This is a genomic window from Devosia sp. (assembly GCF_017744655.1).
Taxonomy (GTDB): domain Bacteria; phylum Pseudomonadota; class Alphaproteobacteria; order Rhizobiales; family Devosiaceae; genus Devosia.
Genome location: NZ_JAGIAW010000007.1, coordinates 55,618 through 113,288, shown reverse-complemented (window position 1 = coordinate 113,288; position 57,671 = coordinate 55,618). Strand labels below are relative to the sequence as shown.

General features: G+C 61.3%; 48 protein-coding genes (2 of these 48 only partly in view). 32 read left to right on the top strand and 16 right to left on the bottom strand.

Annotated elements, in window-relative coordinates:
• The 4 genes in view from J7557_RS14230 to J7557_RS14215 are tightly spaced (at most 58 nt apart) and all read left to right on the top strand, a layout consistent with a single transcriptional unit that may run on beyond the window.
• Positions 1-302, top strand: partial view of an ABC transporter permease gene (locus J7557_RS14230; protein WP_291420716.1) — the final stretch only. 538 nt of this gene lie to the left of the window's left edge; only the last 302 of its 840 coding nucleotides appear in the window; its start codon lies off the left edge, out of view; the stop codon is at positions 300-302.
• Positions 299-1,123, top strand: coding sequence for an ABC transporter ATP-binding protein (locus tag J7557_RS14225; RefSeq protein WP_291420715.1), 825 nt, complete (start codon positions 299-301; stop codon positions 1,121-1,123). Before J7557_RS14230 ends, J7557_RS14225 begins: the two co-directional genes overlap by 4 nt.
• The gene (locus J7557_RS14220; RefSeq protein ID WP_291420714.1) at positions 1,120-2,010 is read left to right on the top strand and encodes an ABC transporter ATP-binding protein; all 891 of its coding nucleotides are present in this window, start codon (positions 1,120-1,122) and stop codon (positions 2,008-2,010) included. The genes J7557_RS14225 and J7557_RS14220 overlap by 4 nt, the downstream gene beginning before the upstream one ends.
• A gap of 58 nt (positions 2,011-2,068) precedes the next feature.
• Positions 2,069-3,952, top strand: a complete 1,884-nt coding sequence (locus J7557_RS14215; protein ID WP_291420713.1) for an ABC transporter substrate-binding protein — start codon at positions 2,069-2,071, stop codon at positions 3,950-3,952.
• Positions 3,953-4,035: 83 nt separating this feature from the next.
• On the opposite strand, the gene J7557_RS14210 is transcribed toward J7557_RS14215, so the two are convergent.
• Positions 4,036-4,512, bottom strand: coding sequence for an Lrp/AsnC family transcriptional regulator (locus J7557_RS14210; protein WP_084587778.1), 477 nt, complete (start codon positions 4,510-4,512; stop codon positions 4,036-4,038).
• 187 nt (positions 4,513-4,699) lie between these two features.
• Here J7557_RS14210 and J7557_RS14205 point away from each other — a divergent pair, with 187 nt between their 5' ends.
• The 22 genes from J7557_RS14205 to J7557_RS14100 all read left to right on the top strand — a co-directional run bounded on the left by J7557_RS14205 (position 4,700) and on the right by J7557_RS14100 (position 35,363).
• Positions 4,700-7,009 carry a transketolase gene (locus J7557_RS14205; RefSeq protein WP_291420967.1) on the top strand — a complete coding sequence of 770 codons (2,310 nt, stop codon included), beginning with the start codon at positions 4,700-4,702 and terminating at the stop codon, positions 7,007-7,009.
• A 215-nt stretch (positions 7,010-7,224) separates the two neighbouring features.
• Positions 7,225-8,829 (top strand): ABC transporter substrate-binding protein, encoded by a 1,605-nt coding sequence (locus tag J7557_RS14200; RefSeq protein WP_291420712.1) that lies wholly within the window; start codon positions 7,225-7,227, stop codon positions 8,827-8,829.
• A 64-nt stretch (positions 8,830-8,893) separates the two neighbouring features.
• Complete coding sequence (locus tag J7557_RS14195; protein ID WP_291420711.1) at positions 8,894-10,651, top strand: ABC transporter ATP-binding protein; 1,758 nt, start codon at positions 8,894-8,896, stop codon at positions 10,649-10,651.
• Positions 10,652-10,661: 10 nt separating this feature from the next.
• Positions 10,662-11,591, top strand: a complete 930-nt coding sequence (locus tag J7557_RS14190) for an ABC transporter permease (RefSeq protein ID WP_291420710.1) — start codon at positions 10,662-10,664, stop codon at positions 11,589-11,591.
• Positions 11,588-12,472: an ABC transporter permease gene (locus tag J7557_RS14185; RefSeq protein WP_291420709.1), complete on the top strand. Its 885-nt coding sequence runs from the start codon at positions 11,588-11,590 to the stop codon at positions 12,470-12,472. Before J7557_RS14190 ends, J7557_RS14185 begins: the two co-directional genes overlap by 4 nt.
• A gap of 1 nt (position 12,473) precedes the next feature.
• The gene (locus J7557_RS14180) at positions 12,474-13,673 is read left to right on the top strand and encodes an aminotransferase class V-fold PLP-dependent enzyme (protein WP_291420708.1); all 1,200 of its coding nucleotides are present in this window, start codon (positions 12,474-12,476) and stop codon (positions 13,671-13,673) included.
• A 61-nt stretch (positions 13,674-13,734) separates the two neighbouring features.
• Entirely contained in the window at positions 13,735-14,460 is a 726-nt protein-coding gene (locus J7557_RS14175; protein ID WP_291420707.1) for a FadR/GntR family transcriptional regulator, read from the top strand.
• Between the two features lie 499 nt (positions 14,461-14,959).
• The gene (locus J7557_RS14170) at positions 14,960-16,243 is read left to right on the top strand and encodes an ABC transporter substrate-binding protein (protein ID WP_291420706.1); all 1,284 of its coding nucleotides are present in this window, start codon (positions 14,960-14,962) and stop codon (positions 16,241-16,243) included.
• On the top strand, positions 16,243-17,205 hold the full coding sequence (locus J7557_RS14165; protein ID WP_291420705.1) for a carbohydrate ABC transporter permease: 963 nt from the start codon (positions 16,243-16,245) through the stop codon (positions 17,203-17,205). The genes J7557_RS14170 and J7557_RS14165 overlap by 1 nt, the downstream gene beginning before the upstream one ends.
• Positions 17,202-18,023 (top strand): carbohydrate ABC transporter permease, encoded by an 822-nt coding sequence (locus tag J7557_RS14160; RefSeq protein ID WP_035085723.1) that lies wholly within the window; start codon positions 17,202-17,204, stop codon positions 18,021-18,023. The genes J7557_RS14165 and J7557_RS14160 overlap by 4 nt, the downstream gene beginning before the upstream one ends.
• Positions 18,020-20,047: an alpha-amylase family protein gene (locus J7557_RS14155; protein WP_291420704.1), complete on the top strand. Its 2,028-nt coding sequence runs from the start codon at positions 18,020-18,022 to the stop codon at positions 20,045-20,047. The genes J7557_RS14160 and J7557_RS14155 overlap by 4 nt, the downstream gene beginning before the upstream one ends.
• Positions 20,048-20,156: 109 nt before the next feature.
• On the top strand, positions 20,157-21,188 hold the full coding sequence (locus J7557_RS14150) for a LacI family DNA-binding transcriptional regulator (RefSeq protein WP_291420703.1): 1,032 nt from the start codon (positions 20,157-20,159) through the stop codon (positions 21,186-21,188).
• Between the two features lie 24 nt (positions 21,189-21,212).
• On the top strand, positions 21,213-22,268 hold the full coding sequence (locus tag J7557_RS14145; RefSeq protein WP_291420702.1) for an ABC transporter ATP-binding protein: 1,056 nt from the start codon (positions 21,213-21,215) through the stop codon (positions 22,266-22,268).
• Positions 22,268-24,526, top strand: coding sequence for a glycoside hydrolase family 95 protein (locus tag J7557_RS14140; RefSeq protein WP_291420701.1), 2,259 nt, complete (start codon positions 22,268-22,270; stop codon positions 24,524-24,526). Before J7557_RS14145 ends, J7557_RS14140 begins: the two co-directional genes overlap by 1 nt.
• Before the next feature lie 278 nt (positions 24,527-24,804).
• On the top strand, positions 24,805-25,869 hold the full coding sequence (locus tag J7557_RS14135; RefSeq protein ID WP_291420700.1) for an ABC transporter ATP-binding protein: 1,065 nt from the start codon (positions 24,805-24,807) through the stop codon (positions 25,867-25,869).
• Between the two features lie 7 nt (positions 25,870-25,876).
• Positions 25,877-26,872 carry a LacI family DNA-binding transcriptional regulator gene (locus J7557_RS14130; RefSeq protein WP_291420699.1) on the top strand — a complete coding sequence of 332 codons (996 nt, stop codon included), beginning with the start codon at positions 25,877-25,879 and terminating at the stop codon, positions 26,870-26,872.
• A gap of 147 nt (positions 26,873-27,019) precedes the next feature.
• Positions 27,020-29,452 (top strand): glycoside hydrolase family 2 TIM barrel-domain containing protein, encoded by a 2,433-nt coding sequence (locus J7557_RS14125; RefSeq protein WP_291420698.1) that lies wholly within the window; start codon positions 27,020-27,022, stop codon positions 29,450-29,452.
• A complete protein-coding gene (locus tag J7557_RS14120; protein WP_291420697.1) occupies positions 29,442-30,392 on the top strand; it encodes a sugar ABC transporter permease in 951 nt (316 codons plus the stop codon). The genes J7557_RS14125 and J7557_RS14120 overlap by 11 nt, the downstream gene beginning before the upstream one ends.
• A complete protein-coding gene (locus J7557_RS14115; protein ID WP_291420696.1) occupies positions 30,386-31,324 on the top strand; it encodes a carbohydrate ABC transporter permease in 939 nt (312 codons plus the stop codon). Before J7557_RS14120 ends, J7557_RS14115 begins: the two co-directional genes overlap by 7 nt.
• A gap of 63 nt (positions 31,325-31,387) precedes the next feature.
• Positions 31,388-33,013, top strand: coding sequence for an extracellular solute-binding protein (locus J7557_RS14110; RefSeq protein WP_291420695.1), 1,626 nt, complete (start codon positions 31,388-31,390; stop codon positions 33,011-33,013).
• A gap of 100 nt (positions 33,014-33,113) precedes the next feature.
• Complete coding sequence (locus J7557_RS14105; RefSeq protein ID WP_291420694.1) at positions 33,114-34,151, top strand: glycoside hydrolase family 95 protein; 1,038 nt, start codon at positions 33,114-33,116, stop codon at positions 34,149-34,151.
• Positions 34,152-34,208: 57 nt separating this feature from the next.
• Positions 34,209-35,363, top strand: a complete 1,155-nt coding sequence (locus J7557_RS14100; protein ID WP_291420693.1) for a glycoside hydrolase family 95-like protein — start codon at positions 34,209-34,211, stop codon at positions 35,361-35,363.
• A 91-nt stretch (positions 35,364-35,454) separates the two neighbouring features.
• Here J7557_RS14100 and J7557_RS14095 read toward each other — a convergent pair whose 3' ends face one another.
• From J7557_RS14095 to J7557_RS14060, 8 genes are all read right to left on the bottom strand, one after another.
• Complete coding sequence (locus tag J7557_RS14095) at positions 35,455-36,480, bottom strand: aldo/keto reductase (protein ID WP_291420692.1); 1,026 nt, start codon at positions 36,478-36,480, stop codon at positions 35,455-35,457.
• A 38-nt stretch (positions 36,481-36,518) separates the two neighbouring features.
• Positions 36,519-37,463 (bottom strand): esterase, encoded by a 945-nt coding sequence (locus tag J7557_RS14090; RefSeq protein ID WP_291420691.1) that lies wholly within the window; start codon positions 37,461-37,463, stop codon positions 36,519-36,521.
• A gap of 173 nt (positions 37,464-37,636) precedes the next feature.
• Positions 37,637-38,701, bottom strand: coding sequence for an ABC transporter ATP-binding protein (locus J7557_RS14085; protein WP_291420690.1), 1,065 nt, complete (start codon positions 38,699-38,701; stop codon positions 37,637-37,639).
• 10 nt (positions 38,702-38,711) lie between these two features.
• On the bottom strand, positions 38,712-39,587 hold the full coding sequence (locus tag J7557_RS14080; RefSeq protein WP_291420689.1) for a carbohydrate ABC transporter permease: 876 nt from the start codon (positions 39,585-39,587) through the stop codon (positions 38,712-38,714).
• Positions 39,580-40,467: a carbohydrate ABC transporter permease gene (locus J7557_RS14075; RefSeq protein ID WP_291420966.1), complete on the bottom strand. Its 888-nt coding sequence runs from the start codon at positions 40,465-40,467 to the stop codon at positions 39,580-39,582. Before J7557_RS14075 ends, J7557_RS14080 begins: the two co-directional genes overlap by 8 nt.
• Before the next feature lie 91 nt (positions 40,468-40,558).
• Complete coding sequence (locus J7557_RS14070; protein WP_291420688.1) at positions 40,559-41,851, bottom strand: extracellular solute-binding protein; 1,293 nt, start codon at positions 41,849-41,851, stop codon at positions 40,559-40,561.
• A 92-nt stretch (positions 41,852-41,943) separates the two neighbouring features.
• Complete coding sequence (locus tag J7557_RS14065; RefSeq protein WP_291420687.1) at positions 41,944-42,585, bottom strand: ThuA domain-containing protein; 642 nt, start codon at positions 42,583-42,585, stop codon at positions 41,944-41,946.
• Between the two features lie 18 nt (positions 42,586-42,603).
• Entirely contained in the window at positions 42,604-43,779 is a 1,176-nt protein-coding gene (locus J7557_RS14060) for an enolase C-terminal domain-like protein (protein WP_291420686.1), read from the bottom strand.
• Positions 43,780-43,945: 166 nt separating this feature from the next.
• Here J7557_RS14060 and J7557_RS14055 point away from each other — a divergent pair, with 166 nt between their 5' ends.
• A complete protein-coding gene (locus J7557_RS14055) occupies positions 43,946-44,698 on the top strand; it encodes a FadR/GntR family transcriptional regulator (protein WP_291420685.1) in 753 nt (250 codons plus the stop codon).
• Positions 44,699-44,710: 12 nt separating this feature from the next.
• Positions 44,711-45,082 (top strand): hypothetical protein, encoded by a 372-nt coding sequence (locus J7557_RS14050; RefSeq protein WP_291420684.1) that lies wholly within the window; start codon positions 44,711-44,713, stop codon positions 45,080-45,082.
• A gap of 6 nt (positions 45,083-45,088) precedes the next feature.
• On the opposite strand, the gene J7557_RS14045 is transcribed toward J7557_RS14050, so the two are convergent.
• The 6 genes from J7557_RS14045 to J7557_RS14020 all read right to left on the bottom strand — a co-directional run bounded on the left by J7557_RS14045 (position 45,089) and on the right by J7557_RS14020 (position 51,667).
• Positions 45,089-46,174: an ABC transporter ATP-binding protein gene (locus J7557_RS14045; protein WP_291420683.1), complete on the bottom strand. Its 1,086-nt coding sequence runs from the start codon at positions 46,172-46,174 to the stop codon at positions 45,089-45,091.
• A gap of 12 nt (positions 46,175-46,186) precedes the next feature.
• Positions 46,187-47,011 carry a carbohydrate ABC transporter permease gene (locus J7557_RS14040; RefSeq protein WP_291420682.1) on the bottom strand — a complete coding sequence of 275 codons (825 nt, stop codon included), beginning with the start codon at positions 47,009-47,011 and terminating at the stop codon, positions 46,187-46,189.
• Positions 47,008-47,943, bottom strand: coding sequence for a carbohydrate ABC transporter permease (locus tag J7557_RS14035; RefSeq protein ID WP_291420681.1), 936 nt, complete (start codon positions 47,941-47,943; stop codon positions 47,008-47,010). Before J7557_RS14035 ends, J7557_RS14040 begins: the two co-directional genes overlap by 4 nt.
• A 197-nt stretch (positions 47,944-48,140) precedes the next feature.
• On the bottom strand, positions 48,141-49,442 hold the full coding sequence (locus J7557_RS14030) for an ABC transporter substrate-binding protein (RefSeq protein ID WP_291420680.1): 1,302 nt from the start codon (positions 49,440-49,442) through the stop codon (positions 48,141-48,143).
• Positions 49,443-49,553: 111 nt separating this feature from the next.
• Positions 49,554-50,711, bottom strand: a complete 1,158-nt coding sequence (locus tag J7557_RS14025) for a serine hydrolase domain-containing protein (protein ID WP_291420679.1) — start codon at positions 50,709-50,711, stop codon at positions 49,554-49,556.
• Positions 50,708-51,667 (bottom strand): hypothetical protein, encoded by a 960-nt coding sequence (locus tag J7557_RS14020; protein WP_291420678.1) that lies wholly within the window; start codon positions 51,665-51,667, stop codon positions 50,708-50,710. Before J7557_RS14020 ends, J7557_RS14025 begins: the two co-directional genes overlap by 4 nt.
• A 119-nt stretch (positions 51,668-51,786) precedes the next feature.
• On the opposite strand from J7557_RS14020, the gene J7557_RS14015 reads away from it, so the two are divergent.
• From J7557_RS14015 to J7557_RS14000, 4 genes are all read left to right on the top strand, one after another.
• Positions 51,787-52,800, top strand: a complete 1,014-nt coding sequence (locus J7557_RS14015) for a LacI family DNA-binding transcriptional regulator (RefSeq protein ID WP_291420677.1) — start codon at positions 51,787-51,789, stop codon at positions 52,798-52,800.
• Positions 52,801-53,260: 460 nt separating this feature from the next.
• Complete coding sequence (locus J7557_RS14010) at positions 53,261-54,442, top strand: phosphoserine transaminase (protein ID WP_291420676.1); 1,182 nt, start codon at positions 53,261-53,263, stop codon at positions 54,440-54,442.
• 91 nt (positions 54,443-54,533) lie between these two features.
• The gene (gene serA, locus J7557_RS14005) at positions 54,534-56,117 is read left to right on the top strand and encodes a phosphoglycerate dehydrogenase (protein WP_291420675.1); all 1,584 of its coding nucleotides are present in this window, start codon (positions 54,534-54,536) and stop codon (positions 56,115-56,117) included.
• A 134-nt stretch (positions 56,118-56,251) separates the two neighbouring features.
• Positions 56,252-57,181, top strand: a complete 930-nt coding sequence (locus tag J7557_RS14000; RefSeq protein ID WP_291420674.1) for an aldo/keto reductase family oxidoreductase — start codon at positions 56,252-56,254, stop codon at positions 57,179-57,181.
• Between the two features lie 7 nt (positions 57,182-57,188).
• On the opposite strand, the gene J7557_RS13995 is transcribed toward J7557_RS14000, so the two are convergent.
• A protein-coding gene (locus J7557_RS13995) for a DMT family transporter (RefSeq protein ID WP_291420673.1) crosses the window boundary here: on the bottom strand, positions 57,189-57,671 show its 3' portion. The gene runs 465 nt beyond the window's last position; the window shows 483 of its 948 coding nt (coding positions 466-948); the start codon falls outside the window, past its right edge; it ends in the stop codon at positions 57,189-57,191.

Here is a 57,671-nt window from a genome sequence, read left to right as displayed (position 1 = left end):
CGCGCATCCTCATACGGCACATCTTCCCCTATATCGCCGGCTGGTCGGCGGCCAATTTCATCAACACGGTGCTGGTCGGCATTTCGACCGAGAGCGCCCTGGCGGTCATCGGTCTCTCCAGCGCCCAGCAGGCGACGCTCGGCACCATGATCTATTGGGCCATCAACTATCAGGCGCTGTTGGGCGGTAAATACGTCTGGATCGGCTCTCCCGTGGTCGCCATCGTCCTTCTTTTCATCGGCCTCTTTCTCGTCTCCTCGGGCCTCTCCATGCAGTCCGCCGCGAAGAGGATGAGCGTATGATCAGCATCGACAATGTCACGGTCGGCTACGGCGCGGCCGGCTTCATCACCGCGGTCGATGGCGTCAGTTTCACCATCGGCAGCAACGAAATCATCGGCATTGCCGGGGAATCCGGCTCGGGCAAATCGACGCTGATGCGAGCGGTCTATGGCGACTTCTCGACGGGCCTCCGTATCAAGTCCGGCACCGTAACCGGCCGTTTTACCGACGCTGCGACTGGCAAGACGATCGAAAAGCCGTCGAGCCTGTTCCGCGATCTCTGGTGGGACCAGATCAGCTATATCCCGCAGGGCTCGATGAGCGTGCTCAACCCGCTGATGAAAATCGAGAAGCAGGTTGTCGACGGGCTGCCCAGGCGCGAACGCGGTGGCGGCCGCCGGGAATTGCGGGCCCGCATCGCAAAATTCCTTGCCGGCTTCGGGCTCGAAGAAAATGTGCTCGACGCCTATCCGCACCAGCTTTCGGGCGGCATGCGGCAGCGTGTGCTGGTGGCCATCGCCGCCTTCGTCAATCCCCGCCTCATCCTCGCCGACGAGCCGACGACGGCACTCGACGTGGTGGTGCAGAAAAAGATCCTGCTCATGATGGTCGAAATCCAGCGACGGTTGCAGAACACGCTCGTGCTGGTCAGCCACGATCTTGGCGTGCACTACCAGATCACCGACCGGCTGGTGATCATGTACAAGGGCCAGATTGTCGAGGCCGGCCGCACGGCTGATATCTTTGCCAATCCGCAACACGACTATACCCGCAATCTCATCGCCTCGCTGCCGCGCCTCCACGGCCAGCGGGCGGTGGATCGGGTGGGAGCGGGCGCATGAGCGACGCTTCCATTCTCGAAGTCCGCAATGTCAGCCGCTCCTATCGCAAGGGCGGCTTCTTTGGCGGCACCCATTTCAAGGCCGTCGACGACGTTTCTTTCACCCTGCCGGCCAAGCCGCAGGTCTTCTCCATCGTCGGCGAATCCGGTTCGGGCAAGACCACATTGGCGCGCATGGTCCTTCGCCTCGTCGAGCCAAGCGAAGGCGATATTCGCCTCCTCGGCCGCCCGCTCATAGGCAAGGAAGGGCGGATCGATAGTCTCGAATTCCGCCGGCTGGTGCAGCCCATCTTCCAGAATCCGTTTGAGGCCTTCAGCGCCTATCTGCCGATCGAGGACTATCTCCGGCGCACCGCGCTCAACCTCAAAGTCGCGAAGTCGGTCGAGGAGGCCGATCGCTTGGCCGACCGGGCGCTGCGCTCGGTCAATCTCAGCCTCGAGCGCATTCGCGGCAAATATATCCGCCAGTTCTCGGGCGGCGAATTGCAGCGCATCAGCGTGGCGCGGGCCCTTATCCCGCAGCCCAAGCTGATCGTCGCCGACGAGCCCGTCTCGATGGTCGATGCCAGCCTGCGCATGTCCATCGTCAATCTCTTCCGCACCATCGTGGAAGAGCAGGGCGTGTCATTCATCTACATCACCCACGACCTCTCGACGGCCTATTACCTGTCCGACCAAGTGGCGATCATGAACCATGGCCGCGTGGTGGAGAGCGGCGTACCTACCGACATCCTCGACAATCCAAGCGAGGCCTATACGCGCGAACTGATGGCGGCGATCCCCACAGTCGGGGAGCGCTGGAGCGAGCTCGACGCCATCGACAGCGCCTATCCCACCCATTCATCCCGGCAAAAGACTGGCTCGAACCAGCCGCCGGCCAACGCCTGAAACAAACGGAGGAGAAATCATGTTACCAATTCAAGTTCACCGCCCGCAAAGAGCCCTCATGGCTCTCGGGCTCGCCGTCCTCATGGGCGGCACCATGCTGTCCGGTGCCACCGTACCGGCCTGGGCCCAAGAAATGACCGATGTCGGCACGCCACGTGCCGAGACATTGATCGTCGACATGCTCAATGCCCGCGTCGGCAATCCGACCAATATGAACATGTATCAGCAGGGCGTGACCACCAATCATGGCTATCACCAGATGGCTGGCGCGCTGCTCTATGACATCGACACGGCCAAGGGCTCTCAGATCCCCGATCTTGCCGCCGAAATGCCGATCGCCAACGCGGATTTCACTGTTTTCACAGTCCCGCTGCGCCAGGGCCTAACTTGGAGCGATGGCGAAGCCTTCACCGCCGACGACGTGATTTTTACCGACCAGATGCTGCGCAACACGCCGGCCCTCGGCTACAGCGCCGCCTATACCGCCCAGATCGCCTCGATGACCAAGGTGGACGACCACACGGTCGAGATCACCACCACCAAGCCGACGCCGCGTCTCTCCATCGTCCTCGGCTCGGTCATCTATGGCAATCCATTCCACGTCGTGCCCCAGCATGTCTGGGAAGGACAGGACCCGGCAACTTTCCCCAATTTCCCGCCGGTCAGCATCAGCGCCTACAAGTATAAGGATCACGACCCCAACGGCACCTGGTTCCTCTGGGAAAAGCGCGAAGACTGGCAGAATTCGGATGTCGGCCAGATCGTGGGCGAGCCCAAGCCGCAATATGTGCTGTTCCGCAGCTATGGCACCGAGGAACGCCGCGTGCTCGCAATGGCGTCCAACGAGATCGACATTCTGACCGACATCTCGCCCGAAAGCCTCGATATCCTGCGCAACCAGAACGACAAGGTGCGCGGCTGGTTCACCGATTTCCCCTATGCCAATCTCGATGACCCTTGCGAGCGCGGCATGCATTTCAATACGTCCAAGGCGCCCTATGACGACGCTCGGACGCGCTGGGCCCTGGCTCTGGCCATCAATGCCGAACAGGCCAGTATCGCTACCTTCTCGGGCATGATGCGCGCCTCCCCGCTCGCCATCCCGCCGACCACCGTCTTGATGGACACCTACCACCAGCCCATGGCCCAGTGGCTCAGCGAATTCGCCCTTGAAGACGGCTACAAGCCCTTTGATCCCGACTATGCCGTGCGCCTCGGCGAGCGTTTGCGTTCCGAAGGTATCGAGAATATCCCTGAGGATCCGGAGGCCTTGCGCGAACTCCTCGGCGTTGGCTGGTGGAAGCATGATCCGGAACAGGCGACCAAGCTCCTCCTTGATGTCGGTTTCACCAATGATGGCGGGGTCTGGAAAAAGCCCGACGGCACGCCTTTTACCATCAACATCCTGGCCCCGGCCGATTTCGAGGTGCAGTCGCAGCGCCTCGCCTTTGCCGTTGCCAATGAATGGACGCAGTTCGGCATTCCCGCTCAGGTCCAGCAGATGCAGGCCGGCGCCTTCTTCACCGCCGAAAATACCGGCGACTATGAAGTCGGCTCCTATTGGGGCATGTCCTGCGGCATCGTGCCCGACCCATTCGTGCGCATGGAAGGCTGGCACAAGGACTATGTGCGCGAAAACGGAACGCCCGCCTCGTCCAACCAGGGCCGCTATGTCGATGATGAGCTCAGTGCCCTGATCGACAAGCTGCGCACCATCCCGGCCGATGATCCGCAGATCGTCCCGCTCGGCACCGACATCCTCAAGGAGCTTGTCGAAGGCCTGCCGGCGATCGAAATGTTCGGTACGTCCAAGTTCGTGCCCGTGAACGAGACCTATTGGACTAACTATCCCTCGGCCGACAATTACTACGAAGGCCCATGGTGGTGGTGGAGCAATTTCAAGTTTATCGCCGCCAAACTTGAGCCGGTCGCCGCTCAATAAGGACAAGAAAGGAGCGGTCGGGTTCCGACCGCTCCAAACTGACATTGTTCGTCGGAAAGCCAGTGCCCGCCTTGCAGAAAAGTCTAGAGCGGTAGCGCCCGCCCCACTTTCACCGTCCCCAGCGAAAAGCTCGATTCGATCGAGGCGACGCCTTCCACCTGGGTCAGTTTCTCGCGCAAAAAATGTTCATAGGTTTCGAGGTCGGCGCAGACGACCCGGAGCAGGAAGTCGAATTGGCCGGTCATGAGATAGGCGTCCATGACTTCCGGCCATCGGCTTATGGCCGCGGCAAAGGCGTCCAGTTCGCGCGCCCGCTGGCGTTCCAGTTTTATGGAAATGAACACCGAGACCGGCAGGCCCGCCGCTTTCTGATCCACCATTGCGCTATAGCCGGTGATGATCTCAGCGCGTTCCATCTGGCGGATGCGACGCAGGCAGGGTGACGGCGAGAGCCCCACTCGGTCGGCGATCGCCTGGATGGTCATTCGCCCATCCTCCTGCAGCGCCCGCAGGATTTTGCGGTCTATCGCCGTCAGTTCGATCTTGGCGGATTCTGCCAATTATCCTCTCCAAACAAGAGAAATCCTGCGTAGCCAGGCGCTCAATTGGCTAAATTAGACGAAATCTGCCTGACAGCAAGGTGCAGGCTGGGAGGGAGGAAGAGGAGGTTTCGTCGTGAAGGATAGTGACCGGCGCATCTGGCATATCGGGGCGTTGACGAAGAAGGCCCTATGGCTTTCGAACTGGATGATCCACCACGCCAATCATATCCGGCCCAATGTCGATGGGGTGAAGGTTGGCGGGCATCAGGCCAGTTCCGCCTCGATGGCGGCGATCATGAGCACGCTTTATTTTGGCGTGTTGCGGCCCGAGGATCGCGTCGCCGTCAAGCCGCATGCCGCGCCGGTGTTCCATGCCATCCAGTATCTGCTGGGCAAGCAGACGCTGGAAAAACTCGTCGATTTCCGCGCCTTTGGCGGGGCGCAATCCTATCCGAGCCGGACCAAGGACACGGACGATGTCGATATTTCCACCGGCTCGGTGGGGCTCGGCGTTGCTTTCACCGCCTTTGCTTCGCTGGTTCAGGACTATGTCCGCGCCAAGAGCTGGGCGGATACGACCCGACCGGAGGGCCGCATGGTGGCGCTGGTGGGCGATGCCGAACTCGACGAGGGCAATGTCTATGAATGCCTGCTCGAGGGTTGGAAGCACGGGCTGCGCAACACCTGGTGGGTGATCGACTACAATCGCCAGAGCCTCGACGGCGTGGTGCGCGAGGGGCTTTACGATCGGATCGAAGCCATTTTTCGTGCCTTCGACTGGAATGTGGTCACGCTCAAATATGGCGCATTGCAGCGGGAGGCCTTTGCCGAGCCGGGCGGGGAGAGGCTGAAGGCCTGGATCGATGCAGCGCCCAACGCGCTTTATTCGGCGCTGATGTTTCGCGGCGGCGCGGCCTGGCGCGAGCGGCTGTCGGACGAGATCGGGGATCAGGGAGCGGTCAGTGCCCTGCTGGCGCGTCGCAGCGATGCGGAATTGGCGGAGCTGATGGCCAATCTTGGTGGACACTGTGTTCCGAGCCTTCTCGAACAATTCGAGGCCGCGCAGAGCGACAAGCCGACCGTGTTCATCGCCTATACGGTGAAAGGCTGGGCGACGCCGCTGGCAGGTCACAAGGACAATCATGCTGGGCAGATGACATCAACGCAGATCGAGCAATTGCGCCAATCGATGAATGTCCGCGAGGGGCATGAATGGGAGCCGCTGGAGGGGTTGAAAGACCCCAAAGGCGTGCAGGACTTTCTGAACAGGGTGTCGTTCAACGCTGCCGGTTCCCGTCGGTTGTCCTCGCCGCAGGTTGAAACCATCGGCCCGCAATTTGTCGGGACCGGCCCCACCTCAACGCAGGCAGCCTTCGGGCGCATTCTCGATGCCATTGCCAAGACTGATAGCGATCTGGCGCGGCGGATCGTCACCACATCGCCCGACGTGACCGTCTCGACCAATCTCGGGCCGTGGGTGAACCGGCGCAATCTTTTCGCGCGAAGTGAGGTGGCCGATGTCTTCCAGAGGGAAGCCATTCCGTCCACCCAGAAGTGGCGGTTTGCGCCGGATGGGCAGCATATAGAACTGGGCATTGCCGAAATGAACCTGTTCCTGATGCTCGGCGCCGCCGGGCTCAGCCATTCGCTTTTTGGCGAGCGCCTGCTGCCCATCGGCACGCTCTATGATCCGTTCATCTCCCGCGGCCTCGATGCCCTCAACTATGCCTGCTATCAGGATGCGCGGTTCCTGCTTGTGGCGACGCCCTCGGGCGTGTCTCTCGCCGGCGAAGGCGGCGCGCATCAGTCGATTGCTTCGCCGCTGATCGGCATGGCGCAGGATGGTCTTGCCAGTTTCGAGCCGGCCTTCGCCGATGAATTGTCGGTCATCATGGACTGGGCCTTTGACTATATGCAGCGGCAGGGCGATGCCCGGCCCGATCTCGCCGATTGGCCACGGGATGTTACCGGCGGCTCCGTCTATCTGCGCCTCTCCACGCGCACCATCGAGCAGCCCATGCGGGTGATGGACAAGGCCCTGTCCGACGGCATCATTCGCGGCGCTTATTGGCTTAAACCGCCAACGCCACAATGCGAGGTGGTCATCGCCTATCAGGGCGTGCTGGCCAATGAAGCCATCGAAGCATCAGCACAGATCGGCGGTGATCGGCGCAATGTTGCGGTGCTCGCCGTGACCTCGGCCGATCGCCTCAATGCCGGCTGGCATGGCGCGCAACGAGCGCGCCTCCATGGCGACCGCGATGCCCGCAGCCATATCGAGACCTTGCTGGCCGACGTGCCCGATCGGGCCGGCCTCATCACCGCCATAGACGGGCATCCGGCAACGCTCGGCTGGCTCGGCAGCGTGCTTGGTCACCGCACGATAACGCTCGGCGTCGAGCACTTTGGCCAGACCGGCACGGTGCATGATCTCTATGCCCATTTCGGCATCGACGCCGCGGCGATCACAGCGGCAGCGCGCAGTTTCATGCCTGGCCGGAGGGCAAATGCATGATGCCCAACTTCTGGCGCGATCACGCCTTGCCAAGCCTGTTCGTATTTGTCAGACATATGTCATTAGACGGATTTGAGGGGAAATCGAACCGTCGCAGCGCTGGGCCTGAGGGGGCCCCTGCGCCAAAGAGAGTGACCGTTCCGGCGGACTAAAATCCCGCACGTAACGGCGCATGAGGGAACGTCCATCTGGCTCTTTATCAAGGAGGGAGCTCTATGAATGCACTTGTGAGACTGGCAGGCATCATGGTGGCTGCAACGTCGCTGTCCGCGCCGGTGCTGGCACAAACCACCGTGGTGGCACCGAGCGGCAGCACCGCCGGCACCTACATGGACTACATGAAGACCGTCTACGATCGCGGCACCGGCTCCGAGCTGTTGCAAATCCCGATCGCGACCTTCGACAAGGAATTCGAGCTGACGCCGATGGCGGCCGAAAGCTGGACCCAGTCCGAAGACGGCCTCACCTGGACTTTCAAGCTCCGCCCCGGCCTCGTCTGGTCCGATGGCGAGCCGCTGACCGCCGAAGACTTCGTCTTCGCCCTGCAGCGCGCAGCGACCTCCGGCTATGACTTTGCCTGGTACTGGGACTTTGCCGGCGGCATCAAGGGCTGGAAGGAAGTCACCGAAGGCACCGCTGATGTTTCGACCCTTGGCCTCAAGGCCGTGGACGATCTCACCATCGAAGTGACAACCGTCGCGCCAAAACCCTACCTGCCGTCCGTCACCAGCCTTTGGTATCCGGTGCCCAAGCACAAGGTCGATGAACTTGGCGACGATTGGGCGCTCGACGTCGCCACCATCGTTTCGTCCGGCCCGTTCGAAATCGAGAGCTGGGAAAAGTCGAACAACTCGGTGGTCTTCACCAAGTCCGATACCTATACCGGCCCGTGGTCGCCGATGATCGATCGCCTCGAACTGGATCCGACTCTCAATGCCCCTGAAGTCGGCCTGCCCGCCTTCCTCGCCGGCGATGCCGACTATTCCTTCCTCAACACCGGACAGGTGCCGGTGGCGACCGCGCGCTACCCGGATGGCATCCGCAAGAATGCCGTGTTCGCGACCTCGTACATTTCGTACGATCTCGATGCTGCCCCGTTCAATGACGTCAACGTTCGTCGCGCCTTCTACTATGCCGTCGATCGCGCCGAGCTGACCTCGACTGTGCTCAAGGACATCGCCATTCCGGCCGGTTCGATCCTGCCGCCCGGCTATCCTGGGTACAATCCGGACATCGCGGCCGAAGCCGTCTTCGATCCCGAAAAGGCCAAGCAGTTCCTGGCCGATGCCGGCTTCCCCAATGGCGAAGGCTTCCCGGAAGTCGAAATCTGGTATCGCGAAGAAGGCGGCTATAACGGCGCTATCGTCCCGGCCATGGCGCAGTACCTGCAGGCCGAATTCAAGGAAGTGCTCGGCATTTCGCTCAACATCCGCGCCCTCCCTGGCCCGGAATGGATGGATGGCCTGCGCGGCAAGAAGAACAACATCTTCATCGCGCCCTATGAGTACGATTATCTCGATCCGTCGAACTTCTACGGCATCTTCTACAATGGTGGCCGTCACGGCTATTTCATTCCCGAATATGACGAGATCATCGCCAAGGCCGATAGCGAAAGCGATTGGGACACCCGCTACAAGCTCTATGCCGAAGCAGAACAGCTGATGATCGACCAGGGCCTGATCTTGCCGCTGGTGCATCCGGTGACCATCGCCGTGGTGTCCGACCAGCTGACCGGCGATGGCGTCGCGCCGAACTCGCTCGGGTTCACCCAGCTCGATCGTCTCGGCCACTACTTCTTCACGCACATCACCAAGCAGTAGCCCCATTTCGACCCACGCGCTTCCCGGCCTTTGCCGGGAAGCGTCCTCTACCAAGGGCCAATTCATGCCTCTCGTCGAAATCGAAGGCCTGCGCGTCAGCTTTCGCCAATATGGCGGCAAGGTCGACGCGGTGCGCCATGTCAGTTTTAGCGTCAATGAAGGCGAAAGCGTCGGCATTGTCGGGGAATCCGGCTCCGGAAAGTCCGTGAGCTGTTCCGCCCTCCTCCGCCTACTGCCCGCGACCGCCGAAGTGGAAGCGACCAAGTTGCGCCTCGATGGCGTCGATGTGCTCAAGGCCAACAAGGAGGACCTGGCGCGGTTGCGCGGTCGCTCCGCCGCCATGATTTTCCAGGACCCGATGACCGCGTTCGATCCGGTCTTCACCATCGGCCACCAGATCGCCGAAACTATTCGCGCACACCGCAAGGTCGGCAAGCGCGAGGCTCTGGCCGAAGCCGAGCAGCTGCTGTTGCGCGTCGAAATCAAGAACGCTGCCGATGTGCTCGGCTATTATCCGCACCAGCTTTCCGGCGGCATGCTGCAGCGCGCCATGATCGCCATGGCGCTGTCGTGCCGGCCAAAACTTCTTATCGCCGACGAGCCCACCACGGCGCTCGATGTGACCATCCAGGCGCAAATTCTCCAGCTCATCAAGAAGGTCCAGGCCGAGTTCGGTATGGCCCTCGTGATGATCACCCATGACCTCGGCGTCATCGCCGAGACGGTGGATCGCGTCGTCGTCATGTATGGCGGCGAGATCATGGAAGAAGGCGCCGTCACGGACGTCTTCGAAGCGCCCCAGCACACTTATACCAAGACGCTGCTGGCGAGCCTTCACTCCCGCTTCGAGCCCTCCAAGGGCGCGCCCGACACCGTGGCGCCAGCGCTCGAACTGCGCGGTCTCGCCAAATCCTACCACACCCGGCGCCGCAGTGGTTTTCGCGTCGTACAGGGCGAGTTTCAGGCGGTGCAGACAGTCGACGTTGTCCTACCGCGCAATCGTATTGTCGCCTTGGTGGGAGAATCCGGCTCGGGCAAGACCACGACCGGCCTCATGGCCATGCGCCTGACCGAGCCCAGCCGCGGCCAGATCCTCGTCGATGGGACAGACATTTCCCAGCTCGAACCGGCCGCGCTCATCCCATTCCGCCGGCGCATGCAGATCGTCTTTCAGGACAGCTATTCAGCGCTCGACCCGATGATGACGCTGGCGCAGATCATCGCCGAGCCGCTCCATATTCACGGCTTGGGCACGCCGCGCGAACAGACCGAAAAGGCGCTCAACTGGCTCGAACGCGTCGGCCTGCCGCGCAATTTCGGCAGCCGTTACGCGCACGAACTTTCGGGCGGCCAACGACAGCGCGTCGCCATTGCCCGCGCCCTGATCCTCGAACCCACCGTGCTAGTCGCCGACGAGCCGACCTCAGCCCTCGATGTCACGGTCAAGGCGCAGATCATTAATCTGCTCAAACAATTGCAGGCCGAACTCGGGCTCTCGATCCTCTTCATCAGCCACGACCTGTCCACGGTGAAATCGCTGACCGACAGCGTCGTCGTCATGTATCGCGGCCGTGTCGTCGAGGAAGCACCGACCGAGCGTCTGTTTGCCGAACCGCAACACCCCTATACGCGGGCTTTGCTCGACGCGATCCCCGCGACTAATCCCCGGGAAAAGCGCCTCCGCACCTTTCTTTCCGCTGACGAGATCAAGGCGCGGACGCCGCGCTACACCGTCATTCAGACAGGGTCGGCGCCCAATGCCGATCCGCAACTGGTCACCATCGCCCCGGGCCACCGGGTCGAGGCGATCGTGACGACCTGAGGAGAGTGCGATGTTCACCCATATCATCCGTCGCATTCTCTCGGTCGCATTCACCTTCATCGTGGTGTCGATCATCATCTTCCTGATGATGCACTCGGTCCCCGGCGGGCCGTTCGATGCCAATGACATGCCGGTTTCGGAAGCCGTGCGCGCCAAGATGATGGCGCAGTGGGGCCTCGATCAGCCGCTGCATGTCCAATATTTCAACTATATGTGGGGCGTGCTGCATCTCGATTTCGGCGTGCCCTTCCAGAGCCCGGGCGAAACGGTCGTCGAACTGATCTCGCGAGCCTGGGTCCCCAGCCTCATTCTCGGCGGCACCGGCGTTCTCATTGGCGCGCCCCTCGGCATCCTCCTCGGCATGGCCGCCGCCCTCAATCGCAATACCTGGATCGACTACCTGGCTTCGACGCTCGCAACGCTCGGGCTCACCATCCCGGTCTTCGTCACCTCGATGCTGCTGATCCTGATCTTTGCGGTCTGGCTCAACTGGCTGCCGGCGAGCGGTTGGCCGCAACCCAATCGCTGGATTCTACCCATCGCCTGCTATGCGGCCATTCCGCTCGCGACCTATGCCCGCTACACGCGTTCCGCCGTGCTCGACACGCTCAACCGCCCATTCGTCACGGTCCTCCGTGCCAAGGGCCTCAGCGAGCGCCGCATCGTCTTCCAGCACGTCATGCGCAATTCGGCGATCCCGCTGGTGACGGTCTTCCTGCCCATGTTCATCGGCACGGCCACCGGCTCGATCTTTGTCGAAGCCATGTTCCGCGTGCCGGGGCTCGGCGCCTATTTCGTCTCCTCCATCGAGGTGCGCGACTACACGCTGCAGATGGCGCTGATGCTGCTGATCACCTTCATGTATTGCCTCGCCTACCTTCTCTCCGACATCGCCTATGCGCTGCTCAATCCGCGTATTCGCGTGGGAGGCGCCGAATGACCGACGCAACCGCACCCATCGCCGCCACCCGCCAGCGCAGCCCGCTCTGGTTTGCCTGGCGTCGCTTCCTCTCCAACAAGGCAGCCGTCATCGGCGGCGTCGTGCTGGGCATCCTGATCCTGATGGCGGTGTTTGCCCCGCTCATCACGCCATACAATCCGGAAGCCCAGAGTTTCCTCACCGAGGCCCTCGCCTTTCCGTCGGCCGCACACTGGTTCGGCGTCGACAATCTAGGCCGCGATTTCTATTCCCGCATCGTCTACGGCGCGCGCGTTTCCCTGACCATCGGCTTCACGGCTGCCCTCTTCAGCGTCCTCGTGGGCATCCCCCTCGGCGCGCTCGCCGGCTATTTCGGTGGCCGCACCGACTGGGTCATCATGCGCATCATCGAGGTGTTCTCGGTGGTCCCGCCCCTCCTCGCCGCGCTCCTTCTCGGCGCACTGACCCGTGGCGGCTATGGCACCATCGTCTTCATCGCCGCGCTTTTCGGCTGGGTGAATGTCTGCCTCCTCGTCCGGGCCCAAATAAAAGCCTTTCGCGAGAAGGAATTCGTGCGGGCCGCCCAGGCGCTTGGCGCCTCGCCCTGGTACATCATCCGCCGCCATCTCATTCCCAATTCGATCAGCCCGATCATCATCGGCTTCGTGCTGGCCATTCCGCTCGCCATGATGCTCGAAGCCAGCCTTAGTTTCCTCGGCGTCGGCGTGCCCCCGCCGACGCCGACATGGGGGCAGATGATCAATGAGGGCATTGATTTCATGTTCTTCTACTGGCATCTGGCCGTCTTCCCGACCGCCGCGCTTGCCATCACCGTGCTCGCAACCTCGCTCTTTGGCGATGGGCTGCGCGATGCGCTCGACCCGACCCTGAAAGGCCGCTGAAGTGTCCGACAATCTTGCCCGTCAGTTCCTCATTCGCGAGGACGTGACTTTCCTGAACCACGGATCTTTCGGCGCCTGCCCCCGTCCGGTCTTTGCCGCTTATCAGGCGCTGCAGCTCGAACTCGAAGGCGAACCGGTGGAATTTCTGGGCCGCCGCCTCAACGACCTGATGCGGACCCCGCGCGAGGCCGTCGCTGCCGAACTCGGGTCCGATCCCAACAATATCGCCGCCGTCATCAACGCCACCAGCGGTCTCAACATCGTCGCCCAGTCGCTGCCGCTCAAGCCCGGCGATCAGATCCTCACGACCGATCACGAATATTCGGCGCTCGAAAAGACCTGGGCCTATGTCTGCCGCAAGACCGGCGCCGAGATTGTGGTCGTGAAGGTGCCCATGCCGCTCGTGTCCGAGGAAGCTTTCACCGACGCGGTCACCGAAGGGATGACCGACCGCACCAAGGTACTGTTCCTCAGCCACATCACCTCGCCGACCGCCCTCGTCTTCCCCATCGAACGCTCCCTCGCCGAAGCGCGAAAGCGCGGCATCTGGTCAGTCATCGACGGCGCGCATACGCCCGGCCATATTCCGCTCTCGCTCGACACGCTCGGCGCCGATTTCTATTCGGGCAATTGCCACAAGTGGATGATGACGCCCAAGGGTTCGGCCTTCCTCCATGCGCGGCCCGAGGTGCAGGGCCTGCTCGATCCGCTCGTCATCAGCCATGGCTGGACCAAGGAATCCAAGGAACCCGGTGCACTGGGTGCCTTCGGCAATTCCCCCTTTATCGACGGTATTGAAATGCAGGGCACGCGTGATCCCTCGGCCTGGCTTGCCGTGCCTTCGGCCATCGCCTTCCGTAAGGAAAACGACTGGACTTCCATTGCCGATCACTGCCGCCAACTGGCGCAGGATACCGCGCGCCGCCTTGGCGAGCTGACGGGGCTCCCCCCGCTCAGCAGCCCGGAATTCTCGGCGCCACAGATGGTCGCCATGCCCATCCCCGAATGCGACACGGCCGAAATCCACAAGCAGCTGTTCGAGCGCTACCGCATCGAAATCCCAGTGTTCAAGTGGCAGGATCACTGCATCGCCCGCGTCTCGGTTCAGGGCTATAATTCCCGGCCACAGATGGACAAGCTGATCGATGCCCTCTCCGAACTCCTCGGTCTCGACAAGGCGAGGGCCGCCGCCACTGGCTAGGGCTGACAAATGGCGCAAACTGTGGTGAAGGTGGCCCGCGCCGAAGTGAAGGAATAACGCCGTGAGCCAGGCTGCCCTGGATTATCTCCAGCCGCTGGAAACCCGTACCAGGGGCATGGCGACGCTCGACGCGCTGGCCGACATGGTCGAGCGCTCCGGGCTCAAGATCGGTGATCGCCTGCCACCAGAGGTGTCGCTGGCGGCAACGCTCGGCGTCGGCCGTTCCACCATCCGCGAAGCGCTCAATCGCTGGGAAGGTCTTGGCATCATCCGTCGCCGTCGCGGCGATGGCACCTATCTTTCGGCCCGCGTGCAGACCTCACGCGGCCTCGTGCCCACTATGGTGCGCCTCGAAGGCGAAGCGCTGCTGCGCCTCCTCGAAATTCGCCGCACACTCGAAAACGACGTGGTGCGCAAGGCGACGATCAAGGCGACGCGCGAGCAGCGCCAGGAAATCTCGCGCCTATGCGATGTGCTCTTGGTGGAAGTCTATGCCGGCCGCCCCTGGCGCAAGGCTGACCACGCCTTCCACGGCGCCATCTATGACGCCTCGGGCAACCCCATGTATGGGCAATTGCTCGTCAACCTCGATCATGCCCTGGAACGCGGGGGCTCATCGCCCTTTGCCGCCGACGTCTTCGGCCTCGATTCCTTCCCGATCCATCGCGACCTGGCCGACGCCATCCTCGCGGAAAGTCCCGACGCCGCCGTCGGCGCCATCGGCCGCATCATCGATGTGGTCGAGCGCGAGGTGCAGGCCATCATCGATGGCGACAAATCCAGCTAGGGCTCGCGGGTCAGCATTGCTGCGGCCGCCTGGACCACCAGCATTTTTGTTCCCAGTGCTGCGGCTTGCCACGTCTCCTGAACCATACACATGCACTGGCTATGCCAGCCAGCATAGCTGCGATGATCCCTTTCTGCTTCCGAGTTCATGCGAATTCCCTCGCCATAGGTCCTGGACCTTAGTCAGGACCTCCGGTGCGTAGACGAGAACGAGCTGAAGCGGTTCGTGGCGGCGGCCGCGAAGCGAGCGCGCGGATACTGGTGACGTGCCGTCGATGCGGTCATCACGTCCATCGCCTTTCGATGATGGACAGCAACTCGCGGTGAGTCCGCGTTTTCTACAAACACTCTTGCACCTTGTGAATTCGCGCGCGCCAAGCCGGTTGCGTCCCTTTGGCAGCCCGATGTCAAATTCCTATTGCAAAGTTGGTCGTAGTTGATAACGTTTCAACTTACTTGACGGAAGCGGCGATACAGCCGCGTCAAGGGAGGAGAAAATCATGTTCAACCGCACTTTGCGGCGCCGTACCGTCATGGCCGGCGTCATGCTCGCAGCTCTTGCCGGGGTCAGCCCATCCGTCCTCGCTCAGGATCTCAGTGGCGAGCTCGTTATCCTGCAGTGGCAGACCGGCACCGACGGCCAGATGTGGAAAGACGTCGAAGCCAAGTTCATGGAACTGCATCCGGGCGTCACTATTCGCGAGTTCCTGCCCGCCGGCACTCAGGGTGATCCGCGCGGTGGCATCCGCACCGCCCTTCTTGGTGGTGAGGTCGTTGATATCATCATCAACACCTGGCCCGCTTTCCGCGCCGAACTCGTCAATTCCGGCATCCTGCGGCCGATCGATGATCAGTGGGCGAGCTTTGGCTGGGACGACAAGCTGAGCCAGTCCTGGCGCGATCTCGGTTCGATCGACGGCACGACCTATGGCATCACCTATACCTACGGCGACCGCTCGGCGATCTGGTACAAGACCGCTCAGCTCGAAAAGGCCGGCATTACCCCGCCTGCCACGTGGGACGAATTTCTTGCGAGCTTCGACAAGCTCAAGGCCGCCGGCTACCCCGCGCCGGTCGTGATCCCGGCAAAGTACTGGGCCCATACCGAATGGTTCGAAACGCTGCTGCTGCGTACGGCCGGCGTCGAGGCTGCGGCCCAGTTGGCGGCGCATCAGATCCCGTGGACCGATCCCAAGGTCAAAACGGCGCTGATGAAATATGCCGAAATGCTGCAGGCCGGGTGCTGCGCGGAACCGGCAACCATGCTCGCCATCGAGCAGCCCTATCCGACGCTCTATACATCCGAAGATTCGAGCTACCTGCTTTTCGGCATGTGGACCAATTCGGCGCTGAAGAACGATCTCGGGCTCACGGAAGGCGTCGACTATTCGATCTTCCAGTTCCCGAGCCTCGGCATGGGTTTTGACGACACATCCAGCGTCGACGCCAAGGAGTTGAACGTCACCACCAATGGCGCCAATCCCGCGGCGGCGGATGCCTTCCTCGACTTCATCGTCGGTCCGGAAGCCTCCAACATCATGGCCAACTATGGCTATGCCTCGCCGAGCACCGCGATGGATGCTTCCCTGCTTGGCCCGGTGCAGACCATCGCAACCGGCGCCGTGTCGAGCTCCAAGGTGCAGTTCGTGCTTGGCGATCTGCTGCCGGGTGACCTTGTCGACGAATATCGCGTGCAGTTGCAGAAATTCCTGCAGAACCCGACTGAAGCCACCGTCGATGAAGTTCTGGCCGCGATCGAGGCCAAGGCAGCGACGGCCTACTGATGACGCGGTCTGTCGCAGAAGCGGTGACAGACCAGTCGGGAGTTTCCTCCCGCGCTGGTGGTGGACGGCTTCGGCTGCCCACCACCAGCGGCTGGCGCATCAAGGAGGCGCCGGCGGCCTGGTTGCTCATTGCGCCCGTCATCATCCTCTTCGGCATATCGGTGGTCTATCCGCTGATCGACACCATTCGCCTCTCGTTCTTCGACATAAAAGGCCTGGCGCCGGCCAAATGGGTCGGCATCGGCAACTACATCACGCTCTTCAATGACCCGACCTTTCGCGGGACACTGCTTACGACGCTGATTTTCACGCTCGGCACGACGGCCATCTCCGTGAGCCTCGGTTGGGCGCTGGCGATGCTCTGTGCCTTTGCGCCGGTCCACACGACCCCGTTCCGCGGCATGATGTTCGTGACCTTCGGCATTTCCGAAGCGGTGTCGGGCTATATGTGGCTCAACATCCTGCGGCCGGATAAGGCCGGTCTGCTCAATGCCATTATCGGCATTTTTGTGCCCGGCTATGCTCATTCCTGGCTCGGCGATCCTAATACTGCGCTCTGGGCGCTAATCTTTGTTGCCTCGTGGAGCGGGGTCGGCCTGCCGCTGATGCTGTGCTTTGCGGCAGTGCAATCCATTCCCAAAACCGTGCTTGAGGCCGCCTATATGGATGGCGCCAAGCCAACCTCGATCATGCGGCACATCATGATGCCGCTGTCGCTGCCCGGCGTACGCGTCGCAATCTTCATCAATCTCCTCGGTGCTCTGCGCGCCTTCGACATCATCTATGTGATGACGGGTGGCGGACCCGTCCGCGCGACGGAAACCGTGGGCTACTTCATGTATCGAGAGTCCATGACCCAGTTCAAACTGGGCTATGGCGCCGCCGCGACCGTGGTGCTGCTCGTTGCCGTGCTGATCATCTCCATCCCCGCCATCATCCAGCGTACGGCAGGTGCCAAATGATCGGCCGCATTCACTGGTGGACCGTCATCCTTGTCGGCGTGATCGCGACCATCTGGATCATTCCGGTGCTCGGGATTGTCGTGACCTCGCTGCGCCCGCCGAGCGAAGTGGCGCTCGGCTGGTGGCGGCTCGACACCTTCAGCATCACTTTTAGCGCTTGGATCAGGGTCTGGGATGAATATCCGCTGGCGCAGGCTTTCTGGTTTACCGGCATGCTGGCGGCGCTGGCGACTCTCGGCACCATGCTCTTGGCTCCCGTAGCGGCCTACGCCTTCCATTTCCTGAAATTCCCGTTCCGGCGGCTGTTGCTGATCCTGATCATCAACGCCTTCGTGCTGCCGCAGCAGGTGGTGGTCATTCCGCTGTTCACGCTGTGGCGGGACCTGAAGCTGATCGACAATATCGCGGCGGTGCTGATCCCCTATATCGGGCTGAGCTTTGCGTGGTCGATCTTCCTCGTGAAGAATTTCCTTGAGGATTTTCCGAAGGAACTCATCGAGGCCGCCAAGATCGATGGCTGTGGCCCGATCTCGACGCTGCGCCATGTGGTGCTGCCCAATGCCACGAGCCCGATCTTTGCCGTGGGCGTGCTGCAGTTCCTCTGGACCTGGAATGCCCTGCTGCTGCCCATGCTTTACCTCCGCAGCATGCAGCCGCTGCCGGTGCTGCTGACCAAGGTGGCCGGCACCTATGAGAGCAATTGGGACCTGCGGAGCGTGGCGGCCATCGTCACCACCATCGTCCCGCTCATCGTCTTCGTCATTTTCCAACGTCAATTTGCCGCCGGGTCGCAGACCCGCACAGGGGCCAAAGAGTGACCAAAACCCGTACCAACAAGCCGATGCGTTATCGCCAGATTCATTTGGATTTTCATACGTCCGAGCACATCCCGGATATCGGGAAGGATTTTGACGCCGCCGATTTTGTCGGGACGCTGAAGAAGGCGCATGTCGACAGCATCACCGTCTTTGCCAAGTGCCATCACGGCTGGGCCTATTATCCGACCAAGGCCGGCGCGCCGCATCCGAACCTGTCGCGGCCTGACCTCCTCGGTGAAATGGTGGACGCGCTCAATGCTGCCGACATCGAATGCCCGATCTACATCACCGTGCAGTGGGACGAGCGCAATGCGCGGCTGCATCCGGAATGGCGCGTGCGCTCCGCGACGGACAATCGCTTCGATCCGAGCCAATTGAAGGCCGGCTGGCATACGCTCTGCCTCAACCACAAAGCCTATCGCGACGAACTGCTGGAAATGGCCCGCGAAGTTGCCAGCACCTATGCGACGCCGGGGATCTTTTTCGACATCGTCCTCGCGCCGGATTGCGTCTGCGAGGAATGTCTGCAGACCATGGATGCGATGGACCTCGATCCCGAAATCCATGCCGATCGCCTGACCAAGGACGAATGGGTCAATGAGCGTTTCCGCACGGAAATGAGCACGGCGCTCAATGCTGAATTCCCAGGCCTCCGCGTGTTCTACAATTGCGGCCATATCCATAAGCAGGGGCCGGAGCGCTTTGCGCCCTATAGCCACCTCGAACTCGAAAGCCTGCCCACAGGCGGCTGGGGCTATAATCACTTCCCGGCCAGCGCGCGCTATGCGGCAACGCTTGGGCTCGATTTCGTCGCGCATACGGGCAAATTTCATACCTCATGGGGTGAATTCGGCGGCTTCAAGCATCCCGATGCGCTGGAGTTCGAAGCCGCGCAGATGGTGGCGCTGGGGTCGAAGTGCCTCGTGGGTGACCAGCTACATCCGAGTGGGGCGATCAACCCCGATACCTATGCGTCCATTGGGCCGGCCTATGCCCGCATCGAGAAGCTCGAGCCCTATCTCGAAGACGCGCGGCAGGTGTCCGAGGTAGCAATCCTCTCGGCCGAATATTTCCACCATGCCGGCGATCGCAACAACAATGCCGACGATGGTGCGGCGCAGATGTTGCAGGAACTGCAGCGGCCGTTTGATGTCATCGATCCCTCGGCTGATTTCTCAAAATATCGGGTCATCATTCTGCCTGACGAAGTGCCGGTCGAGGACGAGCTGACCGAGCGCCTCAATGCCTATGTGCGGGGCGGCGGCAAGCTGTTGCTGAGCGGGATTTCGGCACTGCAGGACGATGGCTCATTTGCCGTGCCCGCGGGCATCCGCAATGTCGGGCCGGTGGATTTCGATCCGTCCTACCTGCGGGCGAGTTCAAAACTCGATCGCTCGATGACCACCTCGCCCTTCGTCGTCTATGGACGCGCGCAGGCGATCGTGGCGGAAGGCGCCGAGGTTTTGGCAGAGGTGGTGCCGCCCTATTTCAACCGCAGCTACAAGCATTTTTCGTCTCACGCGCATGCGCCGGACGATGTGGCCGCGGCTCCGCTCGGGGCTGGTGTCACCATCAATGGTGGCGTCGCCTATGTCGCCTATCCGATCTTCTCGATCTACCGCGCCATGGGGCAGCCGCTCTATCGCTATATCATCCGTGGTCTGCTGGACCGGCTGCTGCCTGATCCGGCGTTGACGACGGACCTCCCGAGCTCGGGTCGCGCGTCACTGACCCATCAGGATGCGCGCGGGCGGCATGTGCTGCACATGCTCTATGGGGCGCCGCAGGTGCGCGGCAATGCCGTGCCCAATCGCGACGGTGTTCGCGTGATGGAGATGATCGAGGACATTCCGGCAATCGGCCCGGTCAGCGCCAAGGTGCGACTGCCCGCCGCTCCGAAGCGAGCCTATGAGGCCGTATCGGGCACGCCCCTTGAAGTCACCGATTTCGGCGACGGCCAATATGGCGTGACGCTGCCGTCGCTGCGTATCCATGCCGCCGTGGTGTTCGAACAGAATGCCTGAGATTGCCGCATATCGGCCGGCTTTCGTGACAACCCGGCCCGTTGCGGACTATGCAAGCAGAAGGCGCCCGGCCCATGCCGCGCGGGCGCGTTCACCAAGGAACAAAAGAATGACCGACCAAGTGATCACCAGGGCCCGCCCGGCCACCATTATCGATGTCGCACGGGCAGCCGGAGTCGCCGTCGGTACCGTCTCGCGCTACATCAACGGCCAGCCGATCCGCGGCGGCAATCGCGAGCGCATCGCTCAGGTGATTGACGAGCTGGGCTACCGACGCAACAGCGCCGCGGCTTCGATGAAGACCAATACGACGCATATCGTTGGCCTCTTGGTGCCGGCGGTGGGCGAGTTTCATGCCGCGCTACTCGACAGGCTGACCCGTCACATGCGCCAGACCGGCCGGGCGGTGCTCTGCTATTGCCACGATACCGAGCCGACCTCGTTCATGGAGGGGCTGGAATTCTTCGCCGGGCATCGCGTCGATGCCGTGGTGATGGATGGCAATGAGGATCTGCGCCAGCGGTTGAAGCCTTACATCGCCGAGGGCATGCTCGTGGTGCTCTATGACAATGACCTGCCGGACCTGCCGGCCGATCGCGTCTTTGTCGAGAACCGTCGCGCCAGCAATCGGCTGGTCGACCATGTGCTCGATCTCGGCCATGAGCGTGTCGCCATCATCCATGGCAATCTCAGGGACTCGGTGGCGCGCGATCGCCTCGAAGGCTATCGCGATGCGCTAAAAGCCCATGGCGTGCAGGAATATCCCGAACTCGTGGTCGATGGCCGCTGGAACGACAATCACGGCTATACCTGCATGGGCGAGCTGATGGCGCTGCCCAATCCGCCGACGGCCGTGTTCGGCGCCAATTACAATATGAGCATCGGGGCGCTGCGCTGGCTGCGCGAGCACGATGTGTCGATCCCCGAAGACATTTCACTGGTGAGCTTTGACGATGTGCCGGCCTTTTCGGTGCATCGGCCGGGCATTACCGCCGTCGGCCAGCCGGTCGACAAAATCGCCGAGGCCATCGTGTCGACCCTGACCGAGCGGCTGGGCCCCAATGGCTCGCTCGGCAAAAGAACCATGCGCATCGATGCGGAAATAACCTTGAGAGGCTCGACCCGTCGCCTCAGACGGTAGAGGGCCCGCCTGGAGGAGGTGAGAATGGCGAATGTTGCGCTGAGTGAAGTCAGCAAATCCTACGGGAGCCTGGAGGTCATCGAAGGCCTTAACCTCAAAATCGAGGATGGCTCCTTCACCGTTTTCGTCGGCCCCTCCGGATGTGGCAAGTCCACCCTGTTGCGCATGATCGCCGGCCTCGAACCCATCACCAAGGGCACGCTTGAGATCGACGGCAAGACCATGAACCAGGCCGACCCGATCGAGCGCGGCGTCGCCATGGTGTTTCAGAATTATGCGCTCTATCCGCATATGACGGTGGAGCAGAATATCGGCTTCTCCCTCCGCATGGCGGGGCTGACCAAGGACGAGATCGCGGCGCGCGTTGCGACAGCGGCAAAGACGCTGCAGATCGAGCCGCTGCTGAAGCGTAAGCCGGGGCAGCTTTCGGGCGGCCAGCGCCAGCGTGTCGCCATCGGCCGCGCCATTGTTCGCGATCCCGAAGTCTTTTTGTTCGATGAGCCGCTCAGCAATCTCGATGCCGAACTGCGCGTCTCCATGCGCGTCGAAATCGCCAAGCTGCACAATCAGCTTGGCTCGACCATGATCTATGTGACCCACGACCAGACTGAAGCGATGACCCTTGCCGACAAGATCGTCGTCATGCGGGCCGGCAGGATCGAACAGGCGGGCACGCCCGAAGAACTCTACGACAACCCCGACAATCTCTTCGTCGCCGGTTTTATCGGCTCGCCGCGCATGAATTTTCTGCGTGGCACGCTGGGCGGCGGGCAGGTGAAACTCGAAACCGGCGGGGCGCTGCCGGCGGGCGGCACGGAAGACAAGGTGCTGGTCGGCGTTCGCCCCGAGCATTTTGTCGAGGCCGGGCAAGGCGCAGCCGATATCGCGGTTGCCGTCGATGTCGTCGAAAATCTCGGCGGCACGCGCTTCGTCTATGGCACGGTTTCGTCCGGCGAAAGCATCGTCATCGAGGCGCGGGAGCGTCTGGGGCTCAAGGCCGGCGACACCATTTCCTTCGGCATAAGGCCCGAGCGGGCCATGCTTTTTTCAATTTCTGGCACGCGGCTGCGGAACATCTGATGACAAACATTCTCTGGTATCGCCAACCGGCCACCGAGTGGACGGACGCTCTCCCCTTGGGCAATGGCCGCCTTGGCGCCATGGTGCATGGCGGCGTCGGCCGCGAGGAATTGCAGCTCAACGAGTCAACACTGTGGTCCGGCGGCCCCTATCAGCCGACCAATCCCGAAGCGCTGCCCAATCTCGCCAAGGTGCGCGAGCTCATCTTCGCCGAACGCTATCGCGAGGCGCATGACATCGCGCAGGCGCATCTGCTGGCAAAGCCCTATCTGCAGATGAGCTATCAGCCGGCGGGCAATCTCTTCGTCGATTTTCGCCATGAAGCCGTGCCGGGGGGTTATGAGCGAAAGCTCGATCTGACGACGGCGGTCGCGACGACGCAATATACCCTGCTTGGCTCCGGACTCGACCCGGATGCGCCGGTGTTTACCCGCACCGCGTTTTCGTCAGCCTCCGACGATGTGCTGGTGTTACAGCTCGAATGTTCACTTCCAGGGAAACTCGATTTCGAACTCTGGCTCGACAGCCCGCAGCCGGGCGATCTCGTCGGTGACAAGCCGGAAAGCCTCAGCTATCGCGGCCAAAACTTTGGCAAGCACGGCATTGAGGGCCGACTGACTTTTGGCATCGACGCGCATCTGCGGATCGAAGGCGGCAGTATCGAGCGGCGTGGCCGTCGCCTCGTCGTGCGCGACGCCACCAAGGCGCTCATCCTCGTCGATATCGCCACCAGCTTCGTGCGGTTTGACGATGTTTCCGGTAACCCGGAAGCGCGCCTTACGGCCGGACGCAAACGGTATGATGCGCTCGATTTCGACGCGCTGCTCGCTCGCCACATCGCAGCACATCGCGCCCAATTCGATCGCCTCGATATCGACCTCGGTGAGGGGCGCAGCGATCTGCCGACCGATCAGCGCATCGCCAATTTTGCCAATGGCGACGACCCCGGCCTTGCTGCGCTCTACGTGCAATATGCGCGCTACCTGATGATCTCTTCGAGCCGGCCGGGCACGCAGCCGTCCACCCTGCAGGGCATCTGGAACAAGGACACGCGGCCGCCCTGGGGCAGCAAGTATACCGCCAATATCAATCTGCAGATGAACTACTGGCTGCCTGATCCGGCCAACTTGCCAGACATGGTGGAGCCGGTGCTGCAGATGGCCGAGGAACTGGCCGTCACCGGCGCCGAAATGGCGCGGGCCCACTATGGCGCCCGCGGCTGGGTGATGCACCACAATACTGACATCTGGCGCGCCACCGGCCCCGTCGACGGCGCCTACTGGGGCGTATGGCCGACGGGCGGCGCCTGGCTGATGGCGCAGCTCTGGGACCATGCGCGCTTTGCCGGGCGGCCGATCGATCTTGTCCGCAGGCTCTACGGTCCGCTCAAGGGCGCGACCCTCTTCGCCCTCGACACTCTGGTGCCCATGCCGGGTTCCAACTATCTCGTCACCAACCCTTCCATCTCCCCGGAAAACCGCCATCCGCATGGCGCCTCGCTCTGTGCTGGGCCGACCATGGACAACCAAATTCTGCGCGATCTGCTTGCTGCGTTCGCTCAGGCCGCGGAGCAGTTAGGGCAAGACGCCGATATCGCGGCCGAGGCTCTGGAGGCGCGGGCACGACTTCCGGAACATCGCATCGGCAAAGCAGGGCAATTGCAGGAGTGGATGGAGGATTGGGACATGGAGGTCCCCGAAATCCACCACCGCCACGTCTCGCATCTTTATGGGCTCTATCCCAGCGATCAGATCACGGTGGATAACACGCCCGACCTCGCCGCCGCCGTACGCCGTTCGCTCGAAATCCGCGGCGACGAAGCGACCGGCTGGGGCATCGGTTGGCGCATCAATCTCTGGGCGCGCCTGCGCGAGGGTGAACACGCCAAGGCCGTACTCAATCTCCTGCTGAGCCCGGCACGCAGCTACAACAATCTCTTCGATGCTCATCCGCCCTTCCAGATCGACGGCAATTTCGGCGGCGCGGCCGGGATTCTCGAAATGCTGGTGCAGTCGAACGAAGACGAGATCTGGCTGTTGCCCGCCCTGCCGCGAGGCTGGACGCGAGGAGCGATACGCGGCGTCCGCGCCCGCGGCGGGGTCGAACTCGACTTCGCCTGGGAGGATGGGCGCGTGACCTGGATGCGCGCCCGCAGCAACAATGACCGGAGCGTCCGCATACATGCTGGCCATCGGGCAATTCCGATGCATCTGAGGTCAGACGCTGACGCTGTTCACGATTTTCTAGAGCCGCTCTGAGGCGGTGATCGACCATGGTCTGGGCGATGTTTTTTGGCTCAGCCCGGACCGCTGGTCTGCCGCGTGACTGCTAAGCTGCCGCTTCGTGGAGAGCAACGATCTCCCTCCATGCCGTTGCTGGTTTTCCTATGTGATCTCCTACGGCACCGGCAGTGGACCGCTTGTGCAGCCCGTGCCGCCTTCTCCATGCGCAGCCCTAAAGCGCGAGGTGACATCATCCGATTGACTGCGTCACTTTCGAGCCCTATCGTGAACGTTCACGGCCATGGGAGGATGCGGTGGCGGGTGTTGAACTGAGCGGTGTTACCAAGGCTTTCGGCGGCTTCCATGTAATTCATGGCCTGGATCTAAAGATCGACGACGGGTCGTTCACCGTATTCGTGGGGCCTTCGGGTTGCGGGAAGTCGACGCTGCTTCGCATGGTCGCGGGGCTGGAGGATGTCAGTGGCGGGGTCGTCAGGATCGGCGGAACGGATGTGACAGATGCCGATCCGGTCGCCCGAGGGATCGCCATGGTGTTCCAGAACTATGCCCTCTATCCCCATATGACTGTTCGGCAAAACATCGGCTTTCCGCTTCGCATGCAGGGCGCGGCGAAAAAGACGGTAGAACAGCGCGTGTCAGAGGCCGCGGAAATTCTTCAGCTTGGGGAATTGCTCGAGCGCAAGCCGGCGCAGTTGTCGGGTGGGCAGCGGCAGCGCGTCGCCATTGGCCGTTCCATCGTGCGTAATCCGGACGTCTTCCTTTTCGACGAACCGCTGTCGAACCTTGACGCAGAACTGCGTGTGTCGATGCGCGTCGAGATCGCCAAGCTCCACAAGACCTTGGGTACGACGATGATCTATGTCACCCATGATCAGACCGAAGCGATGACGCTAGCAGACAAGATCGTGGTGCTGCGGGCCGGGCGGATCGAGCAGGTGGGTACGCCCGTCGAACTTTATACCAATCCCGCATCTTTGTTCGTTGCCGGGTTCATTGGTTCGCCGCGCATGAATTTCCTCAGCGGAACCTATGTCGACAGCTTCGTGACGCTGGTAAACGGCGTGTCCTGGCACGCAGAATTGGACATCGACGGTTCTGCCGAAATCTTGGTGGGGGTGCGGCCGGAGCACTTTGTGCCCGGGCCGGCTTCGGTCTCGCTGCCGCTCAGCGTTGACATCGTCGAATATCTGGGCGGCACACGTTACGTTTATGCCGCTTTGCCTGGAGAAAGCCCCCTGACTATCGAAGACCGTGGTGCGGATGATATGCAGTCGGGAAGCTCGCGTGAATTCCCCCTCGATACATCCAAGGCGCTCTATTTCACGCCTGAAGGAAAGCGCCTCTACGCTCTGGGATAAAGCCTTCATGGCCCGAAAGATTACCATCAATGACGTTGCTGCCGTGGCAGGCGTGTCGCGGGGCGCCGTTACGCGTGCGTTGAACGACAAGGCCGATATCAGCCAGGAGACCAAAAAGAAGGTTCTGGAAGTGTCGGCACGGCTTGGATACAGGCCCAGTCGGTTTGCTCGCAATTTTGCGGCGCGCACCAAGACGATCGCCATAGGCTATGTCGTCGCGTCGTTTCGCAATCCTTATTACACCGATCTTGCCGCCGACATCCTACAGGAAGCGAAGCGCCGGGGCTGGCAAGTTGTCATCACGGCGACGGAAGGCATGGATGAGGAAGAGGCGCTCGAACTTCTTTCCGATCAAGTCGATGTCATCGTCGGACACAGCGGTCTCGAACTGCCGCGATTGAAGCTGGCGGCACGCGGACTTCCTGTGGTGTTGCTGGAGCGGGGAAGTCGAACCGCCGGAATTCACTCGCTCGAACTCGATTGGCGAAGCGGGATCAAGATGGCCGTTGAAGCCCTCTACGAGCGAGGTGCCAGGCATATCGGCATGATCGACTCCGACTATAGCCTTCGCGCCAATAGGGGCTATGTCCCCTCTGAGCGCCGGGGTTATTTCGAAGAGTTTGTGCGGCCTGTTTCACGTCAGGCGGTTGTCTGGGGAATGGAGACTTTCGCGGGCGGTGCCGATACGCTCAGGGCCCTGCTGGCAGACCATCCGGAAACGGACGCTGTGCTGGCCTTCAACGACGTCATGGCGATAGGGGCGGTGCAAGGCGCTCACGCCCTCGGAATCGATGTTCCCGGCCGGCTGAAGATTCTGGGTGTCGACGGCCTGTCACTTGGTGAAGCCATATCACCGAAGTTGAGCAGCCTGGCGACTGATCGTGTCGCCATATCGATCCAGGCACTCGACATCGTGGAGGAGCTCTCAAAGCATCAGTTCCGGGAACTGCCATCGATCCACCGGCGGATCGAACCAAAACTGGTTTGGCGTGAATCAGCCTGAACCTTGACAGATGCCGCTCAAGGCATCTATCGTGAACATTCACGAAAAGTTATTGCATCGACTCCGTCGTCTTTGAATCGCCTTCAAGCGGGGAAACAACAAAAACAAGACCGTGAACATTCACGGAAATTGCGTAGTGGAGGAGAAATGGCCGAGGCGCCACTCCAGAAGTCATTGGTGAATACCGGCTGGGTATTTGGGTACGGCGATTTGCGCGAGGTGGACGACCGCGATGACGAGCGCTGGTATGACGTCGGCCTGCCGCACTCCTTCGGCATCCCCTATTTCATGGACACGCAGTTTTATGTCGGCAAAGGCACCTATGCGCGTGATATCGAAATCCCGCAGGACGCCATCGGGCTCTTCCATGGCCTCGAATTCATGGGTGTCTTTCAGGATGCCACGATTTACGTCAATGGCCGGGAAGTTGGCCGGCACCGCGGCGGCTATACCCCTTTCCTGATCGATATCTCTGCCGCCGTACAGGTGGGCACAAACCGTATTGTCGTTCTCGTCAGCAACGAATGGGATGCCCAGCTCGCGCCACGCGCCGGCGAGCATACGTTCAACGGCGGCATCTATCGCGATGTCAGCCTGATCGTCGGTGCCAAGACGCGGTTTGCCTGGTACGGCACCTTCGTTCGCTCGACGCCGAACGAGGATGGCTCGGCTAGGCTCGATATCGAGACCGAGCTCGTCAACCATTCGCAGGAAGCCTTTCGCGGTCACCTCGCCAGTGCGGCCTTCTTCGACGGGGCCGAGGTGTCGCACGACACGATAGACGTCGACCTTCCTCCTGGGGCGTCGGTGACTGTCAGCCAAATCATGACCGTTGCCGACGCTCATCTCTGGGACGTCGAGCATCCCTATCTCTATCGTCTCGACCAGGCGCTCGAGCGTAACGGCGTCGTCGATCGCGCATCCACCTCGTTCGGCATTCGCGCGATCCGCTTCGATGCGAACGAAGGTTTCTTCCTCAACGGTCGCCATCTGTTGATCCATGGTGCCAATGTGCACCAGGATCGCGCCGGCTGGTCGGACGCGGCGACGCACGCCGGCATCGCGCGCGATGTGGCGATGATCCGCGACGTCGGGATGAACCTAATCCGCGGCTCGCATTACCCGCACCATCCAGTGTTTGCCGACGAGTGCGACCGGCAGGGCATGCTGTTCTGGTCAGAACTCTGCTTCTGGGGCACGGGCGGCGAGCCGTCCGAAGGGTTCTGGACGGCCAGCGCCTATCCCATCCACGAGGAAGACCAAGCCGGCTTCGAGGCCAGTTGCCGGCAGGCGCTTGAGGAGATGATCCGCACTCACCGCAACCATCCCTCCATCATCACATGGAGCATGGGCAATGAGGTGTTCTTCACCGCTGAGAGCGTCGTTCCGAAGGCCAAGGCTTTCACGCAGGATCTGATCGACCTGACGCATCGCCTCGATCCTACCCGCCCGGCCTCGGTTGGCGGCGCGCAGCGGCGGGATTTTGACCAGCTCGGCGACCTCGTCGGCTACAATGGCGACGGCGCGACCCTCTTCCACAATCCCGGCCGCCCGAACCTCGTCTCCGAATATGGCGTCAGCTTTCAGGATCGCCCCGGCAAGTTTGCGCCGCACTATACCGACGAAGTCGAAAAACCCTATCCATGGCGGGCCGGCATCGTCCTTTGGTGCGGCTTTCATCACGGCAGCATCATGCCGGAGATGGGGCGCATGGGCTTTATCGACTATTTCCGCGTGCCGCTGCGGTCCTGGTACTGGTACCGCGAAAATCTCGCGGGCATCCCGTCGCCGGTCTGGCCGCAGCCGGGAACGCCCACGGCTCTGCGCCTGACGACGGATCGGCAGTTCATTGCCACGGATGGAACGGACGACGCGTTTCTCACAGTGGAGCTGGTGGGGGCTTCGGGCGAGCGCGTGGCCGTCGATCAGGCTGTACGCCTGGAGGTCATCGAAGGCGGCGGCATATTTCCGACCGGTACCGCGCTTGAACTGTCGCCGGAAAACAAGGGCTTCGTCGACGGCATCGGCGCAATCGAGTTCCGGTCCTACTATGCCGGGCCGATCGTCGTTCGTGCGACCAGCGAGGGAGTGCCCGCGGCCGAGTTGAGGCTGATGGCGACGGGTGACGTGCCGTGGACGGGCCAGCATCGCCGCCTCCAGACCCCGCCGCCCAGCACCAAGGGCCTTGCGCACGCGGTAGGCGTTCGCCTGCTGTCGGAAAAGCGGCCCGTCTACGCGTCGAGTTCCGACATCGAACGGCCGGCGCACCTGATCACCGACTATTCCACCGACCTTGGCTGGATGAGTGCCGACACCCATCCCGGCGCCTGGGTACGTCTCGATCTTGAAGGGCAATGGGCCGTCAACAGCATCGAAGTGACTTTCGGCGTCCACGGCGGCGTGCCGTTCCTCGTCGAAACCGAGTCAGACATGCATGGCAAACCCGGTTTGGCCGCGGCAGGCAACACATCGATCGAAACGGTCAAATACCTGGTTCTGGGCAAGAAACTGCGCGCCGTGATCGTGCGCTTTCCGGAAGCGCCGGCCGAAATTGCAAGGATCGTGGTCCATGGCAGTTAGCGAAAATGGAGACGAGATCGATCGCCGGGGCTGGCGCTATAGAGCGCGGCGCAGCTGGCAGCGCCACTGGCAGCTTTATCTGCTGATCCTGCCGCCGCTCGTCTATTTCGCCATCTTCAAGTATCTGCCGATGGTCAACGCGATCATCGCCTTCAAGGACTACAATGTGGTTGCCGGCGTCTGGGGCAGTCCCTGGGCGGGGTGGAAGCACTTCAGCAGCTTCTTCGGCAATCTGGTGTTCTGGCAGTTGATCCGGAACACCTTCACGCTCTCGGCTTATTACGTGCTCGCGAGCTTTCCCATCCCGATCATCCTGGCGCTGGCGCTCAACGAGGTGCGGCTGCGCGCCTTCAAACAGACAGTGCAGCTCGTCACCTACGCGCCCTACTTCATTTCCACAGTCGTCATCGTGTCGATGACGATCCTGATCCTGTCGCCGCGTATTGGTCTTGTGGGTGACGTGTTCGGCCTTTTCGGCGTGCCGGCCGTCGATTTCCTGGGACGCGCCGACTATTTCCGCCACGTCTATGTCTGGTCCGATATCTGGCAGACGACGGGCTATTCGGCCGTGATCTACATGGCAGCACTCGCCAGCATCGACCCCTCGCTCTACGAGGCTGCCAAGGTCGATGGGGCGAGCCGCATCCAGAAGATCATCCACGTCGATATCCCGGGGCTGATGCCAACGGCGATCATCATCCTGATTCTGGGCGTAGGCAACATCATGCAGGTGGGCTTCGAAAAAGCCTTCCTCCTGCAGAACCCGCTCAATCTCAGCCAGTCCGAGATCATCTCCACCTACGTCTACAAGACGGGTCTGCTGAACGCCAATTTCAGCCTCGCCACGGCAATCAATCTCTTCAACGCCATGATCAACCTGGTCCTGCTCGTCGGGGTGAACGCCGTGGCCAAACGTGTGACGGGGAGGAGCCTGTGGTAGCTTTCAATCCAGACGAGACGAGCGAGATCGCCCGAGCGCGTCTCAAGAAGCGCTCGCTCAACGTCCAGCTCGTGGACCGGCTGTTCGTGGCGGCGGTCTACATTCTACTCGCGACGTTTCTCGCAATCGTGCTCCTGCCGCTGATCTATATCGTCGCCAGTTCCTTCAGCAGTCCGCAGGCGGTATCCGCGGGCCGGGTAGGGCTGTGGCCCGTCGATTTTTCGCTGAGGGGTTATGAAGTCGCCCTGCGCGACCCCAAGATCGTCAGTGGCTTTCTCAACTCGATCTTTTATACGGTCGCGGGAACGCTGATCAGCGTGGTCCTCACCATTGCCGTGGCCTTTCCACTCTCCCGCGTCGACTTTTTCGGCGGCAGCCTCATCACCAAGCTGATCGTCTTCACCATGCTGTTCTCCGGCGGGCTCATCCCCACCTATATGGTGGTCCGCTCGATGGGCATGCTGAATACCCCGTGGGCGATGATCATCCCCAATGCCATTGGGGTCTGGCAGGTGATCCTGGCGCGGGCCTATTTCCGCGATGCGATTCCGAAGGAACTTTATGAGGCCGCACGCGTCGACGGCGCCGGCGACATCCGCTTTCTTCTGTTGGTGGCCATTCCACTCGCCAAGCCGATGATTGCCGTGATCGCGCTTATGTACGCGATCTGGCAGTGGAATTCGTATTTCGACGCGCTGATCTACCTGCGGACCGATGCGCTCCATCCGCTGCAACTCGTCCTGAGGAACATCCTGATCCTCAACACCCAGTCCAATCTGGGTGATGCCACGGCCATGTTGGAGCGCCAGCAACTGGCCGACTTGCTCAAATACAGCCTCATCGTGATTTCCACGGTTCCGGTCCTGCTCATCTACCCCTTTGTCGCGCGCCATTTCACCAAGGGCATCATGCTTGGTTCGGTGAAGGGCTAGCGCAAAAGACTTCCGGGGGCGGGGAGGCCCCCGGCGAGACACGCACATAACGAGGAGATATTGATGCGTTTCAACCTGAAGGGCCCTCTGGCCACTACCTTGCTTCTGGCCACCACGGCCTTCACGCCATCGCTGGCGATGGCGCAGACCAGCATCGGCGTGTTCGCGCCGCAGACCGCGACCATGGACCTCAACAGTGCCTGGTTCACCACCGAGGTCGAGAGCAAGTTCAACGTCGATCTCAATTTCGAGACCACCGGCTACGATGGGACCGCAGCGTCCGAAAAGCGGCAGATTTCGCTCGCCAGCGGGGACTATCCCGAGACTTTCATGCTGATCAACTGGGTCGACCAGTTCAGCCAGGCCGAGCTCATCAAATACGGCCAGCAGGGCCTGATCATTCCGCTCAACGACCTGATCGCCCAGCATGCGCCAAACATCCAGGCGGCCTTCGAAAAGGAGCCTGAATTCCTCAAACTGGCCACGGCCCCAGACGGGAACATCTACGGCCTGCCGCAGTGGAACGACTGCTTCCACTGCTCCTATTCGTCAAAGTTCTGGATCAATACCGACTGGTTGAAGAAGCTCGGCCTCGAAATGCCGACGACGACCGCCGAATTCAAAGACGTGCTGCTTGCGTTCAAGAACGGCGATCCAAACGGCAATGGCCGCGCCGACGAAATTCCGCTCTCCGCCAATACCGTCGACAAGCTCGTTCCCTATTTCATGGGCTCGTTTGAATACGATCCACGCGGCACATCGTCGCCGATGATGCTCGCGCTCAACGGCGACAAGGTACAGTTCCAGGCCGTGCAGGATGGCTGGCGCGATGGCCTCGCCTATCTCGCGGACCTCTACAAGGAGGGACTAATCGACCCGGGCGCCTTCACGCAGAACCGCGAGGCTTCGCAGGCTCTCGGCAACAATGCTGAAGCCGTCATCATCGGCAGCGCCACGGCCCAGCATCCGGCTCTGTTCGTCACCGTCGGACAGACGGACGGACGCGACAAGAACTATGATCCGGTGCCGCCGCTCGCCGGCCCCGAGGGCCTCGCCTATACCTCCTATAACCTCGCCAGCATGCCCGGCGCAGCCTTTGTCATCACCAACAAGGCGACCGAAGAACAGCAGATCGCGGCCATCAAGATCGTGGACTACATGTTCACCATGGAAGGTCACGCGGGCGCTGAATATGGCAAGGAAGGGGAACAGTGGTTGCGTCCCGTCGAAGGCGATCTCGCGCTCGATCCTGACTATCCGCCGCTTTACAACCAGCTCCCGGTCGATCCCAACGCGCCGCCGACCAATGCGGCATGGGGCGCCATGGGCCAGTATTTTAGCGACAAGGAATGGCGCGGCGGCCAGGTCCAGCCCAACGAGATCTACGAGCCGGCCGGCTTCGAGCGGCGTCTGTTCGAGGCAACGTTGCTCTATGAAGGCAAGTACCCGGCCGACCAGCTGTTCCCTTACTGGAACATCTGGACCGATCCTGCCACGGCCGACGAACTGGCTCAGCTGCAGGTGAATCTTCAGAACTATGTCACCCAAGCCAATGCCGAATTCGTCACCGGGCAGCGTGACATCAATGACGATGGGGCGTGGGCGGCCTACCTGGCCGATATCGAAGGCCTGGGCCTCACCCGGTATCTCGAACTTTACCAGACCGGCTACGACGCTTCGGCGAAATAGCAATCTCAGGCCGGTCGCAGTCCCTGGTGCTTCCGGCCCTGAACATTGGTCGCGTGCGCATACCGCGCACGCGACCTGCTCTTTTCGTCACGAGGCCAAGATGACAGCGCTGAAACTTTGGTACCGGCAGCCGGCGATCGAGTGGACGGATGCCCTCCCCATCGGCAATGGCAGGCTCGGCGCCATGGTGCATGGCGGCGTCGGGCTCGAAAACCTCCAGCTCAACGAGTCGACCCTGTGGTCCGGTGGACCCTATCAGCCTACGAATCCGGATGCGCTGGCACACTTGCCGCGGGTGAGGGAACTGGTGCTGGCGGGCAGATATGCCGAAGCCGAGACCCTGGCCAATGAGCGCCTGATGGCGAGGCCGCTCGTACAGATGAGTTATCAATCTGCTGGAAACCTCCTCGATTTCCAGCATGAAGCCATTCCAGGCAGCTACCGGCGAGAACTGGACCTCGAGACCGCCGTGACGACCACCAGCTATAGGCTCATGGGCACGGGGATTAGCGAGGACGCGGCGGTCTTCACGCGCGAATGTTTCGTTTCTGCCGCAGACGACGTGCTGGTGGTGCGGCTCACCAGTTCGCGCCCAGGCATGCTTTCGTTCGAAACCTGGCTCGACAGCCCGCAACCCGGTGAGATGCTCGCCGGCGACGCGGTCACGCTAGACTATCGCGGTACCAATTTTGGCGAGCAGGGCATCGCTGGCGCTCTCAAATTCGGGATCGGCCTCTCGCTGGGGCTGGATGGCGGCCTTTCGGAACGGCGTGGTCGTCGCCTCGTGGTTCGCGGCGCGACATCCGCGGTGCTTGTCCTTGATATCGCAACCTCCTTCCGCCGCTTCGATGATGTGAGTGACGACGTGGACGCGGCGCTTGCGTCGCGATCGGCCGCACGGTGGAAGGATTATGAAACGATGCGTGCCGACCATATCGCGGCGCATCGGAAACTCTTTGACAGGATGTCGATCGATCTGGGCCCGGAAACGCTCGATGTGCCGACCGATGAACGCATCGTGCGCTTCGTCAGTGGCGGCGATCCCGGGCTGGCCGCATTCTATGTCCAGTATGGCCGGTATCTGATGATCAGTTCGAGCCGGCCGGGCACTCAGCCGGCAAACCTCCAGGGCATCTGAAACCGATCCACCCGGCCACCTTGGGGCAGCAAATACACCGCCAATATCAACGTTCAAATGAATTACTGGCTGCCCGACCCGGCGAACCTCGCGGAGTGCTTTGAGCCGTTCCTCGACATGCTGAGGGACGTTTCAAAGTCCGGAGCGGAGATGGCTCGCTTCCACTACGGCGCGCGAGGCTGGGTACTGCATCATAACACTGACCTCTGGCGCGCCACCGGACCAATTGATGGCGCGCAGTGGGGTTTGTGGCCGACAGGCGGCGCCTGGCTCTGTGTACAGGCCTGGGATCACGCGGTATACGACGGCCAGACCAAGGAGATGGCACCGACGCTGTTGCCGGTCATCGAAGGGGCGGTGGGCTTTTTCCTCGACACGCTCCAACCCCTCCCGGGAACAGACCTGCTTGTCACGGTTCCATCGGTTTCGCCGGAGAATGTCCATCCCATGGGCGCCTCGCTTTGCGCTGGCCCGACCATGGACAACCAGATTCTGCGCGATCTGTTCGATGCCTATCTTTCGGCATTGGCAGCGGCCGGCGTTGCCGGCGCGCTTGAAGACGAGGTTCGATCAGCCAGAGATCGATTGGCCGCTGATCGGATAGGGCGTGGCGGACAATTGCAGGAATGGCGGGACGATTGGGATCTAGACGCTCCGGAAATAAACCACCGCCACGTCTCCCATCTCTACGGTCTTTATCCAAGCCAACAGATTGACAAGAACGCGACCCCAGAAGTCGCCGCGGCGGCAAGACGATCGCTGGAAATGCGTGGCGACGACGCGATCGGCTGGGCTATCGCCTGGCGCATCAATCTCTGGGCGCGGCTCGGCGAGGGAGATCATGCCCATGACGTCCTCAAGTTGCTGCTCAGCCCCGAGCGAAGCTACAAAAACCTCTTCGACGCCCATCCGCCATTCCAGATCGACGGCAATTTTGGCGGAGCAGCCGGCATTCTGGAAATGCTGGTGCAGTCGCATCCGGGCTATATAGACCTGCTGCCGGCGCTGCCGAGCGCATGGCATTCGGGATCAATTCGCGGCATTCGTGCGCGGGGCGGCATCACGATCGATATGGAATGGCGAGACCTGCGGCCGCTGACCATAACACTGCACTCCGACCGGGCACAGGAATGCGTCCTGCACTGGGCGGGACGCGCTCAATCGGCAATGCTAGCCGCGGGTCAGCCGGTAACCACCACGATGGAGGAATGAGCGAAAGGGAAAGGGCAGGGGGGCACGGCGACGTCCAACCCCTGGCTGTTATTCCAGCCCGGAGCAGCCGGCTGCGCCATTTGTCGCGCCTTTACCGTCCACCCTCAAGTTTCCGGTGCCGTTGATTCACACCGCCTTCGCCATAGGGGTAGTCAGACATTCTTGGTTTGCTGACCGCACTTAGCGTCGCGATTTCATCGGGTGTCAACGACAGCTCGGAGGCACCGAGGTTATCCGCCAGTTGGTCGGTCGTCCTGGCCCCGAGAATGACCGAAGTCACTGCGGGCTGCGCGGCAACCCAGGCAAGTGCCACCTGCGCCATTGTTGCCCCGCGGGCTGCTGCGATTTCCTCGACTGCACCAATGACTTCCCAGGTTGCTGCGTTGCCGTTGCGCTTGTCGAACGCTTCCATGCCACGCTTGGGATTTTCCCCAAGTCGTGAGGCACCCGTTGGCATCTCATCGCGCTTGTATTTCCCGCTCAGCCAACCACCGCCAAGCGGCGACCACGGCAAGAGGCCTATGCCGGCATCCTGCGCCGCAGGAATGATCTCATGCTCTATATCGCGCACGAGCAGATTGTATTGGGGCTGCAGCGAGACGGGCGGCTGATAGCCTCCGGCTCTGGCTTGCCAGACGGCCTTGGTCAACTGCCAGCCAAGGAAATTCGAAAGGCCATAATAGGCGATCTTCCCGCTGCTGATCGCGTCGTCGAGAAAGCGAAGAGTTTCGTCCAGTGGCGTCAGGGCGTCGAAGGCATGCATCTGATATAGATCGATATGTTCGACCTGGAGACGCTTCAGCGAAGCATCGAGCGCTTCGCGTAGATTCTTGCGCGAAAGCCCCAAGTGATTTGGCCCATCACCCATCGGAAACCGACCTTTGGTGGTGATCACAAGATTCCGCAGTGGCTTGCCTTTCAACCACCGACCAACAATTTCCTCGGACAAGCCAGCGCCATAAACGTTGGCGGTATCGATGAAATTTCCGCCTGCCTCAACGTAGTTGTCCATCAACCGAAACGAGGTTGTCTCGTCCGACTCTGCGCCGAAGGTCATGGTTCCGAGGCAATAGGCCGAAACGACCGAACCAGTGTTGCCGAGCCTGCGATAATCCATCTTCCACCGTCCTCGTTCTGATAAGAGTGGGCTCGACCTCAGGGTCGCGCAAAAGCTGCAAAGGGATTGGTGTGCGTGAGCCCCTTGAGGGTTGCCTGATCCACACCACGCTGTGCGAGAAGCGGCAACAATTCAAGGTTGAGGACGGTATAGGGTTTAGGCGAGCCGCCACGGGGCAGGGCGGGGTCAAACCACCCTCGATCATGGCTGATCAGCAATTGATCCGTGAGGCCCGCATCGAGCGCGCGCAGGATCAGATCGGCCGTTTCGGCAACGGGGACCGCGCCGACATTGTCATATTCAATCCAGGCCCCGCGTGCCGCGATGGCCCGGTGCAACGCCCAGTCTGGTTCGGCCTGTGTGTGGATTGAAAGAAAACGGTCGCAGCGTCCGCCCTCACGTTCGATAATATCGAGCTGGTCCATCACCACGCGACTGCGGATGGTGTGGCTGCCGATCAACGCTCCGGTGGCAGCAGAGACCCTGGCGGCGGCGCGGAGGATACGTGCTTCGAGTGGCGTGATCCCGTCATCTCCGGCGCTCAACTTGATCCAACCTGCTTGAAAACCAGTTGCTTCAATTTCTCGCTGCAACTCGTCGAGCATCCATGTCTCGAGTTCCGCGTCCGCGGCATCGCGCACCCAGGAGGGAATCCAGGGCTCGCGGTAGATTCCGGTGGGAACGACGATAGGAAAGTTGGTAACTTTGCTCACCGCCAGATCAAAGTCCGCGCGCCTGCCTACGCCGCCGGTGGAGCACTCTATCAGCGCGGTCACACCAAGCGCCTTGATCGCCTCGATCTGTGGCACCATGAGTGCGAGAACCTCCCCAACATCAGCTTGGGCGTAGCCCGGCTGGTCGGGCGTACGCAGATCCACAAACACGTGCTCGTGCGGCAGGATCATCCCGAGTTGATCGGAGCGCAGCGGCCCCAGCGTCGTATAGAGCTTTTTTTCGTTCGGCGTGGATTGGTTCAGGGACATTTGGGGGCGCAATCTTTCAACGTGCTGGTCATCCGGCCTGCGGGTCCTCAGGCCTGGCTAGTCTGCGGGATGCCGCCTTGGTGGGCGTCTCCGTTGTAAAGCGGAGGCTCATGGCAAATCGACTGCGGCGCAACACTCACCGTCTACTGGTGCAACGAAGGTCGTTGGCCGCCTTAGTTTCTGCTTACGCGACGTCCACCGCTATCGAAGACGTAGACATTTTTGGACGGCACATAGACAGTCAGTGAATCACCCGTCCTGATCATGTCTTCGCCATTAGTCGTTACGACGACAGGCACGCCAGCAACGTCCAGCGTAACGAAAGTCAGCCCACCCGTGGGCTCCACGAAGCTGACCGTGCCCGTCAGCGCGGTGTCGGTCTTCTGGCGCTGGAAATGCTCCGGACGCACGCCGACGGTTACCGCTGTTCCATCGCTCGCGCCGCCGTCGGGCTCAAAGGCAAAGGTGGTACCATCGGCCATCTGTGCGGTGTTGCCGCGGATGGTGGCCTGAAACAAATTCATGGCTGGAGAGCCGATGAAGCCGGCAACAAAGGTATTGGCGGGTTCCCTATAGAGTTCCATCGGCGAGCCGGCCTGTTGAATGACGCCTCGGTCGAGCACGACCACGCGGTCGGCCAATGTCATGGCCTCGACCTGGTCGTGTGTGACGTAAACCGACGTCACGCCCACCTTCTTGTGCAGCGCCTTGATTTCCGAACGCATCTGCACGCGCAGCTTGGCGTCGAGGTTGGACAGCGGCTCGTCAAAAAGGAACACGGACGGATCGCGCACTACAGCGCGGCCCATGGCTACGCGCTGGCGCTGGCCGCCCGAAAGCTGGCTCGGCTTGCGGTCGAGCAGCGGTTCGAGTTCGAGCATCCGCGCCGCCTCGCGCACGCGCCGGTCGATTTCGGCCTTGGGCTTGCCCGCAAGCTCTAGATTGAAGGCCATGTTGCGATAGACGTTCATGTGGGGATAGAGCGCATAGCTCTGGAACACCATGGCGATGTTGCGTTCCTTGGGCGTCAGGTCGTTGACCACCTCGCTGCCGATGGCGATCTGGCCGCCGGTGATGTCTTCGAGCCCCGCAATCATGCGCAAGATGGTGGATTTGCCGCAGCCCGAGGGGCCGACAAGGGCGACGAATTCGCCGTCGCCGATCGAGAGATTGATCCCCTCGATGACCTTTACCGGTCCATAGCTCTTGGCAACATTGCGCAGTTCAAGCCCAGCCATGGTGAGCCTCCTATTTGACGGCGCCGGCGGTCAGGCCGGCAATGATGTGTTTCTGCGCCGCAAAGAACACCACGATGGTCGGGGTGATCGTGAGCGTGATGAAGGCGAGAATGAGCTGCCAGTCCGTCGAGAATTCGCCGCGATAGACCATGATGCCGAGCGGCCATGGATAGCGGGACTCCGTGTTGAGCATGATCAGCGGCAGGATGTAGCTGTTCCAGCTCCCGACAAACGAGATGATGCCGACGGTGGCGATGATGGGTCGGCTCAGAGGCAGCGCGATGTGCCAGAAGAAGCGGAAATACCCCGCGCCATCGACGAAGGCGGCATCGAACAATTCGCTCGGCAGGCCCCGGAAATAGTTGCGGAACAAGAGGATGCTCATCCCCAGACCGAACGCCACCTGCGGCAGCACCACGCCCCAATAGGTGTCGAGCAGCCCCAGATCGCGAATGCGGATGAAGAGCGGCAGGATAGCGGTCGCTGCCGGAAACATCAGCCCGATGAGGAAATAGTTGAGCAGGAACTGGCTGCCGAAGAAGCGCACATGGGCAAAGACGAAAGCGGCCATGGCCGAGAGTGCCAGCACCAGGAAGACGGTCAGACCGGCGATGAGCAGCGAATTGCCCATCTGCAGCCAGTATCTATGACTCATAAGGATGTCGCCGTAGTTGGACCACATCCAGGTCGAGGGCAGGCCGAAGGCGTTGCCGCGCAATTCGCCGAGCGTCTTGAAGCCGCCGAGCGCTGTCGTGATGAGCGGAATGATGATGATCGCAGCCACGATCAGCAGCGAAGCATAAAGATACGCCTTGGTGCCGAAGCGTAGGCTCCGCCCGCCGCTATTGGCCGTCGCAGCATCGATCGGTTCTGCCGTGTCAGTCATTTCGCATGAAGATCCGTTTGTAGCTGAAAGCCAGGGTCACGCAGATAACGAAAAGCACGACGCCCACCGCCGAGCCGAAACCGACCTGCATGCGCATGACGCCGAAACTGTATAGGAAGGTCACGAGCGTCTGGGTCGAGTTCGATGGCCCGCCACCGGTCAGCGGCATGATCATGTCGAAGAGCTGCAGCGAGCCGACGACGGCGAAGAACACCGAGAGGCGCACGGTCGAACCCAGAAGCGGCAGGGTGACCTTAAAGAACTTCTGCCAGCCGGTCGCGCCGTCGATATCGGCAGCTTCCAGCACCGATTTGTCGATGGCCTGGAGTCCGGCGATGAATAGCATCATGTGGAAGCCAAAATACTTCCAGACGATCACGCCCAAGACGGCCGAGAAGGCGACATTCTTGTCAGCCAGCCAGAAGGGGGCGTTCTGTCCGAAGAATTCGTAGATATTGGCGACGAGGCCAAATTCGCCGTCATAAACGAAGCGCCAGATCATGCCGGCGGCCACGTCGGCGAGCACGTATGGTAAGAAGAAGATCAGGCGGAAGACGACCGCGCCCTTGATGCTCTTGGTCACCATGGTGGCGAGCCACAACGCCAATGGAATCTGCACGCAGATCGAGACGACGATGATCAGGCCATTGTTGATTAGGGCATTGCGGAACGCGCTCTGCTTGAAGATCAGTTCGTAGTTCTTGAATCCGATCCACTCGGTCGGCAGGCCATAGCCGTTCCAGTTGTAGAAGGAATACCAAGCGGCTTCCCCCATGGGCAGGATCACGAACAGCGTGAACAGCACCAAGGCAGGCGGCAGGAACAGCACAATGATCGGCCATTTGCCGCGCACGCCGCGACGGCGGCGCGTGTGCAACACCGCCGTCGGCGCAGCTTCCAGAGCGGGAGCGATCTGACTCAAGTGGGCCTCCTCAGGTGGAAGAGGCGGGCGCCACAGCGCCCGCCATAGACTACATTTCCATCGAGAAGGCGTCTTGGATCTGCTGCAGCGCATCTTCCGGCGTCACGCCGCCCGACACGAGTTCAACAGACATGTCATTGACCACGCGGCCGACATTGGGGCCGAGGTCCTGGTCGAGATAGTTCTGGTGCCAGGTGGCTTTGGCCATCTGGGCGGCGCTATCGGCAAGGCTTGCATCCTTGACGCTGGCGTCCGAACCGACGGCGGTTGGGAGAATGTTGTTCTTCTCGGCGAGAAGACCGGCATTTTCCACGGTCAGGAAGTGGATGAAGTCTTCGGTTTCGGCCGGTGCGTCCTTGGTGACCACCCAGCCATTGAGGCCGCCGAAGTCATCGGTGATGAGGCCTGCGCCGCCATCGATGACCGGGAAGGCAAAGCGGCCAATATTGTCCGAGGCAAGACCCTTGCCGTCGGTTGCGGCATTGGCTTGGTTCTGCGGCGTTGCGGTGTTTTCAAAGCTCAGCACGATGGCAGCGCGGCCGTCGGCAAACACGGCCTGGGTATCGGGCCAAGTTGCGCCAAGATAGCCTTCCTGGAACGGCTCCATGGCGCCCAGGTCTGCCAGCATCTGGCTGGCTTTGAGGAAGCCCTCACCCTGGAAGCCTTCGCCACCCTTGGCAGCAGCAAAACCGTCCTGGCCGAGCTCGCGCATCGCGAGATAGCTCCAGAAGAAGTGGATCGGCCACTTGTCGCCACCGCCACCGGCAATCGGGGTGATCCCGGCATCCTTGAGCTTCTGCACCGCGGCCGTGAAGTCATCCCAGGTCTGGATCGCGGCGGCGTCGATACCGGCCTTTTCAAACAGTTCCTTGTTGTAGAAGAAGGACACGAGGCCCGACTGCACGGGTGCGGCCCACACTTTGCCGTCGATGCTGAGGCCATCGACAGCGGCCGGGCTGACTTCACTGCGCCATTTGCCGCCGTCGGCGTCAAAGGCTGCGGTGACGTCGCGGATCGCGCCGGTTTCGGACTGTGCCTTCAGCACGCCGCCGCCCCAGGTATAGAACATCGAGGGGGCCTCGTTGGACTGCAGCAGCGTCGGTAGCTTGGCCTTGAAGGCTTCGTTTTCGAGGAACTGGAACTCGATGTTGACATCCGGATGTGCTTCTTCGTAAGCGGCGGCGATGCCTTCCCAGGTGGCCAGGCGATCCGGGTTCGCTTCGAGGTGAAGCCATTTGATGGTGGTCTGGGCACTGGCTGGAACAACTGATGACAACAGCGCCAGGGTGCTGAGGACAAAAAGCCCCCGCTGCCGCGCTTGGCGGCCAAAATTGACGATCATGTAATTCTCCTCCCGGGGTCGTTGCCCCGTACTGGGAGCCTCTGTCACCGGGAGGTCTGAGTCAAGTCTAAATCAGATGTAGAGGGTGCCGGTTAGCGGGCTGCCCAGTTTATGCCGCGGCGCAGAATTTCGCGCATCTGCGGCACTTCGAATTCGCTCGCGACATGTCCGAGCGAAGAATAGAAAACGCGACCGAGCCCGTGCTTGCGCTTCCAGACCACCGGCATGACGACGCCATCAATCCAGGACGCGTGTTCGCCGCTGAAGGTCGTTGTCGCCAACACTTCGTTCGAAGGGTCGACGTGCATGTAGTATTGCTCGGAGCGATACGGAAATCGCTCAAAACCGCTGACGATCGGATCGTCGGGCCTGGTGATGTCGACATGATAGTCGATGATGTTGCCGGGATGTGCGACCCACTGGCCACCCACCATGAACTGGTAATCGACGGCATCGCGGAAGGCATCCGCCATGCCGCCGTGGTAGCCTGCCAAGCCAACGCCGCCCTGAACGGCGGCAACAAGGTTGGAGACCTCTTCCTTCTCGATCTTGCTCATCGTGACGATCGGCACGATGACGCTGATATCCCGGATGGTTGGGTCGGCGAAAGCTGCGGTGGAGTTTTCGATGCGAACGTCGAAACCGTCTTCAGTCAGGAAGTCACGGATGATCTGTGCCCCGCGTTCGGGCTCGTGCCCGCTCCATCCGCCCCAGACGATAAGTGCTTGCCGCATGGTTTTCTGCTCCGTTGACTACCAGTTTGCGATACGGCCATCCGGCAGGACGGCCTTGAGCGCCGGAATAATTTCCGGCGCAAAGGGATGCTTTGCGGCTTCGGTTTCGTCGATCTCAATGCCGAGACCCGGTGCCGTCGGAACCTGCCAGGCACCATCCGTCCTTTCGATGGGGAAGGTTTGGCATATGTCCCGGTACCAGGGCGCGAGCGCGACGGCCTCTTCCTGAATGACGAAGTTCGGCGTCGCCACGGCGAACTGCAGGGCAACGGCACCGGCGACCGGCCCCATCGGATTGTGCGGCATGACGCCCATGGACGCAGCCTCGGCGATGGCTGCAATCCGGCGTCCGCCGGTGAAGCCGCCGCAGTGGGCGAGATCGGGCTGCACGTAGGTGACGGCGCGCAGCCGCGCCAGTTCGGCATATTCCCGCGGTGTCAGCAGCCGCTCTCCGGTCGCCAGGGGGCAATCGACCTGCCTCGAGAGTTCCGCCAATGCCTCTGGGTCGCCGGGCTGGATAGGCTCTTCGACGAACATGGGCCTAATGGGCGCGATGACATCGATAAAGGCCTTGGCCGCCTGAACGGAATCGGGTCGGCCGTGAAAGTCGGTGAGGATATCGACATGGTTGCCAACCCGCTCGCGCACGGCGGCCGCAAGCTTCGCCGTCTGCTTCACCGCCATCAACGGGGCATCATATCCCGTATAGGGTACGAACCCGAGTTTGATCGCCGTATAGCCCATCTCCACGGTTTCCTGAACGGCGTCACAGAATGCCGAGACGTCGTTGTCGGCGATGGGACGATCCTGGCGGCCCTGCAGGAGGTGGGTATAGACACGAACGCTATCGCGCACCTTTCCGCCGAGCAGTTGCCAGACCGGCACGCCCAGAGCCTTGCCTTTGATGTCCCATAGCGCCTGCTCGATGGCGGAAAGCGCGGTCAGGCCAATGGCACCGAGCGGCCAGAAGCTGAAGCGCTGCATCTTCTGGACGAGATGCTCCACACGATGCGGATCCTCACCGATGACAAACTGGCTCAAATCCTCGATCGCGCCGAGCACGGCTTTGGTCTTCCACTCGAGCGTGGCTTCGCCCCAGCCGTGAAGACCTGCATCGCTGGTGCGGACCTTCACGAAGATCCAGTTGCGGTGAATGGCGTTGACGACCACTGTTTCGATCCCGGTGATCTTCACGAAAGATCCCCGGGTGGACATGACAAGATCGGCAGGAAGTGCCTAATGGTGGGCGTGATTTGCAACGGTCTCTTCTCCCACGCCCTCGAACTCGGATGGTCTGGTTGAGCGCCCGTGATGACATCGCACACCTTTACATCATATGTAAACGGCAATGGGCAGGAAGATGATCGCCGAAGAAACGATGAAATTGCAGGTTCCGCTCAGCCTCGGCGAGGCGCTGCCGACGGGGGCGGCGAAAGTTGCGGTGGATACGCTCGGGCGCCGGATCGCCAATGACATCTACTTGCCGGGGCAGGTCATGCCGACCGAGCCCGAACTGGCGGACTCTCTCGGGGTCAGTCGCGCGACCATCCGGGACGCCATAAAGGTGCTTTCCGGCAAGGGTTTGGTGCGAACGGCAAGGCGCTATGGAACCCGTGTCAGACCGGTCGAGGAATGGAACCTGCTCGATGCAGACGTCGTCACCTGGCACGATCATGGACATCAGCGTCTGGTCACAATGTTTGCCGAGACGACTGAGCTACGCATCATTATAGAGCCGGCAGCCGCCGAACTTGCAGCGAGCAGGGCGAGCAAGGATCAGGTCGAAAGTATCAAGCAGGCCGCCCACGCATTGGAAGCGTCAGGCGCAAACAAGCAGGCGATGTTCGCCGCCGACTGCCGCTTTCACATCACTATTTTGGATGCCACCGGGAATGGAATGATGCGCCAGCTCCGGCCGTTGATCGTCACCATGCTGCGCCTCTCATACGAGATCGGCCTCGACCAGCGCGCCACCGAGGTTGTTTCACAGGATGGCCATAGCCGGGTCGCGGCCGCCATCAGCAAGGGGCAGGGCGCCTTGGCCCGAAACGAAATGTTCAAGATGCTGCAACTTAACCGGCGTGACGCGTCGGCAATTCGTCAACACGAGTAGCGGAGAGCGAGCTTGCCTGCCACGATCCTGCCCGTCTTTGCCGCTTTCCTGGCGGTTGGTTCAAACAGGAAAAGTACCGTGCTGAAACACCTCGCAATCACCTCGCTTCTCGCTTTTGTCGTCACGCCGGCCTTTGCATCTTCCGGCGACGCCTGGGAAGAATTTGCTGCCGAAGTCGAAGCGGGCTGTGTTGCCGCAACAAGCGAAATCCTCACCAACGTCACGGTCGTCGTCGATCCGTTCGGCAGCGAAAGCTATGGGCTTGCGGTGGTGACGGGCGAAGTCGCGCCCGACACGCTCAAGAGCATCATCTGTGTTTTCGATAAGCAAACCAAGGCCATAGAGATCGGCGGCGAACTGGACATTCCACCCGCCAATCCGTGATGGATCTCAGGCAGGGCGCAGCAGCGCCTTGCCCGTGGCATCGAACAGGATGGCCTTGGCCGGGTCTGCAGCAAGCGCCAGGCTTTCGCCGAGCCGTTGTGCCTGATCTCCATCGAGCACGACGAGCCACGACGCACCGGATGACAGCTCGACGTTGACGATGGTTTCGTTGCCCAGTCGCTCGACAAGGCTCACGCGGCCGACAACGGCACCGTCGCTAGCGGGCGAAAGGTCATGCGGACGAATGCCAAGTGTCAACGCATCGCCGATCATTATCCCCTCCGATGCAGCCGGAACCCGCAGGCTCTGGACGTCCTTGCCGCCCACGGTGATGGCGTTGCCATCGACAGATTCTACCGTTACCGAGATGAAATTCATCTTCGGCGAGCCGATAAAGCCGGCGACGAAAAGATTGGTGGGACGCTGGTAGAGCTCGATCGGGCTGCCGATCTGCTGCACGACGCCGGCATCGAGAACCACGATCTTGTCAGCAAGCGTCATCGCCTCGACCTGGTCGTGCGTCACGTAGATCATGGTGGCGCCAAGTGTCTTGTGAAGCTTGGAAATTTCCATGCGTGTATCGACGCGCAGGGCGGCGTCGAGGTTTGATAGCGGCTCGTCGAACAGGAACACTTCCGGCTGGCGCACGATGGCGCGGCCGATGGCGACGCGCTGGCGCTGGCCGCCTGAAAGTTGGCCCGGTTTGCGATCCAGCAAATGCTCCATCTTCAGGATTTTGGCTGCCTCGCGGATCTTCTGGTCGCGCACGTCCTTCGGCGTTTTCGCCAGCATCAGGCCGAACCCGACATTGTCGTAGACGGTCATATGCGGATAAAGAGCATAGGACTGGAAGACCATGGCAATCGAACGATCTCGCGGTTCGACCGTGTTGCACAGCCTGTCGCCGATATAGAGATCGCCCGAGGTGATGTCCTCGAGACCCGCGATCATGCGTAGTAGGGTTGACTTGCCGCAGCCCGAAGGGCCGACGAAAACGACGAACTCGCCGTCCTCGATCGACAAGTTCACGCCCTTGATGACTTCGACTTCGCCATAGGTCTTCTGGATATTCTTGAGTGCCAATCCGGCCATGAAAAACTCCGATCAGCCTTTGACCGCGCCCTGCATGAGGGCGGCGACGAACTGGCGCTGGAAAATGAGGAAGATGATGACGGTGGGGGTGAGGATCAGCAGCGATCCTGCGCAAAGAAGCGGAATATCGGTGCCCCACTGGCCCTGAAAGGCACCCAGTGCGCCGGCCATGGTGCGCTGCATCGGATCCTGCACCAAGACAACGGGCAGCAGGAACTGGTTCCACGTCCAGAGGAACAGGAGAATTGTCAGCGACATGATCGCCGGCCGGGCAAGCGGCACCTGCACATACCAGAACTCGGTCCAGCGCGTGGCGCCATCGATCTGGGCAGCCTCGCCAATCTCCTGTGGCACGTTGAGGAAATGCGCGCGCATCCAGTAGACGCCAAACGGCATGTAGAGCCCGATGAGCGGCAGGATGATCGCAAAGCGCGTGTTGAGCAGCCCCATGGCCCGCACTTCATAGTAGAGCGGGGTGATGACGGCTTCGAAGGGCAGAGTGAGCCCAAAGACGAAGATGAGGTAAAGCCACTTGTATTTGTCCGACGTCAGCTTGGCCAAGCCATAGCCGGCCATGGTGGCGACAAGCACGGAAAGCGGCACGACGCCGAGGACGATCAGGCCGCTCGAAAGTAGCAACTGGTCCATCTTGGCGACTTCGAACGCTTTGATGAAATTACCCCATTGCGGATCGGTCGGCCATTGAAGGCCATTCGGATAGGAGCCCTGCGGCGCCAGCGCGGCCGAAAGCATGCTCAGGAACGGCAGCAGCGTGATTGCCATCAGAAGGACGATGAGCGCGCGCGCCAGAAAGGTGTTTTTCGTTGCGCTCTTCATTTCTTGTCTCGCGTGAACCACTGGACCGGGGCGATAGAGACCAGCACCAGAACCATGAGGACGATGGCGAGCGCCGAGGCGAGACCAACCTGTCGATGCGCGAAGGCAAGGCGATAGATTTCAAGGCCCGGTACAGTCGTGGTGATCCCGGGGCCGCCCTGGGTTGAGATATAGACGATGTCGAAACTCGCGAGTGCGGCGATCACCGTGACGGTAATGCAGACGCCGATTTCCTGGCGCAGTCCGGGCAGGGTGATGTAGCGGAACTCATGCCAGGGGCGAGCGCCATCGAGGCGCGCAGCCTCATAAAGGCTCGCGTCGATCTTGGTGATGCCGGTCACGAGCAGCATGGTGCAAAGGCCGAGCAGCACCCAGGCGCCGATGATGCCCACTGCAGGCAGAGCCCAGACGAAGTCACCAAGCCAACCCTTGGCCCAACTCGAGAGCCCAACCGCCTTCAGCGCCTGATTGACGAGGCCGGTGGATGCAAACATCCAGCTCCAGGCGATGCCGGCCGCAACGAGCGGAATGACCTGTGGCAGGAAAAGGATGGTGCGCGTCGCCATGCCGAAGCGGCCATTCATCTGGCCGCGAATGGCCGAGGCGACGGCAAGACCAAGGCCGACGGGGATCAGCGTGAAATAGAGCACGAGCTGGAAGGCATTGCCAATGATCTGCAGCAGATCTGAATCGGTCAGCACGGTGGTGTAATTGGTCAGCCCATGGAAGCGCGCTTCGCCGATCCCATCCCAGCGCAGGAACGAGTAATAGAGGCTCATGCCGAGCGGCACGAGAACGAAGGTCGCATAGGCGAGGAACGCGGGCGCAATGAAGAGCCAGGCGGTCAGGCGCGTCTTGCGGCTCCCACGCGATGGAGGAAGCCGCTTTTTGTTCTGCTTGGCGTCCGGAACGGACGATGGCGTTTCAGTCATTTTCATTCCGGTCGCTTGGGCAGCCGAGAGGGTCGGGGAGCACCCCATTTTCGTGAGATGCAGTCCCAGCCACGGTTGTCACCCCGACTTTAGGCCGGGGCCCATCCCGAAATCTCAAGATGGGTCCCGGCCTTCGCCGGGATGACATGCGGTGCGAGAGCGGGCACTTGGTGCATAAGCGCCGCCCATTTTCAGTGTCAGCGCGACAGCTGGGTCTCGTATTCTTTCTGCACGGCTTCAAGGAGGCCGGCTGCGGTTTGTTGACCACCGACCATCTTCTGCAGTTCTGGGGTCCAGCCAGCGGCAAAGATCGCGCCGGTGGCGTTGGCGATGAAGTCCATGGCGCCGTTGTCCTGAGCCAGCTGGGCGCCGGCAGCGAGGGACTGCTCGGTCACCGAGCCGGGTTCGACCGGCGGGATCGCCATATCGGCCGGGCCGCCCGGATTGGAGCCGCCCACTGCAACGTTGATCGTGCGCGCTTCTTCATTGGTCGCAACCCAATCGAGGAAGAAGGCAGCGCAATCGGGATTGGCGGCCTTGGCACCGATGCCATAGCTCAGCGGCGCGGACATTGAGGCGTGGCGACCGCCTTCTTCAGCGCTCGGCATGATGAAAAAGCCGAACTTGTCTTTGGCATTGGTGTCGAGATTGCCCGATTCCCAATCGCCATTGAACATGAAGAGACCTTCGCCGCCGATGAAGCGGCTCATCATCTGGAAGTATTCGATGGCGTTGGCATCGGTCGGGAAATAGCCGGCCTTGATCCAGCCATCGAGATGCTCGGCGGCCTCGAGGGCCTCGGCGGTATTGATAGAAGCGCCGTCCTTCTGGAAGATCCAGTCGTTGATCGGCTCGGGATTGCCATAGGCACCCATCAGATTCTGCAGCGGGAAGGCGAGGCCGGCGGTGCCCTTGTTCCACTGCATGATCGGCTGAATGCCGGCTTCCTTGGCCTTGGCGAGTAGCGCATCGAGCTCGGCCACGGTCCTCGGAGCCTCGGTCATGCCGATCTGCTCGGCCAGCGCCTTGTTATAGAACACACCGGTCATGGAATAGTTGAGGCCCATGCCGAAGAGCGAACCGGTACCGCGCGGGCGGCCACCTTCTTCGACGCGCAGCTGCACCAGCTGGCCGGCGGGGAACTTGTCCCAACCGAATTCGGTGAAATATGTGTCGAGGTTGAGCAGCAGGTTGTTGGCGACCAAGTCGGTCAACGAGGGCAGGCGGATCAGATCAGGCGCATTGTCTTCGGACAGGATGCGCGGCGAGTTCTCCATCATGTTGGCGAACTGGTCTTCCTTGATGTCGAAGGTGACATTGGGGAACTGCTTGGTGAACTCTTCGCTGAGCCGCGTCGGCAGGGGAAAGCCGGTTTCGAAATAGGCGTTGAGAACCACCGGGTCGGTGCCGCAGCTCGGGGCAGCCATGGCCGTGCCAGCGCTGGCGGCAACCGAGAGAGTGGTGAGAATACGAAGGGCGTGGCGGGATGGGGTGTTCAAGACTTGCCTCCTCCAAGATTAAGTCTGCAGGGATGTTTTCGTCTGCTAAAAGGATTTAGCGCACGGGCGTAAGACAGAGTCAATATCTGCGATGCGCCTCATGCGCGGTGGCTAGAGTGTTGCGCGCAAGGCCGCGATAATGGCCGTGGCGCGCCGATCTTCCGGTCCCATCATCCAATTGGTGACGAAGCCGAAACCGATATGATGCCGGGTATCGGCAAAGCCGACCTGTCCACCAGCACCGTCATGACCGAAGCTCGTGTCGCCGAGATAATGGCGCGCTTCAGAATCGAGCTGGAAACCGCAGCCCCAGCGTGAATAGGGAGGCTCGCCACCGAACACCGAAGCGCCCTCGCTGCGCGTACGCGTGGACGCGGCTATCACGGAGGGGTCGAGGAGCTTTACTCCGCAGGTCGGCACCACGGTGGCGGACCAGATGGTGGCGAGCGCCTTGGCGCTAGAGATGCCACCTGCCCCCGGAATTTCCGCTGCACGAATGCGAGGTGCATTGAAGCCGCCGGTTTCCGTCACGAGGTCCGCGGGGAGGGCATCGCCCAGCGTCATGGCCTTGTAGGGCCAGTTCGGTTCGGGTTTTGAGGACTCGTCGGCCCAGAGCGCTGAGAGCATCGGGCTGACGCGCAGATGAGCCGTGCGGGGTATCACGTTTTCAGGCAGGCCGATCCAGGCATCGACGCCCAGTGGCGTGGTGATGAGATCGGCGAAGTATTGCCCGACCGACTTGCTGGTGACGCGGCGAATGATTTCGCCGGCTACCCAGCCGTGGGTCAGCGCGTGATAGGCGTAGCCGGTGCCGAGCGGCCAGAGCGGCTCCTGAGCGGCCAGAACTTCGACCATGCGATCCCAATCGACGATATCGTCTTCGCTGAGGTCCTTGCGCGGTGCCGAAAGCCCGGCGCGATGGCCGAGCGCGTCGCCGACGGTCACCGCGTCCTTGCCGGCAGCGGCGAACTCGGGCCAGTAGCGACTAACCGGCGCGTCATAGTCGAGCTTTCCCTCGCCAACGAGGTGCGCCGCCAGGATGGAGACGAGGCCCTTGGTGCACGAGAAGATGACCGATGGTGTATCCTGCTGCCAGGCGCGGCCATTTCTCGCGTCGGCGATGCCGCCCCAGAGATCGACGACGCTTTCGCCGTTCCGCACGATGTGGAGCGCGGCCCCCATCTCCGGGCGATCGTCAAATGCACGCGAAAAAGTCTCGGCGACGGCTTCGTAGCCGAGGGCGGCATAACCGGAAATCGTGGTGCTCATGCGGCACTCCCCAGCACGAGATAACCATCCCCGGCCGTGGTGACGGGCAGGGGATCGGAAACGCCGCCAAGGAAGGCGCCGTCGGCGGTGACATTGTTGAAGGCCATGAGGAACGGCTTGCCGGAACGATTAAAGGCGATGCGACCGGCATAAAGGCGTTCGTCGGTAACGAGACGCGCCGCGCGGAAATCGACTTCTGCGGGGAAATCGGCAAGCGGCATAGTCCAGATGCCACCGACTTCTCCTGCGCGGACGCCAACAAGCTTGGCGCTGTCGCAGCAGAAGATGACGTGTTTTTGTCCATCTATTTCGACGATCTGGAACACTTCCAGATGCGCGAAGCCCGCGCCCGGCCGGCTCAGCGCCGGCTCGATCGTCCAGGTATCGAGATCGGCCGAGGTGGCGAGAGCCATGATGCCGCGGTCCGGCTCGGTGCCAGTCTTGCTGCGGGCGGTGATGAGCATCTGCCAGCGCTGGTTTGTCGCGTCCCAAAAAACCCAGGGATCGCGCCAGGCCTCCTCTGGCCAACTCGAGGTGCCGAGTGTTTCATAAAGGGTCGGGTCGGCCGTGACGATGGGACCGGCTTGCTTGGTCCAGGTGAAGAGGTCGGGCGATGTCGCAAGGCCAATAGTCTCGATATTCGCGGCACTGTCGGGCGAAAGGAAACGCGAGCCAGTATAATACATGCGCCAAGTGCCCGTTGGGTCCTTGATGATGCTGCCGGTCCAAGTGGCGCTGCCGTCAAAGCTCCCAGGCGTGCCTGCATCAAAGGCGAGGCCGTGGTTCGTCCAGTTCACCAGATCTGTCGATGTAGCGTGACCAATGCGCGCATTGCGGTGGCGCAAATCAGGGTTTTCAAGCGACTTCGGCGCATGCAGATAGAACAGATGATGGTTCATGCCGTCATCGGCGAGCCAAAAGTCCCATACCCAATTATCGGATAGGTTGAAACTCATCCATTCCTCCTGCTAAAAGCATTTAGCAAATGCCGCGATGCGCTTAAGTTGTCAAGCGGGGGCGGCCTAGTTATGCAGACGTTGAGGATAAGCCCAAGGCGGGCGAGGAGGCTTGGGGCTTGCAGAAGAAACGGGTAACGCTGGCTGATGTTGCGCGGCTCGCCGGGCTTTCGACCACTGCCGCATCGATGATCCTCACCGGTCGGCCGGACACGCGCCTCTCTGCCGACGCCCATGCCAAGGTTCATGCTGCTGCCGCCAGCCTGGGGTACCGACCCAATGTCGCCGCGCGCGCACTCCGCACCGACAAATCTCGTTCCATTGCCTTCATTTCCGACTATGTGGCGACCACGCGCTTTGCGAGCGGCCTCATCAGAGGTGCGCTCGCCGCGGCTGAAGAAGCCAAACATGTCATGCTGGTACTCGAAACAGGCGGCGAGCCGGCCAGGGAAACCCAGGCGGTCGAAGCAGCGCTTGATCGGCAGGTCGATGGCCTTATCTTCGCCGCTATGCGGGCACGCGAAGTTTTTGTGCCAGACCTGCCCATAAACGTGCCCACCATCATGCTGAACGGAACCAGTGCGCGCTTCCCCGTTTCCGTTTTGCCAGACGAGTATCGCGGCGGTCGGCGCGCGGTTGAATTATTGCGTGATGCGGGCATCACGGAGGGCGTGGCTCTTCTCGGGCACAATGCGGACTCGGAAGCAGGGCTCTTTCGCTCCGAAACCATCGCACGCCGTTTCGCTGGAATTCGCGATGCAATGATCGCGAACGGCATGCGTTTTGTGGCCGAGTTGAGCTGCTGGAACTGGGAGCCGGCGCACGGTTACGATCTCACTCGCAAGCTGCTGAGGACGAAGCGGCCAAAGGCGCTACTCTGCCTTAACGACCGGCTCGCCTTCGGCGCCTATCAAGCATTGGGTGAAGCAGGTATCACCGTTCCGGAAGACATTGCGCTCGTTTCCTTCGACAATGACGAGCTAGCCTCGTATCTCCGGCCTGGATTGACAACGATCGGTCTGCCGCATGAGGAAATGGGTCGTAAGGCTGTCGAGCTTATGCTTGGTGGTATCGGCGCCGCGCAACTGGTCGAGATGCCTGTCATCGAGCGGGGCTCTTTACCGCGCAGATAAGCCAGTCTCGTCGAAGGAACCGTCGCGCAGCGCTTCTTACTGTTCCTAGCGGGCTGCGTCGCGGGTTCGATAGGTTCGTCGTGTGATCCGCTCGCGCTCGAGTAGGTTGAAGAAAAACTTTCAACCACGGCATTGCCGTCGCATGTGCATATGTCTTGCGCCGCTCATAAGCGAGTGGGCGATCAGCCCGGAGCGCTGCGCAACCTCTGAAACCTGATGCCGTGCTCGGCGATCTGGCGCACCGCATCACGCTTGAACAAGAAGGCGTCTATAAAGCTAGGGGCTATTCAGAGTGGCTACGCGAGATGCCAGCGAACCTTTGGATGGATGAGTAGCCGCCGCCACAACAACAACAGCCAGTCCCCAATCCCCATTGACGTCCAACCGGCCAAGGAGTATTTCCGGCCTTAGGACACCTCGCCCTAACGCGAGGCGCATAGGCCTGGGAGGGCCGCTTGAGATGGCTGATACGCCCCTGACCGCACCGGCGGTAAAACCGGCAAACCCCAATTTTTCGTCGGGTCCTTGTGCCAAGCGTCCAGGCTGGACGGTCGAAGCGCTCGCTGGCGCGCTGACCGGTCGTTCGCATCGCGCCAAGGTCGCCAAGGCACGTATTCAACAGGCCATCGACCTGACCCGCGAACTCCTTGAAGTTCCGGCCGATTATCGCATCGGCATCGTTCCCGCTTCCGATACCGGCGCCGTCGAAATGTTCCTCTGGAGCGCGCTGGGCGCTCGGGGCGTTGATATGCTGGCCTGGGAATCGTTCGGCGCCGGCTGGGTGACGGATGTGCAGAAGCAGCTCAAGCTCAATGACGTCCGCGTCCTCGAAGCGCCCTATGGTGAACTGCCCGACCTGACGCAGGTCGATTTCAACCGCGACGTGGTTTTCACCTGGAACGGCACGACCTCGGGCGTGCGCGTGCCGAATGCGGACTGGATCCCGGCCAATCGTGAAGGTCTGACCATTTGCGATGCCACCTCGGCCGCTTTCGCGCAGAAGCTTGATTTCCAGAAACTCGATGTCGTCACCTTCTCCTGGCAGAAGGCGCTGGGTGGCGAAGCCGCGCATGGCATTCTCATCCTGTCGCCCCGCGCCGTCGAACGTCTCGAAACTTTTAAGCCCGATCGTCCGCTGCCGAAGATTTTCCGCATGACCAAGGGCGGCAAGCTCATCGAAGGCATTTTCAAGGCCGAAACGATCAATACCGTCTCGATGATCTGCATCGAAGACGCGATCGACGCCATGCAGTGGGGCCTGCAAGTTGGCGGTTTGCACGCCATGCAGGCCCGCGCCGATGCCAATTTCAAGGTGCTGGCTGACTGGGTGGAAAAGACCGCTTGGGTCGAGTTCCTCGCCAAGAAGGCCGACCAGCGTTCGAACACCTCCGTATGTCTCTCGATCGTCGATCCCGACATCACGGCGCTCGATGATGAAGGTCAGGCGGCTTTTGCCAAGGCCATCGTTGCCCGTCTCGACAAGCTCGGCGTCGGCTACGATTTCGGCTCCTACAAGGACGCTCCGGCGGGCCTGCGCATCTGGGCCGGTTCGACGGTTGAAGCATCCGATCTTGCGGCCCTGACCCCCTGGCTCGACTGGGCTTTCGCCCAGGAAAAGGCCGCGCTCAAGGCTGCTGCCTGAATTTTTTGGCCCCGCCATGCGGCGGGGCACTCCCCCACATTCGCGCGGCGCTGATTGACCTGCTGCCGCACCCAAATTGGAAAAGCCCAAAATGCCAAAAGTTCTCGTTTCGGATAAGCTTAGCCCCACCGCCGTCCAGATTTTCAAGGACAATGGCGTCGAGGTAGATTACCTGCCCGATCTCGGCAAGGACAAGGAAAAGTTTCTTGAAGCCATCGGTCAGTATGATGGCCTCGCCATCCGTTCGGCTTCGAAGGTCACCGAGAAGATTATCGCTGCTGCGACCAATCTGAAGGTCATCGGCCGCGCCGGTATCGGTGTCGATAATGTCGATATTCCGGCTGCGACCAAGAAGGGCATCATCGTAATGAACACGCCCTTCGGCAATTCGATCACGACGGCCGAGCACGCCATCGCCATGATGTTTGCGCTGGCTCGACAGCTGCCGGAAGCCGACGCTTCGACGCGTGCCAGCAAGTGGGAAAAGAACCGCTTTATGGGCGTCGAAGTCACCAACAAGACCCTGGGCCTGATCGGCGCCGGCAATATCGGTTCGATCGTTGCCGATCGCGCCATTGGCCTTCGCATGAAGGTCATTGCTTTCGATCCGTTCCTGACCCCGGAACGCGCGCAGACGCTCGGCGTCGAAAAGGTCGAACTGGATGACCTTCTGGCTCGCGCCGATTTCATCACGCTGCACACGCCGCTGATCGATGCGACGCGCAACATTCTCAATGCGGAAAACCTCGCCAAGACCAAGAAGGGCGTGCGCATCATCAATTGTGCCCGTGGTGGTCTCATCGATGAAGAAGCGCTCTACAATGCCCTGAAGTCGGGCCATGTCGCCGGCGCGGCTCTCGACGTGTTCCTCGTCGAACCGGCCGAGAACAATCCGCTGTTCGACCTCCCCAACGTGATCTGCACGCCGCATCTCGGGGCTTCGACCACCGAAGCCCAGGAAAACGTCGCGCTGCAAGTTGCCGAGCAGATTTCGGCTTACCTGATGACCGGCGAAATCACCAATGCGCTCAACTTCCCGTCGATTTCGGCGGAAGAAGCCCCGATCATCACCCCTTGGGTGAAGCTTGCGGAAGCGCTCGGTTCGTTCGCGGGCCAGCTCACCGAAACCGGCATCAAGGGTATTTCGATCGAGTTCGAAGGCACTCCGGCCGGCCTCAATATCAAGCCGATGATTGCAGCCGCCATCAATGGTGTGCTGAAGCCATCGCTGGGTGACATCAACATGGTTTCGGCCCCGCAGATCGCCAAGGATCGCGGTATCACCGTCGAAACCACGACCCGCGACCAGCAGGGCGCCTATGAAGGCTATATCCGCCTGACCGTGACCACCGAACGCCAGACCCGCGGCGTCGCCGGCACGATCTTTGCCAATGGCAAGTCGCGCATCATCCAGGTCAAGGACATCAACATGGAAGCCGAACTGTCGCCGTCCATGCTCTATGTCACCAATGAGGACAAGCCGGGCCATATCGGTCGCCTCGGCACGCTGCTCGGTACGCTCGGCATCAATATCGCCAATTTCAACCTCGGCCGTGCCGAAGTGGGTGGCGACGCTATCGCCCTGGTCTCCATTGATGGTACGCTGACCGACGAGCAACTCGGCAAGATCGCCGCGCTCGAGGGCGTCAAGCAGGCCAAGGCCGTCCGTTTCTAAAAGTTAGAATTATTGACAATTGCCCCGTCGGTTCCCACCGGCGGGGCTTTCTTTTTAGGGGCAGGGCGCGCTAGTGTCGCGCCGTTCCCCTTGCGCCGCCGTGTCGGCGCCATCCCCAAAATTCCGAGGTTCTTATGAAGACCTTCAAGGTGCCCCACACCGATCTCACCGTGTCGAGTGTCGTTCTCGGGCTCATGCGTATTGCCAAGATGAGCAATGCCGAAATCCAGGCTCTGTTCGGCGCGGCCGTCGATGCCGGCGTCACCGTGTTCGATCATGCCGATATCTATGGCGGCGAGCGTCACCGCTGCGAGGAGCGGTTCGGCGAGGCGATCACGCTCTCCGCTGTCGAGCGCGAAAAGATCCTGATCCAGAGCAAGGTCGGCATTCGCAAGGGCTATTTCGATTTCTCGTCCGAGCACATTTTGCAGACGGTCGACGAATCCCTTGCCGCACTCCGCACCGACTATCTCGATGTGTTGCTGCTCCATCGCCCGGACACCTTGGTCGAGCCCGAAGATGTCGCTTCGGCCTTCGACAAGCTCGCGGCGTCGGGAAAAGTCCGCCATTTCGGCGTTTCCAATCACACGCCGGGCCAGATCGAGGTGCTGAAAACAGCGGTCAAGCAGCCGCTGCTGTTCAATCAGGTCCAACTCAGCATCACTCATGCTAATCTCTTTGCGCAGGGCGTTGCGGCCAATATGAACGGGCTCGACCAGTCGATCAGCCGCGACAATGGTCTGCTCGATTATTCGCGTGTGCAGGGCATGATGCTGCAGGCCTGGTCGCCCTTCCAGAAGGGCTTCTTCGACGGCGTTTTCGTCGGGGATCGCGAGGACTTCCCGGAGCTTAACGATGCCCTCGATGAGCTGGCGGAAAAGTACGGCGTAACGCCGACGGGCATCGCCGTCGCCTGGATCACCCGCCATCCGGCCAATGTGCAGGTCGTCCTCGGCACGACAAAACCGTCGCGCGTCCAAGAATGCGCCGCCGGTTCCTCCGTGCCGCTCACGCGCGAAGAGTGGTATCGCCTCTTCCGCACAGCCGGCCACACGCTGCCGTAAATTGACCTCAAGCGGTGCGTCTGCGCGCCGCCCACTCCGCCAGGACGATGCCAAAGATGATGATTCCGGCCGCGAGGAAGTGATAACCCTCAAGGCTCTCCCCGAGGATCAGCACCGAACCAAGCGTGCCAAAAACCGGAATGAGATTATGGCTCGGCGCCGCGCGATTGGCGCCGACCAGTTCAACCCCGCGGGCATAGGCGATCTGGCTGAACATGGAGGGGAAGGTCGCGACATAGGCGATCACCAGCCATACCGTCGGCGAGGCATGGGCGAGGGTGCCAACCGATTCGAGTCCGCCGCCGAACAGAGCCAGCATAATCACCGCCGAACTCGCCGCGCCGAAGAAGGACACGGCCATGAAGCTGAACATGTGCACCTTGGGCCGGAAGCGCAGGGCCAGCGTGTAGCCGGTATAGGCAAGGCAGGCGAGGATAACGAAGCCATCGCCGAGATTGACGTCCATGCGCAGGAGGCGAAGTGGGTCGCC

What these genes read in the sequence shown, in the direction of transcription:
- J7557_RS14225 (WP_291420715.1), top strand. Translation starts at nt 299, where the DNA reads ATGATCAGCATCGACAATGTCACGGTCGGCTACGGCGCGGCCGGCTTC.
- J7557_RS14220 (WP_291420714.1), top strand. Translation starts at nt 1,120, where the DNA reads ATGAGCGACGCTTCCATTCTCGAAGTCCGCAATGTCAGCCGCTCCTAT.
- J7557_RS14215 (WP_291420713.1), top strand. Translation starts at nt 2,069, where the DNA reads ATGGCTCTCGGGCTCGCCGTCCTCATGGGCGGCACCATGCTGTCCGGT.
- J7557_RS14205 (WP_291420967.1), top strand. Translation starts at nt 4,700, where the DNA reads ATGATCCACCACGCCAATCATATCCGGCCCAATGTCGATGGGGTGAAG.
- J7557_RS14200 (WP_291420712.1), top strand. Translation starts at nt 7,225, where the DNA reads ATGAATGCACTTGTGAGACTGGCAGGCATCATGGTGGCTGCAACGTCG.
- J7557_RS14195 (WP_291420711.1), top strand. Translation starts at nt 8,894, where the DNA reads ATGCCTCTCGTCGAAATCGAAGGCCTGCGCGTCAGCTTTCGCCAATAT.
- J7557_RS14190 (WP_291420710.1), top strand. Translation starts at nt 10,662, where the DNA reads ATGTTCACCCATATCATCCGTCGCATTCTCTCGGTCGCATTCACCTTC.
- J7557_RS14185 (WP_291420709.1), top strand. Translation starts at nt 11,588, where the DNA reads ATGACCGACGCAACCGCACCCATCGCCGCCACCCGCCAGCGCAGCCCG.
- J7557_RS14170 (WP_291420706.1), top strand. Translation starts at nt 14,960, where the DNA reads ATGTTCAACCGCACTTTGCGGCGCCGTACCGTCATGGCCGGCGTCATG.
- J7557_RS14165 (WP_291420705.1), top strand. Translation starts at nt 16,243, where the DNA reads ATGACGCGGTCTGTCGCAGAAGCGGTGACAGACCAGTCGGGAGTTTCC.
- J7557_RS14160 (WP_035085723.1), top strand. Translation starts at nt 17,202, where the DNA reads ATGATCGGCCGCATTCACTGGTGGACCGTCATCCTTGTCGGCGTGATC.
- J7557_RS14150 (WP_291420703.1), top strand. Translation starts at nt 20,157, where the DNA reads ATGACCGACCAAGTGATCACCAGGGCCCGCCCGGCCACCATTATCGAT.
- J7557_RS14145 (WP_291420702.1), top strand. Translation starts at nt 21,213, where the DNA reads ATGGCGAATGTTGCGCTGAGTGAAGTCAGCAAATCCTACGGGAGCCTG.
- J7557_RS14140 (WP_291420701.1), top strand. Translation starts at nt 22,268, where the DNA reads ATGACAAACATTCTCTGGTATCGCCAACCGGCCACCGAGTGGACGGAC.
- J7557_RS14130 (WP_291420699.1), top strand. Translation starts at nt 25,877, where the DNA reads ATGGCCCGAAAGATTACCATCAATGACGTTGCTGCCGTGGCAGGCGTG.
- J7557_RS14125 (WP_291420698.1), top strand. Translation starts at nt 27,020, where the DNA reads ATGGCCGAGGCGCCACTCCAGAAGTCATTGGTGAATACCGGCTGGGTA.
- J7557_RS14120 (WP_291420697.1), top strand. Translation starts at nt 29,442, where the DNA reads ATGGCAGTTAGCGAAAATGGAGACGAGATCGATCGCCGGGGCTGGCGC.
- J7557_RS14110 (WP_291420695.1), top strand. Translation starts at nt 31,388, where the DNA reads ATGCGTTTCAACCTGAAGGGCCCTCTGGCCACTACCTTGCTTCTGGCC.
- J7557_RS14105 (WP_291420694.1), top strand. Translation starts at nt 33,114, where the DNA reads ATGACAGCGCTGAAACTTTGGTACCGGCAGCCGGCGATCGAGTGGACG.
- J7557_RS14100 (WP_291420693.1), top strand. Translation starts at nt 34,209, where the DNA reads ATGAATTACTGGCTGCCCGACCCGGCGAACCTCGCGGAGTGCTTTGAG.
- J7557_RS14095 (WP_291420692.1), bottom strand. Translation starts at nt 36,480, where the DNA reads ATGGATTATCGCAGGCTCGGCAACACTGGTTCGGTCGTTTCGGCCTAT.
- J7557_RS14090 (WP_291420691.1), bottom strand. Translation starts at nt 37,463, where the DNA reads ATGTCCCTGAACCAATCCACGCCGAACGAAAAAAAGCTCTATACGACG.
- J7557_RS14085 (WP_291420690.1), bottom strand. Translation starts at nt 38,701, where the DNA reads ATGGCTGGGCTTGAACTGCGCAATGTTGCCAAGAGCTATGGACCGGTA.
- J7557_RS14080 (WP_291420689.1), bottom strand. Translation starts at nt 39,587, where the DNA reads ATGACTGACACGGCAGAACCGATCGATGCTGCGACGGCCAATAGCGGC.
- J7557_RS14070 (WP_291420688.1), bottom strand. Translation starts at nt 41,851, where the DNA reads ATGATCGTCAATTTTGGCCGCCAAGCGCGGCAGCGGGGGCTTTTTGTC.
- J7557_RS14065 (WP_291420687.1), bottom strand. Translation starts at nt 42,585, where the DNA reads ATGCGGCAAGCACTTATCGTCTGGGGCGGATGGAGCGGGCACGAGCCC.
- J7557_RS14055 (WP_291420685.1), top strand. Translation starts at nt 43,946, where the DNA reads ATGATCGCCGAAGAAACGATGAAATTGCAGGTTCCGCTCAGCCTCGGC.
- J7557_RS14045 (WP_291420683.1), bottom strand. Translation starts at nt 46,174, where the DNA reads ATGGCCGGATTGGCACTCAAGAATATCCAGAAGACCTATGGCGAAGTC.
- J7557_RS14040 (WP_291420682.1), bottom strand. Translation starts at nt 47,011, where the DNA reads ATGAAGAGCGCAACGAAAAACACCTTTCTGGCGCGCGCGCTCATCGTC.
- J7557_RS14035 (WP_291420681.1), bottom strand. Translation starts at nt 47,943, where the DNA reads ATGACTGAAACGCCATCGTCCGTTCCGGACGCCAAGCAGAACAAAAAG.
- J7557_RS14025 (WP_291420679.1), bottom strand. Translation starts at nt 50,711, where the DNA reads ATGAGCACCACGATTTCCGGTTATGCCGCCCTCGGCTACGAAGCCGTC.
- J7557_RS14020 (WP_291420678.1), bottom strand. Translation starts at nt 51,667, where the DNA reads ATGAGTTTCAACCTATCCGATAATTGGGTATGGGACTTTTGGCTCGCC.
- J7557_RS14010 (WP_291420676.1), top strand. Translation starts at nt 53,261, where the DNA reads ATGGCTGATACGCCCCTGACCGCACCGGCGGTAAAACCGGCAAACCCC.
- serA (WP_291420675.1), top strand. Translation starts at nt 54,534, where the DNA reads ATGCCAAAAGTTCTCGTTTCGGATAAGCTTAGCCCCACCGCCGTCCAG.
- J7557_RS14000 (WP_291420674.1), top strand. Translation starts at nt 56,252, where the DNA reads ATGAAGACCTTCAAGGTGCCCCACACCGATCTCACCGTGTCGAGTGTC.